This is a genomic window from Blastococcus sp. URHD0036 (genome assembly GCF_000701365.1).
GTDB lineage: Bacteria > Actinomycetota > Actinomycetes > Mycobacteriales > Geodermatophilaceae > Trujillonella.
Genome location: NZ_JNIK01000006.1, coordinates 56,155 through 113,432 on the forward strand (window position 1 = coordinate 56,155; position 57,278 = coordinate 113,432).

Here is a 57,278-nt window from a genome sequence, read left to right on the forward strand (position 1 = left end):
GTCGCCGCGGGAGACCGTGGCGCTCCAGTCGCGGGTGGCCTGGTGCACGTACTGCCCCAGGCGCGGGTGGTTGGGCTCGTCGAGCAGCGGCAGGCCCACCTCGGCCAGATCGACGAGCTCGACGTCGAAACCGCCGTGCGCCTCGGCCAGCTGCTGCACCCACCGGGCGATCGCGATGCCCTTGCGGCCGGGACGGGTGCTGGCGGCGACCACCTGCAGGACGGGACGGGACACGGTGCGCTCCAAGGACGACGAGACGTTTCGTTGAACTCTCAACTCTGCCGTCCGCTCGGCATTCCGGTGTGCGCCCGTGACGGATCTCGCATCCGCCTCCACCCGCGGGGGCGGGGGCCCGGGCAGGATGGGGCCACGTGCCGCCTGCGCTCGCCGATCTGCGTCCGACCCGCCCCGCGTGGCTGGCTCCGCGGGTCGCCCGCACCGAGGTCCTCGCCGGCCTGGTGACCGCCCTGGCGCTGATCCCCGAGGTCATCAGCTTCTCCATCCTGGCCGGCGTCGACCCCCGGGTGGGCCTGTTCACGTCGTTCACGATGGCCGTCGTCATCGCGTTCACCGGCGGCCGGCCGGCGATGGTCAGCGCCGCGGCGGGAGCCACCGCCCTCGTGGTCGCGCCGCTGGTGGCCGACCACGGCGTCGAGTACCTGGTCGCCGCGGTGATCCTGGGCGGGGCGTGCCAGGTCCTGCTCGCGGCGGCGGGCATCGCGCGGCTCATGCGGTTCGTCCCGCGCAGCGTCATGGTGGGCTTCCTCAACGCGCTGGCGATCCTCATCTTCAGCGCGCAGGTGCCGCACCTCATCGGCGTCCCGTGGCTGGTCTACCCGATGGTCGCCGCCGGCCTGGCCGTCATGGTCGGCCTGCCGCGGCTGACCACCGCCGTCCCGGCCCCGCTGGTCGCCACCATCGTGCTCACCGGCGTCACCGTGCTGGCCGGCTGGTCGGTGCCCGACGTCGGCGACGAGGGCGCCCTGCCCGACAGCCTCCCGTCGCTCGTGCTCCCCTCCGTGCCGCTGACCTGGGAGACGCTGACCATCGTCGCGCCCTACGCGCTGGCCATCGCCTTCGTCGGTCTGATGGAGTCGCTGCTGACGGCGAAGCTGGTCGACGACCTCACCGACACCCGCTCGGACAAGACGCGGGAGTCGTGGGGCCAGGGCGTGGCCAACATCGTCACCGGGTTCTTCGGCGGCATGGGCGGCTGCGCGATGATCGGCCAGACGATGATCAACGTGCGGTCGGGCGGCCGCACCCGGCTCTCGACCTTCCTCGCCGGCGTCTTCCTGCTGGTGCTGGTCGTCGCGCTCGGGGACGTCGTCGCGGTCATCCCGATGGCCGCCCTCGTCGCGGTGATGGTCTTCGTGTCGTTCGTGACCTTCGACTGGCACAGCCTGCGCACGCTGCCGTCGATGCCGTGGAGCGAGACCGCGGTGATGGTCTCCACCGTCGCCGTCGTCGTGTGGACGCACAACCTCGCCATCGGCGTCGCCGTCGGCGTCCTCGTCGCCTGCGTGCTCTTCGCCCGCCGGGTGGCCCACCTGGTACGGGTCACCGGCCGCACCGCGGACGACGGCACCCGCGTGTACACCGTCACCGGAGCGCTCTTCTTCGCCTCCAGCAACGACCTCGTGGAGCAGTTCGACTCCGCCGGCGATCCCGACCGCGTCGTCGTCGACCTGTCCGGGGCCTCGGTGTGGGACGCGTCCACCGTGGCGACCCTCGACGCGATCACCACCCGGTACGCCGCCCGCGGCAAGCGGGTGGAGATCACCGGCCTGGACGGGCACTCGGCCGACCGCTACGAGCGGCACACCGGCCGGCTCGGCTGATCGACCCGGCCGACCGGCGAACGGGATCCGGCGCGACCCGATCGTGACTTGACTCCCGGCCGGCGCTCGTGCCGCTGAGCGGCGGCGACGCGGAGCGTGGCGACCCTCCACCGAACGGGTGATCCCGTCCGCCGGGAGACTGCGACGCGTCCGGGGAGCCCCCAGGCTGGCCGTCGTGCCCCTGACCGCCCCCGGCTTGCCGGACCTGCCGGCGGACCTGGCCGGTCCGGTGGCGGTGCAGCTGGCCAAGCCCGCCCGCGCGCTGCCGCCGCCGAACGGACTGCCCGGCGGCTGCCTCTACGAGCCGAAGTGGGACGGCTACCGGCTGGTCGTCGTGCGGACGGCGCGCACCACCCGCCTGTGGTCCAAGCAGGGGCGCGACCTCACCGACCGCTTCCCCGACGTCGCCGCGGCGGCACTCGCCCAGCTCCCGGCCGGCAGCGTCGTCGACGGCGAGGTGGTGATCTGGCACGACGACCGGCTGGACTTCGGCCTGCTGCAGAAGCGCATGGTGACCGCCCCCGGCCGGATCGCCGCCCAGGTCGCGGCCGCCCCGGCGTCCTACGTCGCGTTCGACCTGCTCGCCGCCGGCGGCACCGACCTGCGCCGGCGCACCCTGCGCTCCCGTCGTGCCGAGCTGGAGCGGCTGGCCGCCCGCTGGGCCCCGCCGCTGCAGCTCTCCCCGATGACGGCGGACCCGGAGGAGGCGGCCCAGTGGTCCCGCGACTTCCGGGTGGCCGGGGTCGAGGGGCTGGTCGCCAAGGGCGCCGGGACCCGGTACGCGCCGGGCCGCCGGGAGTGGGTCAAGGTCAAGTCCTGGGAGACCACCGAGGTGATCGCCGGTGGGATCATCGGCTCCCTCGACCGGCCGAGCCAGCTCGTGGCCGGGCGCTACCGCGACGGCGAGCTGGTCGTGGTCGGCCGGACCAGCCCGCTCACGCCGGCCGCGGCCGAGGAGCTGGCGGCCGTCCTCGCGCCCGCGGGGGACGAGCACCCGTGGCCGGACCGGATCGGCACCGGACGCTTCGGCGGTGGCCGGCTCAGCGTGCCCCTGACCCGGGTGCGTCCCGACGTCGTCGTCGAGGTCAGCGCGGACGCCGCGCTGCAGGCCGGCGTCTTCCGGCACCCGCTGCGCTTCGTCCGCACCCGCCCGGACCTGCGGCCCGACGACGTCGACCCGATCGACTGACCCTCCGGGCCCCGCTCGTCACGGGCGTTGGGGCAGCCGGCCCAGCGTGACCAGGAAGCGGCGGAGCAGGTCGGCCAACTGCTCCCGCTCGGCCTCCGACAGCCCGGCCAGCAACCGCCGCTCGGTCTCCAGGTGGTCGGGCAGGGCCGCGTCGAGCGCCGCCCGCCCGGCGTCGGTGAGCGTGACGACGACGCCCCGCCCGTCGGACTCGCTGCGGGTCCGGGTGATCAGCCCGCGCTCCTCGAGCCGGTCCAGCCGCTGGGTGATCGCCCCGGAAGTCACCAGCGCCGTCCGCATGAGGTCGGTGGGGGTGAGCTGGTGGGGCGGCCCGGCCCGGCGCAGGGCCGCCAGGACGTCGAAGGCGGGCGCGTCCAGGTCGTGGCGGGCGAACGTGGCGCGCTGCGCCAGGTGCACCTCCCGCTGCAGCTGGGTGATCCGGCCGACGATCCCCATCGGCGAGCAGTCGAGGTCGGGCCGCTCCCGGGCCCACTGCTCGAGGATCAGGTCGACGGAGTCGGCCGGCTCGCTCATGCCCTGATCATGCAGCGGCCAGCAGGTCGGCGAGGTGCTCGGCGTAGGGACGCGGGGGTCGCCCGAGCAGCGCCGTCGCCACCCGGGGGCTGCCGACGAACCCGTGCGCGCGGTAGTGGTCGAGCATCAGCCGGCGGCATCGCGCCCGGTAGGAGACCGGCACGTCCCCGGCGGGGACGACGTCGTCAGCGACGACCTCGCGCCCCAGCGCCTCCCCCATCAGCTCGGCCAGCCGAGGAGCGGTGAGCGCCTCGGGACCGGCGACCTCGAAGGTGCCGCCGTCCAGCCCGTCCTCGGTCAGGAGCACGGCCGCGGCCTCGGCGACGTCGGCCAGGTCGATCAGCGACTGCGCCGTCCGCAACCCCCAGAAGCTGCGCAGCACGCCCGTCTCGCCGGCCCGGCGCACCTCCTCGTCCAGGTTCTGCGCGTAGGCGCAGGGCTGCAGCACCCGCCAGGTGACGCCGGCCCGGTCGAGGGCCTCCTGGGCCCGGTCCTTCGCCGTGTGGTGCGGCATCGAGTGGGCCTGCGGGCGCAGCACCGAGTGGTAGACGACGCGGCCGACGCCCGCCCGCCGCGCCTCCCCGAACAGCGCAGCCGCCCCCTCGGCCTCGTCCGGGTCGAAGTTCGGCCAGATCAGGTAGAAGGCGTCCGCGCCGGCGAGGACGCGGCTCCAGGCCAGCGGCTGGGTCAGCTCGGCCACCACGACCTCGGCACCCAGCTCCACCAGCTCCGGCCGGGGCCCGCGGTGACCCACCACGGCGCGCACCGGGAGGTCGCGCGACCGCAGCGCCCGGACGACGGCCCTGCCCGTCTGCCCGCCGGCCGCCGTCACCACGATCACGGGAGTAGCTGAGCAGTGAGGTACCGCCGAGGTCAACTCCGCGGGCTCCTCGGCGCGGCGCCCCGGCCCTCGCTCAGGAGCGGGGCGCGCGGACGAGCTCGGTGCTCAGCCGGACGGTCAGCCCCGGCCCCGCCGACAGCAGGTCGACGGAGTCCCAGAGCTTGCGGGCCAGCCACAGGCCCATGCCGCCGTGGGCCAGGTCCTCGCCGTGCGCGGGCTGCAACCCGGCCAGCGGGTCGTCGTAGCCGCGTCCGGAGTCGCTCACCGTGCACACCAGCCGCCGGCCGTCGCTCCACAGCCGCGCCGAGACCGGCGGGCGACCGTGCCGGAACGCGTTCGCCATGACCTCGGCGACGGCCAGCAGGAGGTCCTCGCGCTGATCGGCGTCGGGCACCGCCGCGCCGAGCCCGGCCCGGAGCCGGCCGCGCAGCTCGGCGAGCACCGTCGCGCCGTCGACCGCGAGCAGGGGAGCCAGGTCCTCCACCGGCTCCCGCGGCACCGGCAGCGAGCGCAGGTAGGACCCGGGCTCACGGAAGCTCCGGTTGTCCACGGTCCCGTCGGCGGTCGACAGCTGCGGGTGCGCGGCGACGGCCTGAGCGACCAACCGTTCCCCGAGCACGGTGGTGTCCAGGGCGCAGAGCACCGACATCGGGGCACCCGCGAGGAGTGCGCTCCCGGCGATCTCGTACCGCAGCCACTCCCGCGCCCCGCCCGGGATGTCGTCGCACAACCCCTGGCCGATCAGCCGAAGCCGCCCGGAACCGCGCCCCTCGGCCCGGCGCAGCGCCTCGCGCAGGGCGATGAAGGCGTCCGGCACCCGGGTGTCCTGGAGGCAGATGCGGGTGTCGCTCTCGATCGAGCCCGCCCGCTCACCCAGAGGCCCGGTGATCACCTTCGCCAGCTCGGGGGTGGCGGCCAGGACGACCAGGTCCCCGGCGCGCAGCCCCTCCTCGATGAAGGGCGTGGTGGCGGCGAGCAGCACGTCGGGCGACTCGTAGAGGACGGCGGCGTGCCCCAGTCCCGCCGCGGAGCCGGCCCAGCCGCGCGCCGGGGACGGGGCGTGCGCGGCGCCGTCCTCAGCCGTTGCTCTCACCTGTTCCTCGACACCTGCAGGGCCGGGTGGGCCGGCCGACCGGAGAGAATTGTGCGACACCGGACCGGCGCAGGCGGCAGGAGGTCCGGGTTGCCGTCTGCCCGGTGCCGTCCCCCGCGAAACCGGACACGCCCCTCGCCCACCCGTCCGGGGGAGGCACCGGCGTCAGGAGCCGCCTCCCGCCAGGTCCGCCGGCAGTCCCGACATCCGCAGCACCCGGTCGGGGGCGCTGCCCGGGACGGTGTCCAGGCGGAGCCGGCTCCCCGCCCGGCGGACGGCAGCCGCGGTCTCCAGCAGCAGCCCCACGCCGGCGCTCGCCAGATAGCTGACCGCGCGCAGGTCGAGCACCGTCCCGGCGCCGTCGTGCGGGCTGCCGTCCCGCGTCGCAGCGGCGAGGACGTCGTCGCGCAGCCGGCTCACCGCGGCGAGGTCCAGCTCGCCGGAGAGCACGAGCACCGGCCCCGCCGGCCCGGAGCGCACCGCCAGCGCCGCCTCCCCGTCGTCGGCCGCCGGGACATCGGCGGACGGGTCCGTCGACGCCTCGCCGGCCGGCGGGGGGACGACCCGGAAGACGGCCTCGGTACCGCCGCCCGGGGCCGGCCCGATGCCGACGTCCTCGGCGAGCGCCCGGATGAGCTCGATGCCCCGGCCGCGGAAGCCCTTGTCGGCCGGCGGCGGACGCCACGTCCCGTTGTCCCGGACGCGCACGCGGACCGAACCGTCCGCGTCCCGTTCCAGGGAGTACTCGGCCTCGCCGGCGTGCCCGGAACCCGCGTAGGCGTGCTCGACGGCGTTGGCGAGTGCCTCGCCCAGGGCCAGCTGCAGGTCGTCGACGCTGTCGGCGGGCAGGCCGGCGGCCAGGGTCCAGGCGGAGACCGTGCGGCGGATCCGGCTCAGCCGCGCCGGATCGGCCGGCAGCCGCTCGGCCAGTGGCGGGGGGACGACGCGGGCGGCGATGACGGCGACGTCGTCGGGCCGGTCGTTGTCGGCCAGGACGTCGGCGAGCAGGTGCCGGACCAGCCTCCCCGGTTCGGCAGCCGCGTGCCGCTCCGCCGCCGCGGTGATCCGCGCCAGACCGGCGTCGAGGGCCTCGTCCCGCCGTTCCACGAGGCCGTCGGTGTAGAGGACCAGCGTCGTCCCGGGTGCGACCGCCGCCGTCCCCTCCGAGTAGGGCGGCCGGTCCGGCACCCCGAGGACGGCACCGGAGCCCGCGCCGTCCAGCAGGGTCACCCCCTCGCCGGTGACCAGCAGCGGCGGCGGGTGCCCGGCGCGGGCCCAGCGCACCCGGCCGGCCGTGCGGTCGACGACGAGGCAGGCGGCGCTGGAGGCGAGGGCACCGGGGAGCCGGGCGGCGAACCGGTCGAGCAGCTCGAGGGCCTCGGCCGGCGCGCATCCCTGCATCAGCGCGGCCGACAGGGCGCTGCGCAGCTGCCCCATGACGGCGGCCGCGGCCGGGCCCTGGCCGACGACGTCGCCGACGGCGATGGCGACCCGGTCCTCGTCGAGCTCCACGACGTCGTACCAGTCGCCGCCGGCCGAGCTGCCCACCGCGCCGGGCAGGTACTCGGCGGCGAGGGCGAGCCCGGCCAGCTGCGGGAGCGCGGCGGGCAGGAGGCTGCGCTGCAGCGTCGTGGCGATGTCGAGCTCGGCGCGGTACAGCCGGGCGCGGTCGAGGGCGAGTCCGATCTGCTCCGCCACCGCCAGCAGCAGACCCCGCTCGCTCTCGGGGAACGAGTGCGGGCCGCGGTACGCGATGCCCAGCACGCCCAGCACCCGCCCCCCGACGCTCAGCGGAACCGCCGCGGCCGCGGCCAGGGGCGCGGCGACGATGCTCCGGACCTGGCCGCCGGTCAGCCCCGCACGCTGCGCCAGCCGCTCGTCCGCCGTCTCGACCCACTGGGGACGGCCGGAGGTCACCGCAGTGGCCAGCGCCAGCGGGGCGGTCAGCGGGACGACCCGCCACGGGGCCCGCTCGACGTCGTCGGCGCTCCCGCTCATGGTCAGGGCGACGAGTGCGCGCTGCGCCGGGTCGACCTCGTAGACGCCGACCCGGCCGCCGTCGGGGGTGAGGCCGTTGAGGGTGTGGGCGGCCACCTCGGCCACCTCCACCGGCGTCGTCGCGGCCGACAGCTCCGCGGTCACCTGCTGGAGCACCGCCAGCCGGCGGGCGGTGGCGCGCTCCTCGGCCAGGAGGAGCACGTTGTCCACGGCGAGGGCAGCGCGGGCGGCGACCTCCTCGACCAGCGCCCGGTCGTCCTCGCCGAAGGGCAGGGAGTCCGCGAGCCGCGCCATGCCGAGGACGGCCAGGACGCGCCCGCCGACCGAGAGCGGCACGGCCATGCCGGAGCCGACCGTCAACGTCGCGCCGAGGTCGGTGCGGTCCGCCGGCGGCCAGGCCACCCGGTCCGTGGTGACCGTCCGCCCGGTGCGCACCGCCTCCGGGCCGATGCCGACGTCCGGAGGCGTGCTCGCGACGGCCGCCTCCGACTCGCGATCGAGCGCGGCGATGCCCGCGAACCGCAGCCGGCCGTCCTCGCCGGTCACCCGGGCGGTGCACACGTCGGCGATCCGGCGGTCGACGAGCAGGCGGCAGAGCGCGGCGAGCTGACCGTCCACCGAGCGCTCCCGCTCGAGGGCCTCGCCGACCTGCGCCAGCAGCGCCAGGCGCTCGGCCTCGCGGTGCCGGACGCTGATGTCGGTGCAGACGCCGACGTATCCGGCGGCGGCCCGTCCCACCCCGATCGGGACGGCCCGTTCCAACAGCCACGCGTAGGCGCCGTCGGCCCGGCGGAGCCGGAACTCCACCTCCCAGCCCCGCTCGGCGGCGATGGCCTCGGCCACGGCCTGCCGGTGCCGGTCGCGGTCGTCGGGGTGGATCCCGTCCCGCCAGCCCTCGTCGAGCTCGGCGCCGGCGTCACGGCCGGTGAAGGCGGTCCAGCCGGCGTTGACCAGCACCCGGCGGCCGTCGCGGTCGGAGACCCAGATGAGGGCCGGCGCGAGGTCGGCGATGGCGGTGAAGCGCTCCTCGGCCTCCCGCCGCGCCCGCCCCAGGTGCACGTGCGCGCCGACCCGCGCCAGCAGCTCCTGGGCGGCGAAGGGCTTGACCAGGTAGTCGTCGGCGCCGGCGGCCAGGCCCTCGACGGCGGCCTCCTCGCCGGCGCGGGCGGACAGCAGCAGCACCGGCACCCGGGAGGTGCGCGGATCGCCCCGCAGCTCGGCCAGCAGCGCCATCCCGTCGAGCCGCGGCATCATCACGTCGCTGACGACCAGGTCCGGCGGGGCGGCGCGGGCGGCGTCGAGCGCCTCCTGCCCGTCGGCGACGGCGGTGACCGCGTACCGCGGCGCGAGGAGCCGCACCAGGTAGTCCCGCATGTCGGCGTTGTCGTCGGCGACCAGCACGCGACCGGCCGGAGCGGCCGCGGGGGCGTCGTCCGCCGCGGGATCGCCGGCCCGCTCGCCGGTGTCCGCGGCGGGCAGCCAGCGCAGCGCCTCGGCGACGAACGGCGTGGCCGCCCGCGACACCGCCGGCGCGTCGGGGGTGGGCGGCGCGAGCCGGTCCTCGGGGAGGTGCGCGGTCCCGAGCGGCACCGTCACCGTGAACGTCGTCCCCGCTCCGGGGGCGCTCTCGGCGGTCACCGTCCCGCCGTGCAGGCCGACGAGCTCCTTGACCATGGCCAGCCCGATGCCGCTGCCCTCGCCGGAGCGCGAGCGGGCGCCGGCGACGCGGGTGAAGCGCTCGAAGAGGCGGGGCAGCTCCGCGGCCGGGATGCCGATCCCGCTGTCGGTGACGGTGAGGACGGCGCTCCCGGGCCCGGGGCGCAGCCGCACCGTGATGCCGCCCTCGAAGGTGTGCTTCAGCGCGTTGGAGAGCAGGTTGAGGACGACCTTCTCCCACATGTCGCGGTCGACGTGCACGGCCTCGGGCAGCGGCGCGCAGTCCACGTCGTAGGCCAGGCCGGCCCGGGCGACGGCGGAGCGGAACACGCTGGCCAGCTCCGCGGTGGCCGCGGCGAGGTCCACCGGCTCGAAGCGCGCGTCGATGCGGCCGGCCTGCAGGCGGGAGAACTCCAGCAGGGTGTTGACGAGCTTGCCCAGCCGCAGCGCGTTGCGCTCGACGACCTCGAGCTCCTCGCGCACCCGCGCGGTGGACAGGTCCTCGGCGGCGCGCAGGTCCGCGAGCGGCCCCATGATCAGGGTGAGCGGCGTGCGGAACTCGTGGCTCACGTTGCTGAAGAAGTCGGTCTTCGCCCGGTCCAGCTCGGCCAGCGCCTCGGCCCGCTCGCGCTCGGCCTCGTAGCTGTCGGCGTTGACCAGTGCCGAGGAGATCTGGTGCCCGACCAGCCCGAGGAACCCGGCGTAGCTCTCGTCGTGGGGCCGGTGCGGGTTGAGCCCGACGACGAGGAAGCCGGCCAGGTCCTGCGGCCCCTGCCCCGTCGAGGTGAGGGGGACGACGACCGCCCGCTCCACCGGTCGCGTCCAGGCCCCGGTCGGCAGGTCGGGGAGCCGCTCGGCGAGGCCCTCGACCACGACCGGATCCCCCGCGCGCAGCTCGCTCCGCAGGCGCGCGCGGCGGGGGTCGTCGGCGCCGATCACGGCCGGCAGCACGCCCTGGTCCGCGTCGATCCCGGCGGTGGCCCGGACCCGGGCAGTCCCGTCCTCGTCGTAGAGGTAGACGGCGCTGAAGGGCAGGTCGGCGAGGTTGCCGAGCAGCTGGGCGCCGGCGGCCGCGAGGACCTGCTCGCGGGTCCGGGCCGGCGCCAGAGCGGCCGAGAGGTCCCGCAGGGTGGCCATCCGGCGTTCGCCGATGACCTGGTCGGTGGTCTCGGTGACCACGCACAGCAGGCCCTCGGTGCGGCCGTCGTCGCCGCCCAGGGGGCTGTAGGAGAACGTGTGGTACGTCTCCTCGGGGAAGCCGCTGCGCTCGAGGAACAGCAGGAGGTCCTCGTCCCAGGTGGCCACACCGGTGTCGAGCACCGAGCGGACGCGCGGGCCGATGTCGTCCCAGATCTCGGCCCACACCTCGGCCGCAGGTCGCCCCAGCGCCCACGGGTGCTTGGCCTGCAGGGTGTCCCGCCGGTAGGCGTCGTTGTAGAGGAAGGCCAGTTCCGGGCCCCAGCCGGCCCACATGGCGAACCGGGACGTCAGCAGGATCCGGACGGTGTTCCGCAGCGACGCCGGCCAGGTCTCCGGCGGTCCGAGCGGCGTGCTGGCCCAGTCGCGCGCGGCCATCGCCTCGCCGAGGTCCCCCCCGGCCGCGAACAGGCTCCGGCGGAGCGTGTCGTCCGTCACCGGGGCATCACGCAGGGATCGTAAGCGGCGCGCAGAGGCGTCGTCCGGGCGCCTCGCGGGTCAGCCGGGCGTGCCCGGCCGGCGCTCCGCCGGCGCCGGACCGCCGGTCAGCCGCCCGGCGGCCGACGCCGTGCCGAGCCAGCTGTGGGGCGCGCCCTGGTAGCACCAGCCCAGCCGCGGACGGCGGCCGCTGACCCACAGCGCGGGCACCCGCTTGTCCCCCACGCGGGAGCCGAGCAGGGAGTAGCAGCCCCGCGAGCGCAGCACCCCCGGGTCGGAGACCAGGAGCGCCAGCCCCTCGGCCAGGGTGAGCGGGGAGCGGCCGGCCGCGGCCAGCCGCGGTGCGACGTCACGGGGCGGGACGCCGAGGGTGTCGGCGCCGGTGTCCACGTCGACCAGCAGGTAGGGCACCGGGGGCACACCCAGCTCGGGGAGCGGCCGGAAGCGGGCCAGGTCCTCGGTCCCCATCGTGCTGAAGCCGCCGCCCCCGGCCGTCTGCACCGTGGCGAGGACGTCGAGCACCGGCACGTCGGGGACGACGACCACGAACGGGACGCCGTCGCCGGCCGGCCAGGTCGGGAGGACGTCCCGCAACGGTTCGCAACAGGCGCGGAAGCACTCCTCGGCCAGCCCGAGCATCGCCGGCAGACCGGTGGCGACGAGCGCGTGCACCTGCCGGTCGAACTCGAGCTCGACCGCGGTGGCGACGGGGAGGGCGGGCAGCGCGGGCAGCGCGGACACGGGGTCTCCTGCTCTGGACGGCGACGGTGCGCCGGGCTCCTGATCCCCCACCCGGCGCGTCCTCCTGCGGCGGCCGAGTCTGCACCACATCCGCCCCACACGTCACGGCCCGGACACGATTCACCTCCCGGCCACGGTCCCGCTCAGCGGGCGGGCCGGCCCCCGACGGCGGCGAGGTCGGCGATCCGCCGCTCCGTGGCCGCCTCGACCTCGGGCACGTCCAGGGCGCCGCAGTCCAGGCCGCGCAGCACGACACCGGCCAGGGCGCGGGCGGTCGCGGGCTCGTCGAGCACGCCGCCGTTGACCCGGTCCAGATAGGCCGCGAGCCGGGCCGCGGCCGCCGGCAGCGCGGCCCGGAAGAAGGCGTAGGTGGCGGCGTACCGGGTGACCAGCTGGGCCGGGTGCAGGTCCCACCCCTGGTAGAGCCCGCGTTCCAGGGCCCGGCGGACCAGGCCGGCGTGCAGCTGCCAGGCCGCGTGCACCTGCTCCGTCGTCCCCACCGGGAGCACGTTGGTCGAGCCGTCGACCGCGACCGCGCCGGTGCCGGCGACGGCGACCTGCATGAGGTCCTTGGCGAGGTCGGCGGCCGGGTGGTCGGAGGACTGGTGGGCGGCGGCGATGCCGAGCGCCGCGCTGTAGTCGTAGGTGCCGTAGTGCAGGCCGCTCAGCCGCGGCCCGGCGGCGTGCACCATGCGGGCGAGCGCCACGGTGCCGTCCGCGCCGAGCACCGCCTGCGGCGTCTCGACCTGCAGCTCGAGGTCGAGGACGAGGCCGTGCGAGCGCTCGAGGGCCTCGAGGACCGGCAGGAAGGCGTGCACCTGCTCGACGTCGGTCACCTTCGGCAGGGTGACGGTGATGCGCACCGGGGCGTTTCGCGCGCGAAGTGCTCCGGCCAGGCCGCCGAGGAAGAGGTCCAGGGTGCGGACACCGCGGCGCCGGGTCGCCTCCTCCAGCGACTTGGCCCGGACGCCCAGCGACGGGGGCGCGGCCCCGGCGGCGAGGTCGGCGGCGACGGCGGCCGCGGCGGCGCGCACGTCGCCGTCCTCCTGGGCCGGCGGGCCCCGGTAGCCGTCCTCGGCGTCGACCCGCAGGTCCTCGATCGGCTCGGCGGCGAGCTTGGCGCGCACCCGTGGCCACACCTGCCGGGCCAGCGCCGGCTCCAGGCCGAGGTCGGGGAGGCCGTGCTCGTCGAGGGCCGCGAGCGCCGCCGTCCCCCAGGTCTCCGCCAGCCCCGGGACGACGGCGTCGGCCGGCACGTAACAGGTGTGGACGGGCTGCCGGCCCGGCCGCGCGCCCGGGTAGGCGGCGACCCGGGCCGCGTCGACCGGGGCCAGCCGCCGGTCCAGCTCGGCGTAGAGGGACTCCTCCAGCATCAGTCGACCAGCTCGTAGGCGGGGAGGGTGAGGAAGTCGGGGAAGTCGGCGGCCAGCGCCACCTGCTCGAACAGCCGGCGGGCGTCGTCCAGGTGCGGCAGCTCGCCGATCCCGGCCACCTCCTCGGCGACGACCCGGCGGACGAGCTCCTCGGTGACGGTCTCGCCGGTGTCGAGCACGACCTCGTTGTGCACCCACTGCCACACCTGCGAGCGGCTGATCTCCGCGGTGGCGGCGTCCTCCATCAGGCCGTGGATGCCGACCGCGCCGTTGCCGCCGAGCCACGCCGCCAGGTAGCGGATCGCCACCTCGACGTTCGACCGCAGGCCGGCCAGGGTGCGCTCCCCCGGGACGCCGGGCACGTCGAGCAGCTGAGCCGGCGTGACCGACACCTCGGGCCGCTGCCGGTCCAGCTGGTTGGGCCGGTCGCCGAGCACGGCGTCGAAGGCCTCCCGGCAGGTGGCGACCAGGTCGGGGTGGGCGACCCACGACCCGTCGAAGCCGTCACCGGCCTCGCGGGTCTTGTCCTCGCGGACCTTGGCGAGCGCCCGTTCGTTGGCCTCGGCGTCGCGCCGGCTGGGGATGGCCGCGGCCATCCCGCCGATCGCCATGGCGCCGCGGCGGTGGCAGACGGCGACCAGCTGGTCGGTGTAGGCCCGCATCATCGGCGCGGTCATGGTCACCGCGCCGCGGTCGGGCAGCACGAACGACGGCCCGGCGTCGCGGAAGGTCTTGATGACGCTGAACAGGTAGTCCCAGCGGCCGGCGTTCAGGGCGGCGGCGTGGCTGCCCAGGGCGTGCAGCATCTCCTCCATCTCGAAGGCGGCCGGGATGGTCTCGATCAGCATCGTGGCGCGGATGGACCCGGCCGGGAGGCCGAGCGCCTGCTCGCTGTGGTCGAACACCAGCGCCCACAGCGCCGCCTCGAGGTGACCCTCCATCTTCGGCAGGTAGAAGTAGGGGCCGCTGCCGCGGTCGAGTTGCTCCTGCGCGTTGTGGAACAGGTACAGCCCGGCGTCGACGAGGGCGCCGACGGCCGGCTCGCCGTCCACGAGCAGGTGCCGCTCGGGCAGGTGCCAGCCGCGGGGGCGGGGCACGATCGTCGGCAGGTCGCCGTCCTCCCGGAGCCGGTACTCCCGGCCCTCCGGCGAGGTGAAGGCGAGCGTCCGGCGGACGGCGTCGCGGAGCACCACCTGCCCGCCGACGACGTTGCGCCAGTGCGGGGTGTTGGCGTCCTCGAGGTCGGCCAGCCACACGTCGGCGCCGCAGTTGAGGGCGTTGACCGCCATCTTCGGCTCGGTCGGGCCGGTGATCTCCACCCGGCGGTCGACCAGCCCCGGCGGTGGCGGGGGCACCCGCCAGTCGCCGTCGCGGACCTCCGCCGTCCCCGGGCGGAAGTCGATGGTGCCGGCGGCCGCGATCTCCGCCCGGCGGGCCCCGCGGGCGGCGAGCAGCGCGTCGCGCTGGGCGCCGAAGCGGGACTGCAGGTCGCCGACGAAGGCCAGCGCCTCCGGGGTGAGCACCTCATCGCTCCGGTCGACGTCGGGTCCGACCACGCGCACGTCGGTCATCAGGCCTCCTGGAGGTGGCGGGCTGGCATCCTCGCACCGTGCCCAGCCTCGACGAGTTCAACTCCGAACGCGCTGACCGTGCCGGAGAGGCGTTGCGGGCCTGTAACGCCGCCCCGCGCTTCGCCGCCGAGGTCGCCGCCGGGCGGCCCTATCCGGACGTGGCGACGCTGGTGCGCCGCGCCGGCGAGGTGAGCCGCGGGCTCTCGTGGGACGAGGTGTCGACGGCGCTGGCCGCGCACCCGCGGATCGGCGACCGGGTGTCGGGCTCCTCGGCCGAGGCGGCGTCGTCGCGGCGGGAGCAGGCGTCGATGGGCGGGGCGGACGACGCGGTGCGGGCGGCCCTGCTCGAGGGCAACCGGGCCTACGAGGAGCGGTTCGGGCACGTCTTCCTCATCCGGGCCGCCGGCCGCTCGCCGGAGGAGATGCTGGCCGAGCTGCGGAGGCGGCTGGCCGCCGAGCCCGAGGCCGAACGGGCCGAGGTGACCGAGCAGCTGGCGCAGATCACCGAGCTGCGGGTGGAGGGACTCGTCTCATGAGCGTGTCGACGCACGTGCTGGACGCGGTGGCGGGCCGGCCCGCGGCGGGTGTCGCCGTCCGGCTCCTCGCCGGGGAGGAGCCGGTCGCCGAGGGGGTGACCGACGCCGACGGGCGGTGCCGGCTGGTCGAGGGGCCGACCGCGGCGGGCACCTACCGGCTGGTGTTCGACACCGGCGCCTGGTTCGCCGCCCGCGACGTGGCGACGTTCTACCCCGAGGTCACGCTGACCTTCGCCGTCGTCGACCCGGCGCAGCACTCCCACGTGCCGCTGCTGCTCAGCCCGTTCGCCTACAGCACCTACCGCGGCAGCTGACCGACCGCGGAGGAGATTCGTCGGCGTAACACCGACGAATCCACTCCGCCACGTTCCACGTGCAACAGTCCCGGCCATGGCGATCCGGCTCGGGGCGAACCAGTACGGCAAGGCGGAGGTCCGCGTCGTCGCGGTGGACCGCAGCTCACCGCGGCACGAGATCGTCGACCTCAACGTGTCCAGCGCGCTGCGCGGGGACTTCGCCGACGCGCACCTGGCCGGCGACAACGCGCACGTGCTCAGCACCGACGCGCAGAAGAACACCGTCTTCGCGTTCGCCCGCGACGGCATCGCCTCCCCCGAGGCGTTCGGGCTCCGGCTGGCCCGCCACTTCGCCGCCTCCTATCCGTGGATCACCGGCGCGCGGGTGGCCGTCGAGTCCTACGGTTGGGAGCGGATCGCCGTGGACGGCGTGCCGCACGACCACGCCTTCCGGCGCCCGGGCGGTGAGGTGCGGACGGCGGTCGTCACGGTGGACGGCGACCAGGCGCACGTGCTGGCCGGGCTGACCGACCTCGTCGTCCTCAAGACCACGGGCTCGGAGTTCTGGGGCTTCCCCCGGGACGCGTACACGACCCTGGCCGAGACCCGGGAGCGCATCCTGGCCACCGCGGTCACGGCCCGCTGGCGGTACACGTCCGCCGAGCTGGACTGGGACGCCACCTTCGCCGGGGTCCGGACGACGCTGCTGGAGACCTTCGCCGCGACGCACTCCCTCGCCCTGCAGCAGACGCTGTACGCGATGGGCGAGGCGGTGCTGCAGCGGTTCCCGGACGTCGCCGAGGTGCGGATGTCGATGCCGAACAGGCACCACTTCCTGCAGGACCTCTCGGCCTTCGGCCTGGACAACCCGGACGTGGTCTACCACGCCGACGACCGGCCGTACGGGCTGATCGAGGCCTCCGTGGAACGGGACGACGCGCCGCCGGCCGGCACCGCCTGGCAGGGCACCCCGGGCTTCTGCTGACTCCCCCGTCGCTCAGTTCCGCCGTCTCCTCCTCGACGACGGACGAGAGCCGTTCGCCGACTTCGTCAACGGCACGCCCAAGCACGTCGTCACCTCCCGGCCGCTGGAGCCGGAGTGGGCCGCCACGACCGTCGTGACGGCGCCGGCCGAGGAGTACGTGCGCGGCCTCAAGGCGGGCAACGGCGGGGACATCGGCGTGCACGGCAGCATCGCGCTCTCCCGGTCGCTGCTGGCCGCCGGCCTCGTCGACGAGCTGCACCTGGTCGTGGCGCCGACGCTCGCCGGCCGCGGCCGCCGGCTGTTCGACGGCGACCACGAGCTGCGCCGGGCGGACCTGCTGTCGGCGCGGAGCACCCCCGCCGGACTGCTGCTGCTGGACTACCGCCTCCGGCCGTGACCTCCGGAGACATGCCGGCAACGAGCTCCTGGCACCATCGGCGGCCGTGAGCGACGAGCGCGAGGTCCTGTCCTACGAGCTGTTCGGCACCGCGAGCCGGGAGCTCGCCGAGCAGGTCGCGGCCGACGGCTTCGAGCCCGACCTCATCCTGTCCATCGCCCGCGGCGGGCTGTTCCTCGGCGGGGCGCTGGGCTACGCGCTCGACGTGAAGAACCTCTTCGTGATGAACGTGGAGTTCTACACCGGCGTCGACGAGCGGCTGGACCTCCCGGTCGTGCTCCCGCCCACCCTCGACCAGGTCGACATCACCGGCGCGAACGTGCTGGTCGCCGACGACGTCGCCGACACCGGCAAGACCCTCGAGCTGGTGCGCGACTTCTGCACCGGTTACGTCGCCGAGGTGCGGACCGCGGTCATCTACGAGAAGCCGCGGTCAGCGGTGCGCTGCGACTACGTGTGGCGGCACACCGACCGGTGGATCGACTTCCCCTGGTCCTCCCAGCCGCCGGTCCGGAGCCGGAGCGCCCGCCCCGCCCACTAGTACTGGAAGTGGGCCACCGAGGCCTGCAGCGAGGTGGCCATCCGGGCCACCTCGTCGATCGCCACGCGGGCGTCGTCCATCGCGCGGGTGGTGGCCGTGCTGGCGCCGGCGACCGCGGTGATGTTCTGGGCGATCTGCCCGGCCGAGAGCGCGGCCTCGCCGACGTTGCGGTTCATCTCGGTCGTCGTCGCGGTCTGCTCCTCGACGGCCGCGGCGATGGTGCCCTGCGCGTCGTTGATCGTCGCGATGATGGCGGCGATCTGGCGGATGGCCTCGACGGCGCCGTCCGTGTCGCCCTGGATGGCCGCGACCCGCGCGGTGATGTCCTGGGTGGCCTTGGCCGTCTCCTGCGCCAGCTCCTTGACCTCGTTGGCCACCACGGCGAAGCCCTTGCCCGCCTCGCCGGCCCGCGCCGCCTCGATGGTGGCGTTGAGCGCGAGCAGGTTCGTCTGCTCGGCGATGCCGGTGATGACCTTGACGACGCCGGCGATCTCCACCGACGACTGCCCGAGCTTGGCCACGGTCGCGGTGGTGGTGTCGGCGACGCCCACCGCCTGGCCGGCGACCCGCGCCACCTCCGAGGCGTTCTGGGCGATCTCGCGGATCGAGGCGCCCATCTCCTCCGAGCCGGCCGCGACGGTCTGCACGTTGAGCGACACCTGCTCCGCGGCGCCGGCCACCGCCTCGGTCTGCGCGGAGGACTCGACGGCGAGCCGGCCGAGGTCCTGGGCCGACGCGGACAGCTCCTCGGTGGCCGAGGCCAGCGTCGTGGAGCTGTCGCCGATGGCGGTGAGGACGTCGCGCATGCTCGCCATGGACGCCTCGAGCGCGACCGCCATGCGGCCGACCTCGTCCTGGCTGCTGACCCCGGCCGAGCCCCGGAGGTCGCCCGCGGCCAGCTCCGACACGAGGACGCCGACCCGCCGCAGCGGCCCGACCACCGAGCGGGTGACGAACCAGCCCAGCAGCGCGAGGACGGCGACACCGGCGACGGCCACCGAGAGGGAGACGGTGACCGCGGTCGACCGCTGGTCCGTCGCTCCCGCGTCGGCTGCCGCGGCGTAGTCGTCGACCCGGGCGGCGAGCGTGGGGAGCTGGTCCTCGAGCGCGCTGAACGCGGTGGAGAACGCCGGGTAGAGCGCCTGCCCGGCGGCCAGGTCCTGTCCGGTGACGGTGACGATCTGGTCCGCCGACACCAGGTACGCCTCGACGGCAGGAACGACATCGTCCAGCGCGGAGATGACGGCCGGGCTGAGGTCGTCGGCGCGGACCTCGTCCAGGATGCCGCGGAAGGTCTCCGCGTGGTCGGCCAGATCGCTGACCGCCTGCTGGTAGAGCGGGCCGGCTCCGGCGCCGACCAGCGCCTGCAGGACGTCCCCGCGGACGGCGTCGTGCATCATGTCGGCCTGCAGCATGTCCTGGCCGGCCTCGTTGCTGGCCAGCAGGTCGTCGGCGGCATGCCCGGTCCCGGCCAGCGCCTGCAGTGTCACGACGGCGAAGACCCCCAGCGCGAGCGCACCGGCCGCGACGAGGGCGGCCAGCTTCACACCGAGCGGACGGTCGGACCAGTAGCGCGCCATGATGAGCTCCGGGATGCCTGCGGCGGCGACCGTCAGCACGGTCACCTCGGCGCCTACATCGGCGGCTCAGTGGAGTCGGTCCAGCCGAATTGCCCCGACGATCATGGACTTCGGGTTCCGGTAAGCGCGCGTCACACCGGCCGCGTCGACACGGTGACGGTGAACTGCCGTCCGGCGTCGGCCACCCGGGTGGGCCCCACCAGGCGCCGCAGCGCCGCCCGGTGCGGGAGCCGGTTGTTGTAGACGGTCCACAGCTCGCCGCCGGGGCGCAGGACCCGTGCCGCCGCAGCGAACAGCCGGTCCGCGGCGGCGGTCACCACGGAGGTGCCGAGGTGGAACGGCGGGTTGCAGACGACGAGGTCCACGCTGCCGGGTCCGATCGTCGACGCCGCGTCGTCCCGGCTCGTCCGGACCCGGTCGGCGACCCCGTTGGCGGCCGCGGTGGCCGCCGCCGAGCCGACCGCGGCGGCGGACTGGTCGGAGGCCACCACGGTGAGGTCCAGGCGGGCGACCGCGAGGGCGACGGCCAGCACGCCGGTCCCGCAGCCCAGGTCGAGGGCGGTGCGGGCATCGGGAGCCGCCTGCGGCAGGTTGCGCAGCAGGGCCCGGGTGCCGTCGTCGACCCGGGTGCCGGCGAACGCGGCCCCGTGCGCGCACACCGTGAGGCCGCTGGGCTCGTCCCGCCGGCTGCGCGGGAAGGACGCCGGCACGTCGCCGCGCGGGCCGCGCGCCACGAGCAGCCGGGACTTCTGCCGCGCCAGGCTCGCCGTGACATCGGCGAAGCCGAGCCGCAGGACGTCGTTCATCCCGTGCGTCATGTGCTTGATCCGCCCGCCCACCAGCAGGGTGACGTCCGGCGCGGCGTGCGCGGCGACCAGCTCGGTCACCTCCCGCAGCGCGTCGAGGGCCTTCGGCGCCTTGGTGAGGACCAGGCGAGCGCCGGCGAACAGCTCGCCGTCCAGCGGCATCGAGCGGTAGGTGCCGGCCAGGCCGGTGCGGTCGGCGTTGGCCGCCAGCGCCAGCTCGCCGACCAGCAGGTCCTGGTGCACGCGCACGTCGCGCGCCCCGTGCAGGCCGACGGCGCCGAGCGTCAGCGCGCCGTGGGAGTCGTCGACGACCACGACCTCGCCCGGGCCGGCCGCCGCCAGCAGCGGCGCGGCCTCGTCGAGCAGCAGCCGGTCGGTGGCGTCGACGGCGACGAGCTCCGGCGCCTCGACGTCGGGCTCCCTCCGGAGCTGCGCGAACAGCTCGCTGCTCCCCCGCTCCGACGTCATCGGCCCTAGTCTCCCCCCGGCGGTCTCGACGAGGAGGAACCGGTGTCCGACGACGGCGTGCTCGACCCCTGGGTGGCGGACTGGCTGCAGGCGAACCCGCAGGGCTTCGCACTGCGCGACGTCCTCCCGTACGCCCGGCAGCCCATGGCCCCGGTCCCGGTCACCCGGGAGGTGGGCCGCGTGACCGACGAGGTGGCCGCCGGCGTGCCCGTCCGCGTGTACGAGCCGCGCGAGGAGCCCACCGGCCTGCTCGTCTACGCGCACGGCGGCGCCCACTGCGTCGGCAGCGTCGCCCTGATGGACGGCCTGGCCCGGGAACTGACGCACGCGACCGGCGCCGTCGTGGTGTCCGTCGACTACCGGCTGGCGCCAGAGGACCCCTTCCCGGCCGGCCTCGACGACAGCGAGGCCGTGACCCGCTGGGCGCTGGCGAACACCGCCCGCTTCGGCCTCCCGCCGGACCGCGTGGCGGTCTGCGGCGAGAGCGCCGGCGGCACCCTCGCCGCCGGGGTTACGCTGCGGCTGCGGGACGACCCGGGGGTGCGGCTGGCCGGGCAGGTGCTGATCTACCCCGCCGTGGACGACGGCACGACGCCGCTGCCGTCCCGGCAGGAGTTCGCCGCCCTGACCATGCCCGAGGGCGAGATGGACTGGATCTGGTCGGCCTACACCGGCGGGCGGGACCTGCGCGGGGACCCGTTCGCCGCGCCGCTGCACGCGGAGAGCCTGGCGGGCCTGCCCCCGGCGCTCGTCGTGCTGGGCGGGTGCGACTTCCTGCGCGACGAGGGTCGGCTGTACGCCGAGCGGCTGCGGGCCGACGGGGTCGAGGTGGAGGACGTCCTCTACCCCGGCCAGATCCACGGCTTCCTCAACCACGGGTTCCCGGCCGCCGCGGACGCCCACGCCCGGATCGGCACCTGGGTCCGGGCCCTGTTCGCCGGGGTGCCCGCCGCCTGACCAGGCAGTGGATCCTTTCCCCACGTCTTCGGGCCGGAGACGTGGGGAAGGGATCCCATGCCTCGGCCCTCAGACCCCCGAGAGGCCGACCGGGCAGGAGACGCCCGTCGAGTGCACCGGGCAGTAGCCGTTCGGCACCTTGTAGAGGTACTGCTGGTGATAGTCCTCGGCGTAGAAGAACTCACCGAGCGGGGCGATCTCGGTGGTGATGTCGCCGTAGCCCGCGGCACGCAGCCGCTCCTGGTAGGCGTCGCGGGTGGACCGCGCGGCCGCCTCCTGCTCCGGGTCCGCGTAGTAGACGGCCGAGCGGTACTGCGTGCCGACGTCGTTCCCCTGGCGCATGCCCTGGGTCGGGTCGTGGTCCTCCCAGAAGGCCTTGAGCAGCTGCTCGTAGGACGTGAGCGCCGGGTCGAACACGACGAGGACGACCTCGGTGTGCCCGGTGCGCGCCGAGCAGACCTCCTCGTAGGTCGGGTTCGGGGTGTACCCACCCGCGTAGCCGGCGGCGGTGGAGTAGACGCCCGGCAGCTGCCAGAACACCTTCTCGACGCCCCAGAAGCAGCCGGCGCCGAAGACGGCGGTCTGCATGCCCTCGGGGAACGGCGGCCGGATCCGGTTGCCGTTGACCGCGTGCAGCTCGGGGACGCCGGGGAGGGCGTCCGGGCGGCCGGGCAGCGCGTCCTCGGAGGTCACGGGCTCGGTCTTGTGGCGCGAGAACAGCGACATGCGCCGAGCCTAGGACCGTGCCGCCACCCCGGAGGGCGCCGCCGTCGCGGGCGTTGGAGGATCGTCCGGGTCGTCCGTCCGCGTCCCCCCGGAGGTCCCCGTGCCCGTTCCCGCCCGCGAGTGGCACCTGGCCGCGACCCCCCACGGCGAGCCGACGCCGGCCGACTTCCGGCTGGTCGAGGTCGAGCACCCCGACCCGGCCGACGGGCAGGTCGTCGTCCGCATGACGGCGATGTCGGTCGACCCGTACATGCGCGGGCGGATGCGGCCCGAACCCTCGTACGCGCCGCCGTGGGAGGTCGGCGCGGTGATGCAGGGCGGCGCGATCGGGCGGGTGGTCGAGTCGCGCTCGGACGACGTCCCGGTGGGGGCACTGGTGCTCACCAATGCCGCGTGGCGCGACGTCGCCGTCCTCGGTGCCCGCGAGGTGCAGGTGCTGCCCGAGCTCGAGGGCGTCTCCCCCACCCACCACCTCGGCGTCCTGGGCATGCCGGGACTGACGGCCTACGCCGGCCTGTTCCGGGTCGCCGAGTTCGTCCCCGGTGACGACGTCTTCGTGTCCGGCGCGGCCGGCGCGGTGGGCAGCGCGGTCGGCCAGTTCGCCCGGCTGCGCGGGGCCGGCTCGGTCATCGGCAGTGCCGGCAGCCCGGAGAAGGTCGCCTGGCTGACGGGGGAGCTCGGCTTCACGGCGGCGTTCGACTACCACGACGGCCCGGTGTCCCGGCAGCTGCGCGCGGCGGCGCCCGACGGCATCAGCGTCTACTTCGACAACGTCGGCGGCGACCACCTGGAGGCTGCGATCGGGTCGCTGCGGGTGCACGGCCGGGCGGCGCTGTGCGGGTCGATCTCCGGCTACAACGCCACCGAGCCACCGCCCGGGCCGCGGAACATGAGCCTCATGGTCGGCAAGCGGCTGACCCTGCGCGGCCTGCTCGTCGGCGACCACACCGACCTGCGCGGTGAGGCGACCGAGGCGATCGCCGGCTGGCTGCGGTCGGGGGAGCTGGTGGCGCGGGAGACCGTCTACGAGGGGCTGGACCAGGCGGTGCCGGCGTTCCTGGACCTCCTGCGCGGGGCCAACACCGGGAAGATGGTCGTCCGGCTCGCGCCCGACGCGCCGTGACCTCCGCGTTCGCCCCGGCCCTCGAGCACGCCGCGGCACCGGGGACCGCCCGCGCCGTGGCGCTGTTCTGCCACGGCGGCACGGTGGAGAGCGTCCAGCCGCCGCGCGAGCGGGCGCTGTCCCTGCTGCGGATGCGCGCGATCGAGGAGTTCGTGCGGCGGTCGGTCGGGCCGCGGGGACTGGACACCTACCTGCTGCGCTACCGGGTGGCCGGCTGGAACGGGGTCGCCGCCGACCCCTACGCCGACGTCCGGTGGGCGCTGGAACGGATCCGCGCCGAGCACGGCGACGACCTCCCCGTCGTCCTCGTCGGGCACTCGATGGGTGGCCGGGCGGTGCTGCGCGCCGGCGGGGAGCCCGGGGTCGCCGCGGTCTGCGCGCTGGCGCCGTGGACACCGCCGGGCGAGCCGGTGGGCCACCTGCGCGGGCGGACCGTCGTCCTGCTCCACGGCCGCGGCGACCGGTGGGTGCCCACCCGCCTGTCGGCCGACTACGCGGTGCGGGCGCAGCGGGCCGGCGCGCGGATCGCCCGGTTCACCGTCGCCGGCGGGCACTCGATGGTCCGCCGGTCGGGGCTGTGGCACGCCCTGGTCCGCGACGTCGTGCTCGCCGGGGCCGGGTTCGCGCCGGAACGGGACGACGTCCGCGCGGCGCTGGACGCGCCGCCGCCGGACGGCCTGGCCGTGCCGCTGGACCCCCCGCGCCGCCGCCGCTAGCCGCTGATGGAGTGCCTGGAGCGAGGTTTCCTCGCCTCTCGCACTCCACTCGGGCGACTCGGGTTGGCAGGAACGGTGCGGACGACGGCAGTCGGGCCGCTCGTCCGCGCGCCGGCCGCCCGTCAGGATCGCGGCGTGAGCCTGGACTGGACGACCGACCCCGCCGACGCCGCCGCGCACTTCGCCCGCAGTCTGGCGGTGGAGACCGACGTGAGCGACGTGCACGCCGCCCTGGAGTCGGGCGACCCCGGCTTCGTCCTGCTGGACAGCCGGAGTGCCGAGTCGTGGGCGCAGGGACACGTGCCGGGCGCGGTGCACCTGCCCGGGCGGGAGATCACCGCGCGGGTCGGCGAGCTGGACCGGTCCGTCCCGGTCGTCACCTACTGCTGGGGGCCCGGCTGCAACGGCGCCACCCGCGCCGCCCTCGCGCTCGCCACGCTGGGGTTCCGCGTGCGGGAGATGATCGGCGGCTTCGAGTACTGGGCGCGGGAAGGGCTGCTGGTCGAGACGGCCGAGGGGGTGCACCGGCCCGATGTCGACCTGCTCACCGCCCCCGCCGGGATCAGCTGCGGCTGCTGAGCGCCGGCGGCGGGTCGTCGGCCAGCCGCGCCCACAGGAACTGGTCGAGCTTGACGCCGTCGTAGCGGTGCGACCGGCGCAGCCGGCCCTCCCACGTGAAGCCGGCCTTCTCCGCGACCCGGCCGGACGCGGCGTTGGCGATCGCGTGGAACAACTCGACCCGGTCGACGGCCGTGGTGGCGAACAGATGGCGGCAGGCGGTGTCGACGGCGAGCGGGGCCAGGCCGCGGCCGCGCGAGGCGGGCGCCGTCCAGTAGCCGACCATGGCCAGCCCCTCGACGGGGTCGAGGAACGAGAAGCCGACCGATCCGGCGAGCGCACCGGTTCCCGGATCGACGACCGCCCAGTGCAGCCGGTCCGGCGCCGGCTCCAGCCGGCGGCCCAGCCACGCGGCGGCGTCCTCGCGGGAGTCGACGGCGAGCCCGCCCCAGCGGCGCATCTGCTCGTCCTGGAAGGCGGTCCAGGCGTCGTCGAGGTCGTCGGCGCGCCACGGCCGCAGCCGCAGACCTCCGCCGTCCAGGTCGACGGGCTCCGGTGACTGATCGGGCTGCACGGGAAGAGATCCTGCCCCGGAGGAGATCCGGAGGCGTTACGCCTCCGGATCTCCTCCGCCGTCAGACGGGGATGGAGACGCCGACGCCGCCGCGGGTCTGCGCGCCGTAGCGGGCGATCTCGCCGGGCAGGTCGAGGCGGCCGATGCGGGCGCGGGCGTCGGCCACCTCCGGGGTGATCAGGTCCGCCGGCACCAGCCACGACACCTCGAACTCCAGGCCGTCGGGGTCGTGGGCGTAGAGCGCCTTGGTGGTGCCGTGGTCGGAGGCGCCGGTGAGGGCGCCGGCCTGCAGCAGCGCGTCCTGGATCCGGGAGAGTTCGGCGAGCGTGTCGACCTCCCAGGCCAGGTGGTACAGCCCCACGGTGCGACGGCCGGCCTCCGACGCCCCGGCACGGTCCCCCAGGGCGAACAGCCCGAGGTCGTGGTCGTTGGTCGAGCCCTCGGCCTGAAGGAACGCGGCCCGGCCCGGGATCTCCATCACCGGCCGGAAGCCCAGGACCTCGCGGTAGAAGGCGACGCTGCGGTCGACGTCGCGGACGTAGAGGACGGCGTGGTTCAGGCGCTGGACGGGCACGGTGGGCTCCCTCGGGGTGACGTGACCCCAGTGTGCGCCTATTTAGATGAGAGTTCAAGTATCCGGCCCGGGGAACGAGAACGACAGGCGCGTCCGGCCCGGTGGGCAGCGGCGCGAGGTCCGAGCCGGTCGGCTACCGGGGCCAGCGGTGGACGAGCTCGTCCGGAGCCCAGTCCGGCCAGCGACAGGCGCCGACCGACAGCCCGCCGGCGAACCTGGCCACCTCGGCGGGCCCGTCGACACGGGAGTTGTCGAAGACGGCGGAGAGGTCCGCCTGGCCGATCGCGTCGGCGACCAGTGGCCAGAGTCGGGCGTAGCGACTGCGGATCTTCTCCTCCGGGACGGCGTGGCCCCCGGCGGCGACGCGGTGCAGGACCCGGTGGACCGAGAGCTGCTCCGGGACCAGCAGCACGTGCAGCGCGACGGTGTAGCCGGCCGCCTGCGCCCGGGAGACGAGGTCGAGCTTGGACGGGTGGGAGAACACCGTCTCGGCGATGAAGGGCACTCCGGCCGCGATCAGCGCCTCCCGGGTGTCGGACGCGACGCGGGCGGCGTCGTAGGCGTGCCCCGATGGGTCGTCGGGCCAGCGGGCTGACGCGATCACATCGGCGTTGACGAACGTGACCCCGGGCCGGAGTGGGGCGAGCACGAGCTCGACGAAGGTGGACTTCCCGGCACCGTTGGGGCCGACCACCAGGTCCAGACGCACCGGGGCGCTATGCGAGCAGGCTGGTGGTGCCGTCCGGGTGGTAGCGCGTCAGCCGGCCGTGCTCGTCGAGGGCGACCGTCGTGACCCCGCGGGCAGCGAGCACCTCGCCGAAGCGGATCGTGCGGGCCGCCTCGGAGACGGACGCATCCAGCTCGGCGTTGAACACCACCCGTTCGTCCCCACTCAGCTCGCGCTCGTCGAGCTCCCCGGCGAGAGCGGCCTCGACCCGGCGACGAGCCAGGGAGGTCTGCATGGAGACGGCCCGACCGACGCGGGCCCAATGGTCGAGCTGCTGCTTGGCCGAACGGGACTGTCGCTCGCCCTCGGCCGCAGCAGCCTCCAACAAGTCCGCCGCGACCCGGGTCGGGCGGTCTGCCACTGTCTTCACCACGCCACCTCCTGTAGCAGGATGCTACGCCGTAGCAAGATGCTACGCAACGGTGGTGCAGGACGACCGGACGGCCAACGCGACTTCGGCCCCCGGGGGCCACGGGGTGGCCCGGGAGTGACACCCCCGCCGGGCAGGAGAGGAGCGCCAGCCCACCCTCCCGCCCCTGCGAGGCCGCCGTGTACCTCTCCAAGACCGAGGCCGCCGTCCTGCCGACGACGCTCGTCAGCGCCCCCCGACCCGCTCCGACGCCGACGCCGGCCCCCGGCAGGCGGCGGATCTGGCCGATGCTGGGCCCGGCCTTCGTCGCCGCGGTCGCCTATGTGGACCCGGGCAACTTCGCGACCAACTTCTCCGGTGGCGCGGCCTTCGGATACACGCTGCTGTGGGTGATCGTCGCGGCCAACCTGATGGCGATGCTGATCCAGTCGCTGACAGCGAAGCTGGGCCTGGCGACCGGCCGCGACCTGGCCACGCTCTGCCGCGAGCGGATGCCGAAGCCGGTGACCCGGATGCTGTGGGTGCAGGCCGAGGCCGTCGCGATCGCCACCGACCTGGCCGAGATCGTCGGCGGCGCGGTGGCGCTCGACCTGCTCTTCGGGGTGCCGCTGCCGATCGGCGGGGTGATCACCGCCGTCGTCGCGTTCCTGCTGCTGGGCGCGCAGTCCCGCGGCCACCGGCCGTTCGAGCGGGTCATCACCGGCCTGCTGCTCGTGATCGGCGGCGGGTTCCTCTACACGCTCCTCGGGTCAGGGGTCTCCCTCGGCGGGGTGGCCGGCGGGATGGTGCCGAGCTTCGAGGGGCCCGACAGCCTGGTGCTGGCCACCGGCATCCTCGGGGCGACCGTCATGCCGCACGTGATCTACGTGCACTCCGCGCTGACCCCGGGCCGCTACGGCGACGTCGTCACCGCCGGCCGGACCCAGGAGGGCCGCAGCCGGCTGCTCAAGGCGCAGCGCCTCGACGTGCTGCTCGCGATGGGGCTGGCCGGCCTGGTGAACGCCGCCATGCTGGTCATCGCCGCGCAGCTGTTCACCGGCGGGGACCAGGCCGACTCGCTGGAGTCGGTGCACGCCGGGCTGGGCGACCAGCTGGGCGCGGGGGCGTCGATCGCCTTCGCGCTGGCCCTGCTGGCGTCGGGCTTCGCGTCGTCGTCCGTCGGCACCCACGCCGGGCAGGTCGTGATGGCCGGCTTCCTGCGCCGGCACATCCCGGTGCTCGCGCGCCGGCTGATCACCCTCGCCCCGGCGCTGGCGGTCCTGGTCCTCGGCGGGGACCCGACGACCGCGCTGGTCTGGTCGCAGGTGGTGTTGAGCTTCGGCATCCCGTTCGCGCTGGTGCCGCTGCTGTGGCTGACCAGCCGGCGGGACCTGATGGGCGGCTGGGTGAACCGGCGGATCACCACCGTCGCCGGCTCGGTCGTGGCCGCGCTGATCATCGGCCTGAACGCCCATCTGATCGTGGGCTTCGTCAGCTGACTCCTCGAGTCAGCCGGCCGGCCACCAGCGGGCGAAGTGGTGCACCGGGCCGTGGCCGGAGCCGATGCCGAGCGACTCCCCCGCCGCCAGCGCCTCCTGGAGGTAGTCGCGGGCCTGCTCCACGACCGGCTCCCAGGCGCCCGGGCCACCGACCCCCCGGGCCACCAGCGCGGCGATCGCCGAGGACAGCGTGCAGCCGGTGCCGTGGGTGGACGACGTGGCGACCCGCGGCCGCCGGGTGACGGTGACGCCGTCCGCGGTCGCCAGGACGTCGACGCTCTCCGGACCGCCCAGGTGCCCGCCCTTGAGCAGCACGGCGCCCGGCCCGAGGGACAGCAGCGCCCGCGCCTGCTCGACCATCTCCTCCACCGACGTCGCCGGGACCCCGTCGAGCAGCGCGGCCGCCTCGGGCACGTTCGGCGTGACGAGCTGGGTCAGCGGCAGCAGCTCGGTGCGGATGGCGTCGACGGCGTCCTGGCCGACCAGCCGGTCGCCGCTCGTCGCGACCATCACCGGGTCGCACACCACCGGCCCCGGCCGCCGCTCGGCCAGCACCGCCGCCACCTCGCGGACGACGTCCGCCGTCCCGAGCATGCCGAGCTTGGTGGCGCCCACCGGCACGTCGTCCAGCAGCGTGCGCAGTTGCTCGCCCACGAACGCCGCCGGGACGGCGTGCACGCCGGTCACCCCGCGGGTGTTCTGCGCGGTCAGGGCGGTGAGCACCGCGGTGCCGTAGACGCCGAGCGCGCTGAAGGTCTTCAGGTCGGCCTGGATGCCGGCGCCGCCACTGGGGTCGCTGCCGGCGATGGTCAGCGCGACGGCGGTCACGGGGCCAGCACCGCCCGCAGCTCCCGCGCGGCCGCGGTGGGGTCGTCCGCCGCGCAGATCGCCGAGACCACGCAGACGCCGTCCACGCCGGTCACCGACGCGGCGTTGGCAGCAGAGATCCCGCCGATCGCGACGGACGGCAGCCCGGCGGCCCGCGCCTCGGCGGCCAGCGCGGCCACCCCCGAGGGGCCGAGCCCGGTGCCCGCGTCGGGCTTGGTGGGGGTCGCCCACACCGGCCCGATGCCGACCAGGTCGACGGTGCCCGGCGGCAGCGCGAGCGCGGCCGCCATCTCCTCCGGCGTCCCCGCGGACAGCCCGAGCAGCCGGTCGGGGCCGATCAGGGCACGGACCTCGGCCGGAGGCAGGTCGTCCTGGCCGACGTGCACGCCGTCCGCCCCGGCGAGCAGGGCGACGTCCACCGCGTCGTCCACGAACAGCACGACGCCCGGGGGGAGCACGGCACGCACCGCCAACGTCAGCTCGTACAGCTCGCGGCGCGAGGCGGTCTTGTCCCGCACTTGCACCGCCGTGACCCCGCCGGCGACCGCCGCGCGGACGACGTCGGGCACGGTCCGCGGACGCGACAGGACCGTGTCGGTGACCAGGTAGAGGGTCGGGTCGAGGCCCGGCCTCACGACTCGTCCCGGACCTGGGCGCGCAGCAGGTCCTCCGGGGTCACGGCGTCGAGCGCGTCCACCCACGCGGCGGCGAAGGTGCCGGGGCCCGAGCAGACCGCGGCCGCGGCCTCGGCGGCGAGCGCCACGTGCGCGTGCGCGGCGACCGCGCCGGTCAGCCGGTCCCCCGCCGCGGCGACGTAGGCCGCGGTCAGCGCCCCGAGCGCGCAGCCGGCCCCGGTGGTGCGGGTCAGCAGCGGGTGCCCCCCGCCGACCCGCACGACCCGCGAACCGTCGGTGACCAGGTCCACCGGCCCGCTGACCGCCACCACGCCGCCGGTCCGGGCACTGAGGGCGACGGCCGCCTCGAGCGCGTCGTCCGCGGTCGCCGTGGAGTCCACGCCCCGCCCGCCCGCGCCCGTGCCGGCCAGCGCCATCACCTCCGAGGCGTTGCCCCGGACCACGGCGGGGCCGCCCAGCGCCAGCTCGACGGCCAGGTCGGTGCGGAAGCGCAGACCGCCGACCGCCACCGGGTCCAGCACCCACGGCGTGCCGGCCGCGTCGGCGGAGCGGACGGCGATCCGCATGGCCTCGGCCGACTGCCCGTGCACCGTGCCGACGTTGACCAGGAGCGCCGACGCGATCGCGGCGAAGTCGCCCGCCTCCTCCGGCGCGACGACCATCGCGGGCGCGGCGCCGACGGCGAGCAGCACGTTCGCGGTCAGGGTCTGCACGACGGTGTTGGTGAGGCAGTGCACGAGCGGTGCGCCCTCGGTGAGCGCACTGCGTGCGGCGGCGAGCGCGGTGGCGTCCACGTGACATCCCTTCGCCAGCATGACCTGGGCAGGTTCGACGGGTGTCATCTCAGCCCGGTGCGCGGGCACCCCGTGTCGGAGCCGAACCTAGCAAGCGGTCAGTGGGCTGCCGCGTCGAAGAACGCCACCTCCAGTTCCATCGCCCGCCGGTACGCCCGCGCCACGGCGGGGGTGTCGGCGGCGTACCGGTCGAGCAGCTCCTCCAGCGTGACCGCGAGCTGCTCGAACCCGAGGTCGGCGTAGGTGGCCACCCACTCGGCGTACGGCTCGGCGGAGCGCCCGGCCAGCGACTGCCCGAGGAAGGCGTAGAGCCGCATGCAGGGCGTCATCGCCGCGCAGATCTCGCCCAGGCCGGCGGTGGCCGCGGTGGCGAGCAGGAAGTCGGCGTAGGCCGCCGTCGCCGGGGCCGGCTCGACGGTCGCCAGGTCGATGCCCCATCGCGCGGCGTAGCCGTCGTGCAGCCGCAGCTCCTCGCGGACCCCGGCGAGCAGGTCGGCGAACGCCTCCAGCCCGGCCCGGTCGGGACTGCGGACGACGGCCATGGCGTAGCCGCGGGCGAAGGCCTGCAGGAAGAACGCGTCCTGGGCGACGTAGCCGGCGAAGCGCTCGCGCGGGAGCGACCCGTCGGCCAGGCCGCCCACGAACGCGTGGCCGAGGGCGGCGTCGGCCAGGTCGGCGGAGCCGGACCACAGGCGGCGGGCGAGGCTCACGCGGCGTCCAGCGCCATGCCCCAGAAGGCGACCTCGGCGGCGAGCACCTCGAGGACGACGTCGTCGTGCCGCCCGCCGAGCGCGTCGGCCGCCGCCGCCAGCCCGTCGACGTAGGCCGCGAACCCGGGCGTCGTCCAGTGCTCGACGTACGGGGCGTACTCCGGGGCGCCGGGCGCGGCGACCGTCCAGGCGTCGAGGTAGACCCGCTCGACCGCCCAGAGCGCGGTGAGGGCCGCGGCGACGTCGGCGCCGTCGAGCCGCCGCAGCAGGTCGCCGTAGGCGGTCGTCGCGCGCAGCCGCGGCGCGTCGAGGTCCAGCCCCCGGCGCGCGGCCAGCTCCTCGAACCAGTCCAGCTCCTCGACGAGCGCGACGGCGCCGGCGGCCAGCACCGCCTGCACCGGCCGCGGGGCCCGGGCCAGCAGCCGGGCCTGGAACCGCAGCAGGTCGGTGACGTAGTGCCGGTCCTGCACGAGCCACGTGTCGAAGGCCCCGGCGGGCAGGCTCCCGTCGCGCACCCCGAGGAGGAACGGGTGCGCCGTGGCCGACGCCCAGGCGTCGCGGTGGTCGCTGAGCAGGTCCGACGTCGGCACGGCGCCACCGTACGGGCGGGGCTACAGTTCCCCCGCACTGTGCGGGAGCTCGGGTCGACCGGGCTGAGAGGGCGGCTGAAGGCGCCGCCGACCGCTGGAACCTGACCGGGTAATGCCGGCGTAGGGAGCAGCCATGAGCGACGCCGTCCGTACGTCCCCTGCCGGGGCCGATGCCCCCCTGACCCTCGGCGAACCGCCGACCCGCTCGCTCGGGCTCCGGGACTCCCTGGGTCTGTGGGGCAACCTCGGCGTCAGCCTGCTGCTGCCGGTCGCCGCGGTCTACGTCGTCCTGCCCGGGCGGCCGCTGGCCGAGACGCTCGGCGCCGTCGTCGTCGGCGCGGCCATCGGGGCGCTGCTGCTCGGCGTCGGCGCCGCCGCCGGCGCCCGCGAGGGCGTGCCCGCGATGGTGCTGCTGCGCGGCCTGCTCGGCCGGCGCACCTCCTGGGTGCCGACGGCGTTCAACCTGGTGCAGTGCGTCGGCTGGGCGACCTTCGAGATCGTGATCATCGCGGAGGCGGCGTCCCGGGTGCTGGACGCGCCGCGCTGGCCGTTCGTCCTCGGCGCCGGCGTCCTGGCCACGCTCATGGCCCTGCGCCCGCTCGGCGTCGTCCGGGTGCTGGCCCGGTACGCGATCTGGGCGGCGGTCCTGGCGATCGGCTACCTGTTCGTCGAGGTGCTGGCGGAGGGGCTGCCCGAGCTGACCGACGGCGCCGCCACGTCGTTCTGGACCGCGGCCGACATCGTCATCGCGCTGCCGATCTCCTGGTTCCCGCTGGCCGCCGACTACACCCGGCACGTGCGCACCGGCCGCGCTGCCTTCGCCGGCGCGAGCATCGGCTACGGCCTGGCCACGGTCGTGATGTTCACCCTCGGCGTGCTGGCGCTGGCCGCCTACGGCAGCTCCGGGCTCGACGTCGTCGACGCGCTGCTCGCGGTGCCGCTGGGCACCGTGGCCGTGCTGGTGCTGGTCGCCGTGGAGCTCGACGAGGTCTTCGCCAACCTCTACTCGACCGCGGTCTCGGCGCAGAACGTCGTCCCGCGGGCCGACCGGCGGGTGCTCGCGGTCGTCGTCGGCACCCTGGCGACGGTCCTGGCGCTGACCTTCGACATCGCCGCCTACGAGCCGTTCCTGTTCCTGATCGGCGCGGTGTTCGTCCCGCTGGTCGGCGTCTTCGGCGTCGCCTACGCGCTCACCCCCCGCGGGGCCTGGGACACCTCCGACACCGCCCGCGCCCGCCCGGCGTTCCTGCTGCCCTGGGCGGCCGGCTTCGTCGCCTACCAGCTGACGCTGCCCACGTACTTCAGCGGGCCGGGCTCGTGGTGGACGACGTGGTGGACCGCCCGGCAGACCGACCTGGGCATCGACCCGGCCAACGGCTGGTCGGCGTCGCTGATCAGCCTCGGCGTCGCGGCGGCACTGACCGCGCTGCTCTGCTGGCCGGCCGCACGGCGCGGGAGGCGGGCGACCCGGTGACCGACGTCGTCGTCGCCGGCGCCGGGCTGATCGGGCTCTCGGTCGCCTGGCGGGCGGCCCAGCGCGGCCTGTCGGTGACGGTGGTGGACGACGCCCCGGGCGGTGGGGCCTCCCGCGCCGCCGCCGGGATGCTCGCGCCGGTGTCGGAGGCCGGCTACGGCGAGGAGGCGCTGCTGCGGCTGTGCCAGGCCTCGCTGGAGCGCTACCCCGCCTTCCTCGGCGAGCTGGCCGCGGCCACCGGCCGGGACGTGGTGCTGCGGCCCGCCGGCACGCTTGTCGTCGGGTTCGACGACGACGACGCCCGCGCCCTGGCCGACCTGCACGGGTTCCACGTGGAACTCGGCCTGGAGGTGCACCGGCTGACCGGGCGCGAGGCACGCCGGCGCGAGCCCTCGCTCACCCCGCGGGTGCGCACCGCGGTGCACGTCGCCGGGGACCTGTCCGTCGACCCCCGCGAGCTGCACCCCGTCCTGCTGGCGGCCGCCGAGGCGGCGGGCGTGCGCCTGGTGCGGGCCCGGGCGGCCGGTCTGCTCACCGGCGACGGCCGGGCCTGCGGGCTGGCGCTCGAGGGGGGCGGGGAGGTCCGCGCCGGGGCGGTCGTGCTGGCGCTCGGCGCGCACAGCGGCGCCCTGCCCGGCGCCCCCACCGTGCCGGTGCGGCCGGTGAAGGGCCAGATCCTGCGGTTGCGCGGCGCGGCCGGCCTGCTCGACGGCACCGTCCGGGCGCTGGTCCGCGGCCGCTCGGTCTACCTCGTGCCGCAGGGGGACGACGGGCTGGTCGTCGGCGCCACGGTGGAGGAGCGCGGCTTCGACGCCACCGTCACCGCCGGCGGCGTGCACGACCTGCTGCACGACGCGATCGAGGTCGTGCCCGGGGTGACCGAGCTCGAGCTGGTGGAGACCCTGGCGCGGTGGCGGCCCGGCACCCCCGACAACGCCCCGGTGCTGGGTTCCACCGACGTGCCCGGGCTCGTGCTCGCCTCGGGTCACCACCGCAACGGGGTCCTGCTCACCCCGCTCACCGGCGAGCTGGTGGCCGACCTGCTGGTCTCCGGCGAGACGCCCGCGCTCGCCGCTCCCTTCGACGTCTCGAGGTTCGGGTGAGGACATGCAGGTGAGGGTCAACGGCGCGAGGGCGGAGATCCCGGACGGCGCGACGGTGGCGGCACTCGTGGCTGCACGGACGAGCGGCCACTCCCGGGTGGCGGTCGCCCGCAACGGCGACGTGGTGCCGCGCAGTGCGTGGGAGACGACGGACCTCGCCGAGGGCGACGTGCTCGAGGTGCTGGCCCCGACGGCGGGAGGGTGACGATGGCCGACCACGACCTCGAGGTGGGCGGGGAGACGTTCACCTCGCGGCTGGTGCTGGGCACCGGCGGCATCACGAGCATGGAGGCCCTGCAGCGGACGGTGCGCGCCTCCGGCACGCAGATCGTGACCGTCGCGCTGCGCCGGGTCGAGGCGTCCGCGGACGCGGCGATGATGCAGGTGCTGGACCGCTGCGGTGTACGGCTGCTGCCCAACACCGCCGGCTGCCGGACGGCGCGCGAGGCGGTGCTCGCCGCCCGGCTCGGGCGCGAGGCGTTCGGCACGGACTGGGTGAAGCTGGAGGTCATCGGCGACGAGCACACCCTGCTGCCCGACGCGGTCGAGCTGCTGGACGCCGCCGAGCAGCTGGTGGACGACGGGTTCCGCGTGTTCGCGTACACGACCGACGACCCGGTCCTCGGCCGCCGGCTGGCCGACGCCGGGTGCGCCGCCGTCATGCCGCTGGGCTCCCCGATCGGCAGCGGCCTGGGCATCCGGAACCCGCACAACATCGCCCTGCTGCGCGAGGCGGTGTCGGTGCCGGTCGTCCTCGACGCGGGGGTCGGCACCGCCTCCGACGCCGCGCTGGCCATGGAGCTCGGCTGCGACGCCGTCCTCCTCGCCTCGGCGGTCACCCGTGCCCGCGATCCCGAGCGGATGGCGCTGGCCATGCGGCAGGCGGTGGAGGCCGGCCGCTCGGCGATGCTGGCGGGACGGATCCCCCGGCGATGGCACGCACAGGCGTCCACCCAGTTCGAGGGCCTGCCCCAGCTGTGACCCTCCCCCGGCTGCTGGTGCTCACCGACCGCACCCAGTCCCGCGCGTCCCTGCCGGAGACGGTGGGCGCGGCGGTCGACGCCGGTGCGCGGGCGGTCGTCCTGCGGGAGAAGGACCTGCCGCTCGAGGAGCGGGCCCGCCTGGCCGAGGCGCTGGCCGCGCTGCTCGCGCCGGTCGGCGGGCTGCTGGTGTGGGCCGGCGCCGACGGCTCGTCCGGCCGGCCGGCGGTGCACCTGTCAGCTCGTGACCTCCTCCCGGCGCCGCCGCCGGCGCTGGTCGGCCGCTCCTGCCACGACGCCGCCGAGGTCGCCGCTGCGGCGGCCGAGGGCTGCGATTGGGTGTTCGTCTCCCCGGTGCACGCGACGGCGTCCAAGCCCGGCCACGGTCCCGCCCTCGGAGCGGCCGGCCTGGCCCGGCTGGTCCCGGGCGCGCCACCGGTCTACGCCCTCGGTGGGGTCACGCCCGCCGACGCCGCCGACTGCCTGCGCGCCGGTGCCACCGGGATCGCCGTCATGGGCCCGGTCATGCGCGATCCCTCCCTCGTCGCCGGGTACCTCGCAGCGCTGGCCGCGCCCGGCGGCGGACCGGATGCACCCGGCGCCGGTGATGCCGGTCACCCGCGCGTTTAGGTGCCCCACCCCCGGCGCATACGCAGGTGTTCGGTCCAGCCGATGGCCGGCGCGAGGATGCGAGGTAGCACGGGCGTGACACGGGAGCCGGCCGGGTCCATCTGGCTGCCCGCGACCCCGCCCCCCGCCTCGCACGGCCGCACCTGGGACCTCTCGGAGATCGCCGAGCTGCCGCAGATGCGGGCGGAGCTGAGAGAGCTCCTCGGCACCGCGGCCGCAGCCGAACTGCGCGACCAGCTGGTGCTGGCCCTCGACGAGATGGCCTCCAACGCCCTGCGCCACGGCGGTGGGGACGTGCGCGCCGCGGTCCGCCGCGCGGAGTCCGCCTGGCTGCTCGAGGTCTCCGACGCGGCCGCCGACCAGCCACCCACCCCGGCCGTCGGCCGCGACCCGAGCGAGGGCGGGCTGGGGCTCTACCTGATCGCCGAGCTCTCCAGCGCGCACGGCTGGTACGTCGAGAACGGCGCGAAGCACGTCTGGGCGGTCCTCCCCGCCTAGCCAGGACCGCGCGCGGGGTCGTCGACGATCCGGTCGAGCCACTCGCTCAAGAGCCGTTGCTCCGCCGGGCTCAGCGCGTCCAGCCGGGGCGCGACCGCGCGGAGCGCCACGGCCGCCGCCGCCGTGCCTCCTCGAGCCGAGACCGTCGGCTGCTCCGGATCGGTGAGGACCTCGCGGAGCACGGCCTCGTACGCAGCCTCGGCGAGACCCTCGTCACGCTCCTCTGCCGGCGTGGACAACAGCACGGTCAGGACCCCGGTCCCGGCGGCCTGCACGAGGCCGACGGCGCGCCGCTCGCTCACCCGCAGCCGCCCGGTCGCCGCGACCCGGTGCACCCGGGCCTCCAGCACCTCCAGCCCGGAACGGACGACGGGTGAGTGCAGTCCCCGCTCGGGGTCGCTGAGCAGCCGGAAGAGCGCCGGGTGGGCGAGCCCGAACTCGATCTGGGCCCGCCAGCCGGCGCGGAGGTCCTCGAGGGGGTCGACATCGCCCGCTGCGGCTGCCTCCACCACCGCCGCCTTCTGGGCGACGAAGTCCGCGAGCACGTGCTCGGCGACCGCGTCGAGCAGGCCGTCCTTGTCGCCGAAGAGCCGGTAGATGGCAGGGGCCTGGACGCCGGCCGCCTCGGCCACCCGCCGGGTGGTCACCGCCGACGTCCCGTGGTCGCGGAGCAGGAGGGCCGCGGCATCGACGATCCGCTCCCGCGTCTCTGAGCGCCCGCTCACCCCGTCCACGGGACCACGATAACGGCGGATTGTTATCGATGGAAATATCAGTGATACGGTCGTTGTGTTTCCATCGATAGCGAGGAGATCGTCATGATCGTCGTCACCGGAGCAACGGGCGCCCTGAACGGGGCGACCGTCGACCACCTGATGGACCGGCTGCCGGCGCGCGACATCGCGGTCGCCGTCCGGGACGTGTCCCGCGCCGACCGGTTCGCCGCCCGGGGCGTGGAGGTCCGCCGTGGCGACTACGCGGACCCGGCGACCCTCGCCGATGCCTTCCGGGGCGCCGACCAGGTGCTGCTGGTCTCCGCCAGCGACCCGGGGGCCGACGCCGTGGCCCTGCACCGCACCGCCATCGAGGCAGCCGTCGACGCCGGGGCCGGACGGATCCTCTACACCAGCCACCAGGGTGCGGCCGCCGACAGCCCGTTCGGCCCGGCGCGCGACCACGCCGCCACCGAGCAGGTGCTCGCCGGCTCCGGGGTCGCGTGGACGGCGCTGCGCAACGGCTTCTACGCCCATTCCCTCGGCTGGCTCACCGGGCCCTGGCGCGAGACCGGCCGCATCGTCGTGCCGGCCGACGGGCCGGTGTCCTGGACGGCGCGGGAGGACGCCGCGGAGGCAGCCGCCGCCGTCCTCACCTCCGACGGCGCGTTCGACGGGCCGGTGACGCTCACCGCAGGAACTGCACCGACGTTCGCGGAGATCGCCGAGATCGCCTCGGACCTGTCAGGGCAGCGGATCGAGTGCGAGGTCGTGGAACCCGAGGAGTGGGTCACCGGCGCGGTCGCCGCGGGCCAGTCGGAGTTCCTCGCCCGCTTCACCCTCGGGATCCACCTGGCCGCGCGCGACGGCTTCTTCGCCGGCGTCGACCCACTGCTCGGCGACCTCCTCCGGCGAGAGCCGCGGACGGTCCGGGACGTCCTGGCCGGAGCGGTTCCCGCGACCCCCTGACGAGTCCGGGCGAGGTCAGGCGCCCGGGACCGGCGGCACGTGCGTCGAGCCGGCCTCGGGCGGACGCGGGCGGTCCTCCGGGTGCAGCCGGACGGCGACCAGGGCGACGTCGTCGGCGACGCCGTGCGGCCGCAGGCGGGCGAGCAGCCCGTCGCAGAGCTCGGCCAGCGGCCGGTCGCCCAGGTCGGCCAGCGCCTCGCGCAGCGCCGCGATGCCCTCGTCGAGCCCCTGGTCCCGGGCCTCGACCAGGCCGTCGGTGTAGAGCAGCACGGTCGCCGGCCGGTCGATCGTGACCTCGGAGTCGGTGCGCCGCGCCGCGGGGTCGACCCCGAGCATCAGTTCCGCCCGCGACCGGGACAGCTCCTCGACGACGCCGTCCCCGCGCAGCAGCAGCGGCGGCGGGTGCCCGGCGTTGGACCACCGCAGCGTCGTCGTCCCCGCCGCGCGCTGCTCGGGGGACTGCTCGATGCGGGCCACGATCGCGGTGGCCATCGTGTGCATCTCCAGCCCGTGGACGGCGACGTCGAGGTCGGTGAGCACGGTGGCCGGCGTCGCTCCCTCGCGGAACGCGATCCCCCGCACGAGGCCGCGCAGCTGGCCCATCGCGGCGGCCGCGGCGATGTCGTGGCCCACGACGTCGCCGATGACCAGCACCGTGGCGCCGCCGGGCTGGAGGAAGGCGTCGTACCAGTCGCCGCCGACCTGCGCGGCCTCCACGGCCGGCAGGTAGCGGACGACGACCTCGGCGTGGTCCGGTCGCGGCGGCGCGGTGAGCATGCTGCGCTGCAGCTCCTCGGCCAGCCGGCGCTGCTGGTCGTGCAGGCGGGCGTTGTCCAGGGCGAGCGCCACGCGCTCGGCGACCTCGCGGGCCGCGGCGACGTCCGCGTCGTCCGCCGGGCGGCGGCCCGCTCCGCGGTACAGGCTCAGCGCGCCGAGGGTCCGGCCGTGCGCGGTCATGGGCAGCGTGAGGGCGGTGCGCGGTGCGAGCCGGTCGAAGACGTCGCGCACCTCGCCGGCCGGAAGCGTCGGGCGGATCGCCGCCGGGACGTCGTCCACGCGCAGCGCCTGGCCGGAGGCCAGCGACCGCAGCACGGGAGCGTCGTCCTGCACCGACGACAGGCGCAGCTCGGCGTACCGGACCGTCGCCGCGCGCTGCGCGGGGTCGGCGTGCCAGCTGGCGACGTCGTGCAGGCGGCCGTCCTCGTCGATGAGGGTGGCGATCGCCCAGTCGGCGAAGACGGGCACGACCGCCTCGGTGACCCGCTGGAGCGCCGCGCGCTGGTCCTGCACCCGGCCGAGCTGTTCCACCATCGCCGCGCTGATCTCGGCGATGGCGCGCAGCCGGCCGGCGGCCTCGCGCGCCCTGTCCTCGGCGCGGCGGCGCTCGGTGACGTCCAGGAAGTAGACCGACAGCCCGTCGGGGCTCGGCCACGCCCGGACCTCATACCAGGCGTCCAGCGGTGCGGGGTAGTACGCCTCGAAGACCCGGACCTCACCCGTCGTCACGGCGCCGCGGTAGTGGGTCTCGAAGGCGCTGTCGACCGCGTGCGGGAACAGCTCCCAGATGTCGCCGCCGACCATCTCGGAGCGAGTGCGCTGGAGCACCTGCTCGGCCCGGCGGTTGACGTAGGAGAACCGCCACTCCCGGTCCAGGGAGAAGAACGCCTCGTTCATCGCCTCGAGCACCCGGGCGACGTGCAGGTCGGCGGCGCGGGCGCTGGTGGTGTCGTAGGCGGCGCCCAGCAGCCGCACGGCGGCGCCGCTCTCGTCGCACAGGGCCCGTCCGCGGCCGCGCACCCAGCGGGTGTCCCCGCCGGGCAGGACCACCCGGAACTCGGCGTCGTAGGCGCCACAGGTCTCGACGGCCTGCTGCAGAGCGGCCGTGGTGGCGTCCCGGTCGTCGGGGTGCAGACGGCCGAGGAACGCCTCGATCCGCTCGTCCCACTCCTCGCGCGCGTAGCCGAAGAGCTCGACCAGCCGGTCGTCCCAGTCGAGCCGGCCGGAGACGAGGTCCCAGTCGAAGCTGCCGATGCCGGCCGCCTCGACGGCGAGCTCCAGGCGCAGCCGCTGGGCCGCGTCCGCGGTGCCCGGCGGGCCGTCCTGCGGTACCGGACGGGACGGGGGCGGTCTCACCGCGATGCGCCCGGCCCGTTCATCCCGTTCTTTCTCCCACAGCGGGCCTGCTCCGGCCAGCCGGTGTGCGGCAGGACACCGGCCGCGGCGGCCGGCCACGCCGGCGGCCCGAGGCCGGGGACGACGACGGCGGGCGCCGCCCGGGAGACCCGATCGCTGCTGTGGATCGGGGTCCCGGACGAGCGCCCGCCAGGGGTTGTCGATGCGGACGGACCGGGTCCGTCCGCGGCCGCCGCCCGTTCGCCGTCCAGGAGCACCGGGGCCCACCACCGGAGCGGACGGCGACCGGTCTGCGACGAGTCCTCGTCTCCCTCGCGGACCGCGCGTCGCCTGCCGGCCAGGTCGGAGCCGGTCGGAGACCCGATCACGGGCACCGGCTGGACCTGTGGGCCACTCCGCGGACCGGTCCCGCGTCGCCTGCCTGCTCGCACCGCGGTCCGTCTGCGCCTCCCTGGAGGGTCCGCTCGCCGCTGCTCGGGAGCAGGGTCGGCGGGAGGTCGAGGCGCGTACGTACTGCGGTGCGGTCTGGCGGGCGGTGCGGGCGTGCACCGTCGGGAGTGGGCCGGGGGCGCCTGGCGGACGGCCAGGGGGGAGCTGAGGAGTCGGCGACGCGGGTCGACGGTCGCGGCCGCGGGATGCGGCCGGTTTCCGGCGGTGCGGTGCCTGGAGGACGGCGGCCGGGGTCGGCCGGATGTGCTGTGCCGGAGCGGGTCAGGGAGGCGAGCCCCGGACCCGGCACGCGGGCGGATCGCCGCGTGTCCGGGCGCGGCCCGGGCTGCGCGCGCAGGCCCGGACGCCGGGTTCTCGGACCGGCCAGCCGGACGGCGCTGGCAGTGCGGGGCAGGGCTCCGGTCGGACGGCGGGCCATCCGGTGAGCTCCGATGCCCGAGGCTGCGACGCCCGGGGAGGCCGGGCCGCAGCCCGGGAGAGGGAACCGGCCGCCCGGAGGTGGAGGGCCGGAGAGAGCGCCGCGGCGGGGGAAGACGCCGCGGGCTTGATCGTGGGGGTGCTGGGCAGTGCGGTCAGCCGCACCACCCCGGAGCTCGCCGGGCGGACCGGGAGCCGGGCGGAGTAGACGCGCGGCGGAGGCGGCGCGTTCCAGGCGAGGTGCTGACCGTCGGCACCGGCGCCCCAGAGGGCCAGGCGCCGGACCTGCCGGCGGAGCCGCCCGGCCGCGGCCGCCCGCAGCGAGGGCCGCGGCGGGCCGGCCACCGTGGGCACGGACACCGGGGCCGGGGCGGTCCTCGGGCGCGGACGGTTCCAGGCCAGGTGCTCGCCCTCCGGGCCGGCGCCCCACAGGGCCAGGCGCCGGACCAGCCCGGGCTGCGGGGCGGGAAGGGCCGGCGGCGCGACGGGTGCCGGTGCGTCCGCGAGGTCCCGCCGCCACATCACCGGCGCCGGGGCGGTCGCCCGCACGGGGACCGGCTGCGCGGTCGGCCGCAGGCGCGGGGCGGGGACCGGCCGGGCCGGCTGCCGCAGCCGCTGACCGCGGGCGCCCGCCGAGGTGTGCAGGACCGCGCGGCGGGGACGGGACCGCCCCGCCGAGGGAAGCGCGTCGGCGCGCTCGAGCACGGTGAGCAGGCCGCTCAGCGTGTGCTCGTCGGAGGACGACGACGAGGACCGGGGGGTCCGTCCGTTCGTCATGTCGCCTCCTCACGTAGTGGCCGCGGCAGCGGGGGAAGGTGCCGCGGACAAGGAGAAAGGTAGGCAGCGGGGCCCTGCGGAACGGCCCGTCGGGACACCCCTCCCGGAGCGCGTGACCGAACCGTTGCGGGGGTCGCCGGAACGGTTCGGCGACCCCTCCTCCGCACCGGTCGCTTGTCGACAAGCAGCGGTTCCCCGAGCGTGGAACGGTCCGTCCGGGGGTGCGGTCATCCCGGCGACACGGACGACGCGCGGGCGTGTCGGCCGGACGAGGGACGTCCCCGCGCCCCGGTTGCCGGACGTCGTCGGGCTCCTGAGACTCGATCGGTGACCCAGCGCCCGGACACCTCTGCGCCGCCCGCCGCTCCCGAAGCGGAGCCCGACACGCGCCTGAAGCGGTCGGTCGGCGGCCGACTGCTCTACCTCTTCATCCTCGGCGACGTCCTCGGCGCGGGGGTGTACGCCCTGGTGGGCGAGGTGGCCGGGGAGGTCGGCGGCGCGATCTGGGTGCCGCTGCTCGTCGCGCTGCTGCTCTCCCTGCTGACGGCGGCGTCCTACGCCGAGCTGGTGACGAAGTACCCGAGTGCCGGCGGCTCGGCGGTCTTCGCGGAGAAGGCGTTCCGGCGGCCGGAGATCGCCTTCCTCGTCGGGTTCTGCATGCTCGCGGCCGGCGTGACCAGCGCGGCCGGGCTCGCGCTGGCCTTCGCCGGCGACTACCTCGGGGTCTTCCTCGACGTCCCGGCGGTCCCGGCGGCGCTGGTGTTCCTCGCCCTGGTGGCGGCGCTCAACGCCCGCGGCATCCAGGAGTCGCTGCGGGCGAACATGGTCATGACGCTGGTCGAGTCCTCGGGCCTGGTGCTGATCGTGGTGCTGGGGGCGCTGGTGCTCGGCCGCGGGGACGGCAACGTCGGCCGGGTCACCGAGTTCCCCGAGGGGACGTCGATGGCGTCGGCGGTGCTGGCCGCCGCGGTCCTGGCCTACTACTCGTTCGTCGGGTTCGAGACCTCCGCCAACGTGGCCGAGGAGGTCCGCGACGTGCGCCGGGTCTACCCGAGGGCGCTGTTCGGCGCGCTGCTGACCGCCGGGGTGCTGTACGTCCTGGTGGGGCTGGCCGCCTCCGTCGTCGTCGACCCGGGGCAGCTGGCCGGCTCCAGCGGCCCGCTGCTGGAGGTGGTGCGCGCCGCCGACGTCGGGGTCCCCGACCGGCTGTTCAGCGCCGTCGCCCTGGTCGCGGTGGCCAACGGCGCACTGCTCACGATGATCATGGCGAGCCGGATGGCCTTCGGGCTGGCCGAGCAACGGCTGCTGCCGGCGGCGCTGGGCCGGGTGCTGCCGAACCGGCGGACGCCGTGGGTCGCCATCGTCGTCACCACCGCGGTGGCGATGGTGCTCACCGCGACCGGCGACCTGGCGGCGCTGGCCAACACCGTCGTCCTCCTGCTGCTCCTGGTGTTCCTCAGCACCAACACCGCCGTCCTGGTGCTTCGTCGCGACCGGGTGGCGGCCGACCACTTCCGCGCCCCGGTCGTGCTGCCCTGGCTCGCGATCGCCTCGTGCGTCCTGCTGCTCACCCGGCAGACCGCGGAGACCTGGCTGCGCGCGGCCGTGCTGCTGGCGATCGGCCTGGTGCTGTACCTGCTCAGCCGGCTGGCCACCCGCCGGGAGGAGCGGACGGCCGCGTGACCGAGGATGGCCCCGTGGAGCAGCCGACCCCCCTCGTGATCGACACGGACCCCGGCATCGACGACGCCGTGGCGATCCTGCTGGCGCTGGCCAGCCCGGAGGTGGACCTGCGCCTGGTGACCACCGTGCACGGCAACGTCGACCTCGAACAGACCACCGAGAACGCGCTGCGCGTCCTGCACCTGGCCGGCCGGTCCGACGTGCCGGTGGCCGCCGGGGCACGCGGCCCGCTGGTGCACCCGCTGGCCGAGCGCGCCGGGCACGTGCACGGCGCCGCCGGCCTGGGCGGGGTGGAGCTGCCGCCCTCGCCGGCGTCGCTGGACCCGCGGCCGGCGGTGGTCGCCCTCGCCGAGCTGCTGACCTCCTCGGCGCAGCCGGTCACGGTGGTGGCGATCGGCCCGCTGACCAACATCGCGCTGCTGCTGGCCGTCTTCCCGGAGGCCGCCGAGCGCATCGGGCGGCTGGTCGTCATGGGCGGGTCGGCCGGGGCCGGCGGGAACGTCACGGCGGCCGCGGAGTTCAACGCCTGGGCCGACCCCGAGGCCGCGCAGGCGGTGTTCTCCTCGACGGTGCCCACCGTGCTGGTCGGGCTGGACGTCACGCTGCCGACCGTGCTGGGCGCCGACGGCGTGGAGCGGTTCGCCGCGGCCGGCCCGCTCGGCGAGACGGCGGGCGCGATCCTGCGCCAGTACATGGACCACGCGCGCCGCACCTACGGGACGGCCGGCGTCGTGGTGCACGACGCGCTGGCCGTCACCGAGGCCGTCGTCCCGGGCACGCTGGGCACGGTGCCGCGGGACGTCGTCGTCGACACCGGGCTGGGCGTCACGCGCGGGCAGACACTGGTGGACCGGCGGCAGCCGTCGGGGTCGGCCACCGCCGTGCAGGTCGCGGAGCGGGTCGACAGCGCCGCGGCGGTGGAGTTGCTGGTCTCCCGGCTGGAGTCCTTCGCCGCCGCGCGCGGCTGAGCCGCCCTACTCCTGGGTCTGCGGCTGGGTGGAGGCGACCACGCCGGCCGCGATGTCGCGCAGCTTGCGGTTGGAGCGCTGCGAGGCGCCGCGGAGGATCTCGAAGGCCTGCTCGGCGTCCACGCCCTGCTGGGCCATCAGCACGCCCTTGGCCTGCTCGATGACCGAGCGGGAGTCCATGGCGATCCGCATGTTGCGGGCCTGCTCGCCCAGCTGGTGGTGGGCCTCGGCGTTGGCGACCGCGACCGCGATCGCCTCGGCGACGTCGGTCCCGGCGGCCAGCGACTCGGGCGAGGCGAAGGCCCCCGGCTCCGACGAGTAGTTGTTGAGGGCGCCGATCACCCCGCCCTGGTACGGCAGGGGGACCGACAGCGAGCTGCGGACGCCGATGGCCGCCGTGCGCTCGACGTACGTCGGCCAGCGCTCCTCGGTGAGCATGTCGTCGATCCGGAGGACGACGCCGCCGCGACCGGCGTCGAGGCAGGGACCGGAGTCCTCCTCGTACTGGAGCTCGTCGGCGGCCAGGGCCATCTCGCCGTGGTACGCGGCGGTGTAGGCCTTGTCGCCCCGGAGCAGGGTGATGGACGTGGCCTCGCTGCCCGGGATCCCCGAGGTGGCGATCCCGGTGATCTCCTCGAGCACCTCGCCCAGCGACCGGTCGGCCAGGGCGACCCGGCTGAGGTCCCGCAACAACTGCTCCATGCCGGCGAGTGTGCCCGAACCGGGGGGTCCGGTATGCATCCTCGGCCGAGTGGAAACCGGCCCTGCTGCTGCGAGACCGGCCGGCGTCGGTCAGGATGGGCCGACCAGAGCTCCGGCCGAGTCACGGCCGAGCAGACCCGAGGGGGAGCGATGGGCCAGCAGGCGTGGCCGCACGCAGCGGTGCCCTCCGTGGCAGGCGACGTCTGGCACTGGCAGATCGAGGCCATGCACGTCATCTCCCGGGTGCGCTCGGACCTGCGGGCCCGCATCGCCCACCCGTCGGTCTCCTCCACCTCCACCGAGGACGCGCGGGACGGGCTGCTGCTGGTCTTCGAGGAGCTCGCCTCCAACGCGCTGCGGCACGGCGGCGGGGCGGTGCGGGCACTCGTGGTCGCCAACGACGAGGGCTGGCTGCTCGACCTCAGCGACGAGGCCCCCGAGAAGCCGCCGATCCCGGCGGTCGACCGCGATCCCTCCCTGGGCGGCATGGGTCTGCACCTGGTCGCCCAGCTGTCGGTCCAGTACGGCTGGGAGTGCCGCCCCGGCCGCAAGCACGTGTGGGCCCGGCTGCCCTCCGGCCTGCGCTCGGTGCAGACCGGCTCGGACTCGGTGCCCGAGCCCCGCTCCCCCCGCCTGCCCCAGGACTAGCTCCTCCCCCGCCACGATCAGGGAACCTGATCCCCGCGCGTCCTCCCCCACCGCAGACGGTGAGGGAGGACGCGCTGCGGTGAGGGAGGACGGCGGGTCAGCCGGCGCGGGCGAGGGCGGCGGCGAAGCGGTCGTGGTCGGCCCGGACGCCGGCCATGGGCGCGAGCAGCTCCTCCTCCCCGACCGCGGCCACCGCGGCCCGCAGGCGGAGCTCCGCCCGCCGTCGCCGTCGGCGCGCCCGCATCGCCACGAACGGGCGGGAGAGGACCGCGAGCAGCGCACCGCCCAGCAGCCCCCCGACCAGCAGGAGCGTCGGCACCGGGATGCCCTCCACGCGGGGCAGCGGCACCACGTCGTCCAGCTGCAGCAGCCCCAGCCCGGCCAGCGCCAGCAGCCAGAGGACGCCGACGAGGGCCACCCCCGCCAGCAGCCACTGCAGTCCGCCGACGGCGCGCTGCCACAGCGGCGTCCGGTCGGGACCGAGGTCGGTCCGGGCGACGGCGGCGTCCAGCCGGTCGGCCAGCCGCTCCTCGCTGACCGCCACCTCGCGGCGCAGCGCGTCGGCCCAGGGCCGGGGCAGCCCGGCCCCCGCGGTCTCCCGCGCGGCCCGGACGGCGGTGCTGAGGGCCGCCTTCTGCACCGCCCCCGCCTCGGGCAGCGAGGTGCGGGCCACGACCCCCTCCCCGGAGCCCTCTCCCAGGTGCAGCCGGCGCAGCGGGTCGGGGCGGAGCTTCCGGGTCCAGCGGACCAGCGGCCAGCCGGTGGCCGCCGAGCCGTCCCGGCGGACCGAGCGCTCCACCGCCGCCCCGACCACCGGCACCCCGGCCGCGCCGGCCAGCGCGTCGGTCAGCCGCCCGCGATCGGCCCGGCCCACCCGGGCGTCCCCGGTCTCCCCGGCGCAGGCCCGCAGCTCCTCGACGGCACCGGAGACGTCGGCCCCGAGCCGCTCGACGGCGGCCTTGCGGGCGGCCACCCGGCGGACGAGGTCGGCCCGCAGCTCCCCGAGGCCGGTCCCGGCGCGGGCGGAGACGGCGAGCAGGGGGGTCCCGGTCAGCCCCTCGCGGTCCAGCAGGCCGCGCAGGTCGGTGAGGCAGGCCCGCGTCGCCGCGGCGTCGAGCCGGTCGACCTGGTTGAGCACGACCAGCAGCACCCCGGCGTGCCCGGCCAGCGGCACCAGGTAGCGCTCGTGCACCGCGGCGTCGGCGTACTTCTCCGGGTCGAGCACCCAGACGAGCACGTCGACCAGGCCGACCAGCCGGTCCACCTCGAGCCGGTTCTCCAGCCGGACGCTGTCGTGGTCGGGCAGGTCGAGGAGGACCAGTCCGTCCAGTGCCGGGTCCGGCGGGTGCCGGTGCCGCCGAGGCACCTCCAGCCAGTCGAGCAGCCGGTCCTGCGGGTCCTCGCCCCAGACGGTGGCGTGCGCGACGCCGGTGGTCGGCCGGCGCACACCCGGGCTGCTGACCTCGGCGCCGGACAGCGCGTTGAACAGCGTGGACTTGCCGCTGCCGGTCGCCCCGGCCAGCGCGACGACGGTCGCCTCGCCCAGCGCCGTCCGCGCGCCGGCCTTGGCCAGCAGCGACCGCGCGCGGCCGACGGCGGCCGCCTCCGCCGGCCCCTCCAGCCGCTCGGCGGCGACGTCGACGGCCTCCCGCAGGGCCGCCAGGCGGTCGGCCAGCGGCACCTCCCGGCGCCTCATCAGCCGGCCCGCACCGCGGCCACGAGACCGGACGCCGCGTGCCGGAGCCCGTCCGCCGCACCCTCGGCCGGCGCGGCGGCGACGATGCGGAGGTCGAAGCGGTCGCGCTCGGTCTGCAGCAGCTGGTCGGTGCGGCTCAGCAGGTCCTCCCGTGCCCGATCGGCCAGCGACCGGACGGCGGCGTCGCCCAGCATCGCCTCGAGCACCCGCTGGCCCAGTGCCGTCGTCCCGCCGGCGACCGCGATCTCGCCACCGGTCAGCCCGCCGGTCGAGGCGAAGACGGCGACCATGACGACCGCGCCCGCGCCGTTGACGCCCCAGGAGGTGAGCCGGGCCCGCGTGCGCTTGTCCGCGCCCTGCTCGCGGACCAGGTCGAGCACGCCGCCCTGCCAGTCGCGGACCTGGGCCGCGGTGGCCTCCGGGAAGTCGGGTGAGACGCGGGCGAGCGCATCGGCGTCCTCCGCCAGCAGCGCCGACCCGCCGGGCAGGGCGAGCCAGGTGCCGACCGTGCGTTCGGCGGCACGGTCGGCCTCGGCGCGCAGGAGGGTGGCCACCCCGGTCTCGAGGGCACCGGAGACCTCCTCGGCGGGGGTCGGACGGCCGGTGAGCGCGGCGGCGAGCCGGTCCCGCAGCCGGCCGACCGAGCTCTGCAGCGAGCGCATCCACTCGCCGGTGCCCACGAAGTCCTGCCAGCGGGACAGGACCTCGCCGCGCAGCAGCGCCCCGCCGCGGACCCCCTCGTCGATCGACGCGCAGGCCTCGGCATAGGCGGCGCGGGCCGACGACGACAGCTCCCGGGCGGCGCGGTCCTGCTCCTCCACGGCGGCGGCGACGGCGCCGACGCGGGCCTCCAGGCTGGCCAGCGCCCCGGTGAGGGTCTGCCGGACGACGGCGGCGCGCTGCTCGCGGTCGGCGGCCAGGGCGTGCAGCCACCCCCGCAGCGGCGCCACCTGCTCCTCGGGCAGCCGCCCGTCGGGCAGCGGACGCTCCTCGACGACGAACAGCCGGGCGGCGGCGAGACCGGCCCGCTGGAGCATCCCGCCGAGATCGGCGGCCACCTCCGCGGCCGCCTCGGGAGGCACGCGGTCCAGCACCACGGCCAGGGCGGTGCCCCGCTCCTGCGCCGTCCGCAGCAGGTCCCACGGGACGGCGTCGGCGTACCGGGCCGCGGTGGTGACGAACACCCACAGGTCGGCGGCCGACAGCAGCTGCGCCGCCAGGTCGCGGTTGGAGGCGACGACGGAGTCGACGTCGGGCGCGTCGAGCAACGCGAGCCCCGCGGGGACGGCGTCACTGGGGACCAGCTCGATGGTGCCCGGCCCGCCCGGCCCGCCGCTGACCCGCGCCAGGCCGGGCAGCACGCGGTCGCCGGCGAACGCGGGAGCGTCGGACGGCGCGCAGACCAGCACCGGCGAGCGGGTGGTGGGGCGCAGCACGCCCGAGGCGGAGACCGGGGCACCGACCAGGCTGTTGACCAGGGTGGACTTCCCCGCTCCGGTGGAGCCGCCGACCACGGTGAGCAGCGGGGCGTCCAGGTCGCGCAGCCGGGGCAGCAGGTAGTCGTCGATCTGGTCGACGACGGCGCGGGCGGTGCGCCGCGCGTCGTCCCGCCCGGCCGTGGCCAGGCCGAGCGGCGCCTCCGCGAGCCGGTCGCGCACCTCGCGGAGTGCGTCGGGGAGCCGCGCGGGGAGGGTCACGAGAGCCGGAGTGCCCGAAAGCGGTGCCGGCTACCCGCCCGGGTTCAGTCGACGGCGGTCCGGGCGGCGCGCTCCTCGCGCAGCGCCTGGAAGACGCGGCGGCGCAGCCGGTCCTGGTCACGCTCCTCGGGATCGACGAGCCGGAGGCTCATCAGCCAGTCCTGGCCGCGGTTCTGGTGCACCCGGACGATCTCCGCGCGGTACCGCTCCGGGCCGTCCTCGAGCCCCAGGTCCACCCCGAGCACCGTCCCGGGATCGGGCTGGTGGCCGAATCCCTCGATCAGGACCCGGATTCCCGCCTCGCTGATGTCCTGGGTCCGACCGGGCAGGTCCGTGCCGCGCAGCGTGACGGTCACCGGCAGGCTCAGCCGGCAGCGCACCGCGATGCGGCGCTGGCGGTCCTCGGCGGGCGCGGTGACGGCCAGGTGCCAGCGGGGTGCCGCCCCGTACTCGACGTGCGCGACGGAGGCGAGGAGGGCGCGGCCACCGTCCGGTCCCTTCCAGAACACCTCGACGTCCTCGCCGACGGCAACGACGTCCTGCCCGACGAAGTCCCCGACGGACGGGCGCACGACCACCGCGTGCAGATCGGCGGCCTCCACCCGGGCGTCGACCGACAGCCCGCGGCCCAGCGACGTGACGTCGGCAGCGCTGTCGACCACGGGGTGGTCGACGCCGGGAACGCTCATGGGCTTGCTTCCAGGTGACTGCGGCGGGTGCTGCCCGGACGGTTCGTCCGGGGTCTGGAGACGCTAACCCCGGCCGGACGGATCCGTTCCGCCGACGGGCCGGGCCTCATCCCACGGGGTCAGCGGGCCGGGGCCGCCCGGTCCGCGGTGCGCGGCCGCGGCAGCGGGGCGCCGACGGCGTTGCGGGTCGCCTTGGCGGCGTAGAGGCGCTCGTCGGCCCGGGCCATCAGCTCGGCGGGTGCGAGGCCCTCGCCGGCGGCCACCCCGAGCGACAGCGTCAGCTCGCCGGGGGCGAACCCGGGCGGGACCAGCGACGCGACCGCGCCGCGCAGTGCCTCGGCCAGTTCGGTGGCCCGCTCGGCGTCCGAGCCGGGCATGAGGACGGCCAGCTCGTCACCGCCCAGCCGGGCCACGAGGTCCCCGGAACGGACCCGGCGGATCAGCAGGCGGGCGACCTCGCGCAGGGCGGCGTCCCCGCCGGCGTGCCCGTGCCGGTCGTTGACCTGCTTGAAGTGGTCGACGTCGATCACGACGACCGCGATCGGTGCGCCGCCGCTGCCGGCGACCTCGCAGGCGGCCGCGAGCTCGGCGTCCCAGCGGCGGCGGTTGGCCAGCCCGGTGAGGGGGTCTTCGAGGCTGAGCCGCTCGAGGCGGTCCAGCAGGAGGCGGGTGCGCTCCCGTTCGCGGAGCAGGTGCACGCGGGTGGAGAGCTCGCGGGAGCCGAGGGTGTGGCGGACGGCGTGGGTGACGGTGGCGACCACGGACGCCGTCGCGAGCCAGAAGACGATGGCGGCGATGTCGCCGTCGGGGATCCCCACCGGGGAGAGGGCGATGGCGGCGCCGAGGGCGGCCCACGTGGTGGCGGTCAGCGCCACGGTCCAGCGGACCTGGGCGGCCAGGACACCGCCGCAGCCGTAGATCGCCAGCGACAGCCCGGAGGCGTAGGACTCGGTCTCGTGGACCTGGGCGACCATCCAGCAGACGGAGAGCTGGACGACCGCCAGGATCACGAAGGTCAGCGCCTCGGGCCGCCGGCGCCCGAGGTCGGAGCGCCACAGCAGGTACAGGCAGATCAGCATCGGGATCTCGGCGAGCGCTCGCACGAGGAGGAACTGCCCGGCCAGGTGCGGCTCCAGGTAGCGGTCCAGCAGCGCCCAGACCGGCCACACGGTGACGGCCACCAGGCCGATGACGATGCCGGAGGCGCGGGCCCGGCGCAGCCACTGCGCCGCCACCTCGGCCTCGCTGCCCGGGTCGCTGCCAGGGCGGTCGAGGGCACGCCCGTCGTCACCGGCCGGCTGGTCGCCGGCGAGCAGCGCGCCGACGAGGCGGCGGACGACGGAGGTGGGCACGGTTGTCCATCGGCACGGGGAGGCACCGACCTTGAGGAGCGGGGACCCACCCCCCTCCGCGGGGTGAGACGGGGTTGCCGGGCGTCAGCCGCTGCGGCGGGCGGCGTACCCCGCGACGAACTCGCGCAGCCCCTTGGTGGGCCGCAGCCAGGCGCCGTCCGGCGGGAGCGCGTCGAGGCGGACGCGGTCCAGCGGAGCCGCGAAGGCCCCCGGCACGTCCTCGATGTCGATGAACTGGATCAGCTCCGAGCCGATCGCGTAGCCGGCCACCTCGCTGAAGGCGACGACGACCACCTCGGTGCCGGCCCGCACCAGCTCCTCGAGCGGCTCGGCGAAGTTGCGGCCGTCGCCGGAGAACACGACCAGCCGGCGCAGCCGGTGGCTGTGCGCCCGGACGGCGATGTGGTCGAGCATGTCCTGGTCGATGTCGTCGTCCGGCTGCGTCTTGGGCCGGGCGAAGACCGAGTAGCCGAAGCCGCGCAGCGCCTCCACCCAGCCGCGCAGGCTGCTGACGACCGGCGGGATGTTCGCGAAGACGCACGCCTCGACGTCCGGCGCGTCCGGGGCCTCCGGATCCCCCGCGGCGTCCACGAACCAGGCGGCGATCGCGTCGAACCGCGGGCGCGAGGCGGCGGTCGGGCGGGCGCCGATCACGGTCGACAGGGTCATGTCGATGTTCGGCGCGTCCCAGATCAGCAGGTCCAGCGCCGGACGCTGCCGGTTCTCCGCCGGGGCGGCCGCGGGCTCGAGCAGTTCCGTCACGGGAGCAGTCTGCCCCAGCGGCTGCGGTGGGCCACCGGGCGAGCGGGCGCGTCGACGCAAGACGCCTACCGCAGGGACCCCGCGAGGGCGAGGGCGCAGGAGTCGCCGCCCCCCGCGCGCACCCGCCCGGCCCAGGTCATGACCGCGTCGGCGGGCATCGGCCGGGCCAGCAGGTAGCCCTGCGCCAGGTCGCACCCGGCCTCGCGGACCATGTGCAGGTGCTCGGGCGTCTCCACGCCCTCGGCGACCGAGCGGATGCCCAGGGTCCGGGTGAGCGCGACGATCGCCGTCAGCACCGCGCCGGTGCCTCCCGTGGTCAGCCGCTGGGCGGCGATGAGCAGCGAGCGGTCGATCTTCAGCGTCCCGATGGGCAGGGCCATCAGCTGGGCGAGCGAGGACCAGCCGGTGCCGAAGTCGTCGATCGCCACCCGGACGCCGGAGTTGCGCAGGACCGAGAGCTGGTCCTCGGCGCGGGTCGGGTCCTCCGCCACGCTGGTCTCGGTCAGCTCCAGCACGAGCTGCTCGGGGGCCAGGCCGGAGTCGTGCAGCGCCACCCGGACGTCGCGCACCAGCGTCTCGGCGGAGAAGTGCCGGGCGCTGATGTTCACCGACATCCGCAGGTCCAGCCCCTGCGCGGCCCACTCGGCGCACTGCCGGGTGGTCTCCCCCAGCAGCCACCGGGTGATCGGGATCAGCTGGCCGGTCTCCTCGGCGACGGCGAGGAAGGCATCGGGACTGAGCAGGCCGTGCTCGGGGTGCTGCCAGCGCAGCAGCGCCTCGACGCCGTCGATGGCGCCGGTGTCGACCCGCACGACCGGCTGGTAGTGGACGACCAGCTGCTCCAGCGCACCGTCACGGAGGGCGTTGGCCACCTCCAGCCGCCAGCGGGCGGCGTCGCGCAGCCCCGGCGAGAACAGGTGGATGTGGTCGCGGCCGGAGCCCTTGGCGGCGTAGGCAGCCGCGTCGGCGTCGCTCAGCAGCTGGTGCGCCTTGCGCTGGCCGGGCTGGCCGACGGCGACGCCGATGCTCGCCGACAGCGGGACGGAGATGCCCTCGCCGACGAAGGGCGCGGCGAACGACTGCTGCAGCCGGAAGGCCAGCGCCGCGGCCTCGGACAGGTCGCACCCGCGGGCCAGCACGAGGAACTGGTCGCCGCCCAGCCGGCCGACGGCGTCGTCCGGGCGCACCTGCGCGGCCAGCCGGCTGCCGACCTCCCGCAGCAGCTCGTCGCCGACGTCGTGACCGAGGGAGTCGTTGATCGTCTTGAAGCCGTCGAGGTCGAGGAACAGCAGCGACGTGTGGGTGGGGTCCTCGGCCAGCGCCTCCCCGATCAGGTGCAGCAGCCGCCCGCGGTTGGGCAGGCCGGTGAGGTCGTCGTGCGTGGCCTGCCAGACCAGCGCCTCCTGCTGGCGCACCCGCTCGCTGATGTCGGTGTTGGCCATCACGACCTGCCCGGTGGGCTCCACGCGGGCCGCCTGCAGGCGGAACCAGACGGTGTGGTCGCCGACGGGGTGGGAGAAGTCGTGGGTGAACACCGGGCCGGGGCCGGCCAGCAGCCGGCCCACCCCCTCGACGATGCGGTCGCGATCGGCGGCGGCGAGCCCGTGCTCCATCAGCTCCAGATAGGAGTCGCCGATCTGCCCGGCGTAGCCACCCCTGGCCCGGATCCGCTGCGCGTTCTCGTCCCAGACCCGGTTGAGGGTGAGGATGTGCCCGTCGGGGTCCAGCAGCGCCGTCGGCGAGGGCAGCGCGTCGAGCACCGCGGAGAGCCGGCGCACCTCCGCCGCCTGCTCGTCCCGGATCCGGCGCTCCTCCTCGACGTCCCGCAGGAACACCGCCAGGCCCAGGGCGTCGGCGAACGCGCGCACCTCGAACCAGCGGTCCACCGGCTCGTACCGGTACTCGAAGCTGCGGGGCTGCCCGTCGGCCAGCACCGCGGCCAGCTCGCGCTCCAGCTCGGAGTCCCGCAGCGCCGGGAACGCCTCGAACAGGTCGTGGCCCAGCAGCTCCTCCGCGGGCCGCCGGACGAGTTCCTCGACCGCGGCGTTCAGATAGGTGATCTGCCAGTCGCGGTCGAGGTGGTAGACGGCGTCGGAGACCGTCGCCAAGAGGTCGCGCTGGCCGGCCGGCACCGCACCGCGGTCGTCTCGCTGCACCAATTCCGCTTCCTTCTCCCCCTGCGGAGCGCCGCCCCCGTGCCCGGGGGCGGGAACACCCGAGCGGCGCCGCCCCACGACGGCACGGAGACCGACGCACCGCCGAGAGTAGTGGCACGCCGCCGCTGACGGGCAGGGCTGAGTCAGGCGGGGGCGACGACCGCCCGCTCGGCGATGCGGGCCGCCGGGGTGCCGGCCGGGAGAGTTCCCAGGACAGCGCCCCAGTCCCCGCCCAGCCGGGTGGCGCAGAACGCGTCGGCGACCTCTGCCGGGGCGTGCCGCAGCAGCAGCGAGCCCTGCAGGCACAGCGCCAGCTGCCCAGCCACCCGCCGGGCCCGCTGCTCGAGGCCGTCGGGGTCACCGAGCTCGGCGTGCAACCGCTTCACCGCGTCGTCGTAGCGGGCGTCGGCCCCGCGGGCGAGCTCCAGCTCCGCGCCGACGGCGGCCAGCGACTCCGCCGACCGGCCCAGCGCCCGGAGGACGTCGAGCGCGATCACGTTGCCCGAGCCCTCCCAGATGCTGTTCAGCGGCGCCTGGCGGTAGAGCCGCGGCATGCCCGACTCCTCGACGTAGCCGTTGCCGCCGAGCACCTCGAGCGCCTCGGCCACCACGCCCGGCGTCCGCTTGCACACCCAGAACTTGGCCGCCGCCCCCGCCAGGCGCAGGAACGCCGACTCCCCCGCGTCGACCGCGGCCGCCAGCCGGATCGCCAGCGCGGTCGCCGCCTCGCTCTCCACCGCCAGGTCGGCCAGCACGTTCTGCATCAGCGGCTGGTCGGCCAGCAGGGCGCCGAAGGCCCGCCGGTGCCGGGCGTGGTGCAGCGCCTGGGTCAGCGCCGCCCGCACCGTGGCCGCCGAGCCGATCACGCAGTCGAGCCGGGTCGAGTTGACCATCTCGATGATCGTCGGGACCCCGCGCCCCGGCTCCCCCACCAGCCAGGCCGTCGTCCCGTCGAACTCGACCTCGCTGGAGGCGTTGGCGCGGTCGCCGAGCTTGTCCTTGAGCCGCTGCAGCCGGAACACGTTGCGGCTGCCGTCGGGCAGCACGCGCGGCACCAGGAAGCAGGAGACGCCCTCGGGCAGCTGGGCGAGCACGAGGAACAGGTCGCTCATCGGCGCCGAGGTGAACCACTTGTGGCCGGTCAGGGCGTGGCTGCCGTCGGCGTTCGCTACCGCGCGCGTGGTGTTGGACCGGACGTCGGAGCCGCCCTGCTTCTCCGTCATCCCCATGCCGGCGACCAGCCCGGGCTTGGCGGCCGGCGGGGTGAGGCCGAAGCGGTACCCCCGCCCGGTGAGCCCGGGCTCGTACACCGCGGCCAGCTCGGGGGCGGCGCGCAGCGCGGGGACGGCGGCGTAGGTCATCGTGACCGGGCAGCCGTGGCCCATCTCGACCTGGGTCCACCCCAGGTAGCCGACGGCGCGGCGCACGTGCGCGTGGCGCGCGGCCGGGGTGGCGGGGTGGGTGGACGACACAGCCCACGGCGCGCCGGCCAGGCCGTGCTCGAACGCCGTCCGCATCAGCTCGTGCCAGGCCGGGTGGAACTCGACCTCGTCGATCCGGTTGCCGTAGCGGTCGTGGGTGCGCAGCACCGGCCGGTTCTCGTCGGCCAGCCGCCCCCACTCGCGGGCCTGCTCGCTGCCGGCCAGCGCACCGAGCTCGGCCAGGGAGGCCAGGGTCGCCTCGTCGGCGTGCCGGACACAGGCCTCGGCCAGCGCGACGTCACCGGCGATCGGGTCGTGGCCGGCCAGCGGCGGCACCTGGTTGGTGACCTCGTGCGTCGTGCTCATGGCAGGAACGGTAGGACGGCGGGGGTTCCACGTGGAACCCGCGGTCAGCGGACGAGGCGGTGCAGCGCCCACTGCGCCAGCGGCGCGTAGGCGAGGACCAGCGGCGCCGGCCCGGTCGTGCGCAGGCCGGTGGTGGTGCCGCCGTCCGGCCCGTCGGTCACCCAGTGGTGCAGGTGCATCCGGAGCGGCCCCACGGCGACCGTCCAGGACCAGGAGCGGTCGGCCCGGTCTACGGCCTCGATCGTGAAGGGCAGCGGCACGCCGAACCCGTGCACCCGGCCGCGGGCGCCGGGGATGAGCAGCCGCTGGGGACAGTCGACGGCGGTGATCTGCGGCGCCCACTCCGGCCAGCGGTCCAGGTAGCGGTAGCGGTCCCAGGCCTGCGCCGGTGGGAGCGGGCCGGTCGCGTGCAGCGTCGTCGTCGTCACGCCGGCGGACCGCCCAGCAGCAGCTCGCGCAGCATCTGCATCGCCAGGACGACGGAGCGCTCCCGCACCGCCGACCGCGAGCCGGGCAGCCGCACCGAGCGGGCCACCACGCCGTCGGGACCGGCCGCGCACAGGTGCACGGTGCCGACCGGCTTCTCCGCCGACCCGCCGCCCGGGCCGGCGACCCCGGTGATGCCCACGCCGACGTCGGCGCCGAACCGGGCCCGGGCGCCGTCGGCGAGCGCGCGGGCCACCTGCGGGCTCACCGCACCGTGCTCGGCCAGCATCTGCGCCGGGACGTCGACCATCGCCTCCTTCGCCGAGTTCGCGTAGGAGCACACCCCGCCGAGCACCCAGGCCGAGGAGCCCGGACGCTCGGTCAGCCGGGCGACCAGCAGCCCGCCGGTGCACGACTCCGCGGTGGCGATCGTGAGCCCCTGCGCCTCGAGCGCGCCCGCCACGAGGTCGTCGACGGTCGGGCCGGTGGAGTACAGGGTGTCGCCGTAGTCCGCCGCCAGCAGTCCGCTCAGCCGGTCGTAGGCGGGCTGGGCCTCGGGGCCGAAGCGCGTCACGATCTCGAGCTCGCCGTCGCGCAGGCACGTGGTGATCTCCAGGCCGCCGAGCTCCGCGTCGTGGTCGCGCAGGGTGGCGGCGAGCTGCGCCTCGAGGGTGCCCCACAGCCGGACCGTCTCCTGCCGCAGCTCCGCGCCGCTCGCCAGCACCCCGGCCACCGGCCCGGCGGCCAGCACCGCCGGCCACATCCCCTGCAGCTCCGGTGGCGGCCCGGGGAGGACGACGACCGGTGGGCCGCTGCGCCCCTCCGCCGGCGGCACGACGAGGCCGGGCGCGGTGCCGACCGGCTCCAGCACCGTGGCGCCCGCGGGCACCCGCGCCTGCTTGGCGACCCCCGCGGCCTGCGCCTCCGGGTCCACCCGCCAGCCGCGCCGGGCGGTCAGCCGCGCCACGATCGCCGCGATCCGCGCCTCGAGCTCCGGGTCCACCGCCGAGGGCCGGCCGTGCCAGTCCCCGACCACCTGGGCGGTGAGGTCGTCGGCCGTGGGACCCAGCCCGCCGGAGGTGATCAGCAGGTCGACGCCCGCTCCGGCCAGGAAGTCCAGCGCGGCCCGC

General features: G+C 76.0%; 54 protein-coding genes, 1 pseudogene and 2 riboswitches (2 of these 57 only partly in view). Of the genes and pseudogenes, 22 read left to right on the forward strand and 33 right to left on the reverse strand.

Annotated features, from left to right (window positions below; all coding sequences use genetic code 11):
- Window positions 1-234 carry the start of an NADPH-dependent FMN reductase gene (locus tag N555_RS0106045; protein ID WP_029430596.1) on the reverse strand. 339 nt of this gene lie to the left of the window's left edge, so 234 of the gene's 573 nt are visible here — the first part of the coding sequence; its start codon is at window positions 232-234; its stop codon lies off the left edge, out of view.
- Window positions 235-416: 182 nt separating this feature from the next.
- On the opposite strand from N555_RS0106045, the gene N555_RS0106050 reads away from it, so the two are divergent.
- Together N555_RS0106050 and N555_RS0106055 are read left to right on the forward strand one after the other, a co-directional pair.
- Entirely contained in the window at window positions 417-1,841 is a 1,425-nt protein-coding gene (locus tag N555_RS0106050; protein WP_369794008.1) for a SulP family inorganic anion transporter, read from the forward strand.
- 175 nt (window positions 1,842-2,016) lie between these two features.
- Window positions 2,017-3,030 carry an ATP-dependent DNA ligase gene (locus N555_RS0106055; RefSeq protein ID WP_029430598.1) on the forward strand — a complete coding sequence of 338 codons (1,014 nt, stop codon included), beginning with the start codon at window positions 2,017-2,019 and terminating at the stop codon, window positions 3,028-3,030.
- 18 nt (window positions 3,031-3,048) lie between these two features.
- Here the strand turns inward: N555_RS0106055 and N555_RS0106060 are convergent, their stop codons facing one another.
- From N555_RS0106060 to aceB, 7 genes are all read right to left on the reverse strand, one after another.
- The gene (locus tag N555_RS0106060) at window positions 3,049-3,561 is read right to left on the reverse strand and encodes a MarR family winged helix-turn-helix transcriptional regulator (RefSeq protein ID WP_029430599.1); all 513 of its coding nucleotides are present in this window, start codon (window positions 3,559-3,561) and stop codon (window positions 3,049-3,051) included.
- Between the two features lie 7 nt (window positions 3,562-3,568).
- Window positions 3,569-4,402, reverse strand: a complete 834-nt coding sequence (locus tag N555_RS0106065; RefSeq protein WP_029430600.1) for an SDR family oxidoreductase — start codon at window positions 4,400-4,402, stop codon at window positions 3,569-3,571.
- A 73-nt stretch (window positions 4,403-4,475) separates the two neighbouring features.
- Window positions 4,476-5,495, reverse strand: a complete 1,020-nt coding sequence (locus N555_RS0106070) for a sensor histidine kinase (protein ID WP_051683787.1) — start codon at window positions 5,493-5,495, stop codon at window positions 4,476-4,478.
- A gap of 165 nt (window positions 5,496-5,660) precedes the next feature.
- A complete protein-coding gene (locus N555_RS26640; RefSeq protein ID WP_051683788.1) occupies window positions 5,661-10,784 on the reverse strand; it encodes a SpoIIE family protein phosphatase in 5,124 nt (1,707 codons plus the stop codon).
- Between the two features lie 60 nt (window positions 10,785-10,844).
- Window positions 10,845-11,525, reverse strand: a complete 681-nt coding sequence (locus N555_RS0106080) for a DUF5701 family protein (protein WP_051683789.1) — start codon at window positions 11,523-11,525, stop codon at window positions 10,845-10,847.
- Window positions 11,526-11,668: 143 nt separating this feature from the next.
- The gene (locus tag N555_RS0106085; RefSeq protein WP_029430604.1) at window positions 11,669-12,898 is read right to left on the reverse strand and encodes a DUF6986 family protein; all 1,230 of its coding nucleotides are present in this window, start codon (window positions 12,896-12,898) and stop codon (window positions 11,669-11,671) included.
- On the reverse strand, window positions 12,898-14,469 hold the full coding sequence (gene aceB / locus N555_RS0106090) for a malate synthase A (RefSeq protein ID WP_029430605.1): 1,572 nt from the start codon (window positions 14,467-14,469) through the stop codon (window positions 12,898-12,900). Before aceB ends, N555_RS0106085 begins: the two co-directional genes overlap by 1 nt.
- Window positions 14,470-14,507: 38 nt before the next feature.
- Between aceB and uraD the strand changes: the two genes are divergently transcribed.
- From uraD to N555_RS0106115, 5 genes and pseudogenes are all read left to right on the forward strand, one after another.
- A complete protein-coding gene (uraD, locus tag N555_RS0106095) occupies window positions 14,508-15,005 on the forward strand; it encodes a 2-oxo-4-hydroxy-4-carboxy-5-ureidoimidazoline decarboxylase (protein ID WP_029430606.1) in 498 nt (165 codons plus the stop codon).
- Window positions 15,002-15,319, forward strand: coding sequence for a hydroxyisourate hydrolase (gene uraH, locus N555_RS0106100; protein ID WP_029430607.1), 318 nt, complete (start codon window positions 15,002-15,004; stop codon window positions 15,317-15,319). The genes uraD and uraH overlap by 4 nt, the downstream gene beginning before the upstream one ends.
- Window positions 15,320-15,395: 76 nt before the next feature.
- Window positions 15,396-16,286 (forward strand): factor-independent urate hydroxylase, encoded by an 891-nt coding sequence (gene pucL, locus N555_RS0106105; RefSeq protein WP_029430608.1) that lies wholly within the window; start codon window positions 15,396-15,398, stop codon window positions 16,284-16,286.
- 22 nt (window positions 16,287-16,308) lie between these two features.
- Window positions 16,309-16,683: pseudogene (locus N555_RS0106110) on the forward strand (dihydrofolate reductase family protein); the annotation flags it as partial.
- A 46-nt stretch (window positions 16,684-16,729) separates the two neighbouring features.
- On the forward strand, window positions 16,730-17,224 hold the full coding sequence (locus tag N555_RS0106115) for a phosphoribosyltransferase (RefSeq protein WP_029430610.1): 495 nt from the start codon (window positions 16,730-16,732) through the stop codon (window positions 17,222-17,224).
- On the opposite strand, the gene N555_RS0106120 is transcribed toward N555_RS0106115, so the two are convergent.
- Together N555_RS0106120 and N555_RS0106125 are read right to left on the reverse strand one after the other, a co-directional pair.
- A complete protein-coding gene (locus N555_RS0106120; RefSeq protein ID WP_231502618.1) occupies window positions 17,221-18,849 on the reverse strand; it encodes a methyl-accepting chemotaxis protein in 1,629 nt (542 codons plus the stop codon). The genes N555_RS0106115 and N555_RS0106120 overlap by 4 nt on opposite strands.
- Window positions 18,850-18,935: 86 nt before the next feature.
- Window positions 18,936-20,078 carry a class I SAM-dependent methyltransferase gene (locus N555_RS0106125; protein ID WP_029430612.1) on the reverse strand — a complete coding sequence of 381 codons (1,143 nt, stop codon included), beginning with the start codon at window positions 20,076-20,078 and terminating at the stop codon, window positions 18,936-18,938.
- Between the two features lie 42 nt (window positions 20,079-20,120).
- Between N555_RS0106125 and N555_RS25645 the strand changes: the two genes are divergently transcribed.
- Window positions 20,121-21,035, forward strand: a complete 915-nt coding sequence (locus tag N555_RS25645) for an alpha/beta hydrolase (protein ID WP_051683791.1) — start codon at window positions 20,121-20,123, stop codon at window positions 21,033-21,035.
- 69 nt (window positions 21,036-21,104) lie between these two features.
- On the opposite strand, the gene msrA is transcribed toward N555_RS25645, so the two are convergent.
- Entirely contained in the window at window positions 21,105-21,761 is a 657-nt protein-coding gene (msrA, locus tag N555_RS0106135) for a peptide-methionine (S)-S-oxide reductase MsrA (protein WP_029430614.1), read from the reverse strand.
- A gap of 100 nt (window positions 21,762-21,861) precedes the next feature.
- Here msrA and N555_RS0106140 point away from each other — a divergent pair, with 100 nt between their 5' ends.
- The 3 genes from N555_RS0106140 to N555_RS0106150 all read left to right on the forward strand — a co-directional run bounded on the left by N555_RS0106140 (window position 21,862) and on the right by N555_RS0106150 (window position 24,179).
- Window positions 21,862-22,884 carry an NADP-dependent oxidoreductase gene (locus N555_RS0106140; protein WP_029430615.1) on the forward strand — a complete coding sequence of 341 codons (1,023 nt, stop codon included), beginning with the start codon at window positions 21,862-21,864 and terminating at the stop codon, window positions 22,882-22,884.
- On the forward strand, window positions 22,881-23,600 hold the full coding sequence (locus tag N555_RS0106145; protein WP_034509063.1) for an alpha/beta fold hydrolase: 720 nt from the start codon (window positions 22,881-22,883) through the stop codon (window positions 23,598-23,600). The genes N555_RS0106140 and N555_RS0106145 overlap by 4 nt, the downstream gene beginning before the upstream one ends.
- 135 nt (window positions 23,601-23,735) lie before the next feature.
- Entirely contained in the window at window positions 23,736-24,179 is a 444-nt protein-coding gene (locus N555_RS0106150) for a rhodanese-like domain-containing protein (RefSeq protein WP_029430617.1), read from the forward strand.
- On the opposite strand, the gene N555_RS0106155 is transcribed toward N555_RS0106150, so the two are convergent.
- The 4 genes from N555_RS0106155 to N555_RS0106170 form a co-directional block, all read right to left on the reverse strand.
- Entirely contained in the window at window positions 24,163-24,732 is a 570-nt protein-coding gene (locus N555_RS0106155; RefSeq protein WP_029430618.1) for a GNAT family N-acetyltransferase, read from the reverse strand. The genes N555_RS0106150 and N555_RS0106155 overlap by 17 nt on opposite strands.
- Window positions 24,733-24,793: 61 nt before the next feature.
- Window positions 24,794-25,306, reverse strand: coding sequence for a VOC family protein (locus tag N555_RS0106160; RefSeq protein WP_029430619.1), 513 nt, complete (start codon window positions 25,304-25,306; stop codon window positions 24,794-24,796).
- A 133-nt stretch (window positions 25,307-25,439) separates the two neighbouring features.
- Window positions 25,440-26,015 (reverse strand): zeta toxin family protein, encoded by a 576-nt coding sequence (locus N555_RS0106165; protein ID WP_029430620.1) that lies wholly within the window; start codon window positions 26,013-26,015, stop codon window positions 25,440-25,442.
- Window positions 26,016-26,022: 7 nt separating this feature from the next.
- Entirely contained in the window at window positions 26,023-26,403 is a 381-nt protein-coding gene (locus N555_RS0106170; protein ID WP_034509126.1) for a TA system antitoxin ParD family protein, read from the reverse strand.
- 179 nt (window positions 26,404-26,582) lie between these two features.
- Between N555_RS0106170 and N555_RS0106175 the strand changes: the two genes are divergently transcribed.
- The gene (locus tag N555_RS0106175) at window positions 26,583-27,881 is read left to right on the forward strand and encodes an Nramp family divalent metal transporter (RefSeq protein ID WP_029430622.1); all 1,299 of its coding nucleotides are present in this window, start codon (window positions 26,583-26,585) and stop codon (window positions 27,879-27,881) included.
- Window positions 27,882-27,890: 9 nt separating this feature from the next.
- On the opposite strand, the gene thiD is transcribed toward N555_RS0106175, so the two are convergent.
- From thiD to N555_RS0106200, 5 genes are all read right to left on the reverse strand, one after another.
- The gene (thiD, locus tag N555_RS0106180; RefSeq protein ID WP_029430623.1) at window positions 27,891-28,709 is read right to left on the reverse strand and encodes a bifunctional hydroxymethylpyrimidine kinase/phosphomethylpyrimidine kinase; all 819 of its coding nucleotides are present in this window, start codon (window positions 28,707-28,709) and stop codon (window positions 27,891-27,893) included.
- Window positions 28,706-29,344, reverse strand: coding sequence for a thiamine phosphate synthase (gene thiE / locus N555_RS0106185; RefSeq protein WP_029430624.1), 639 nt, complete (start codon window positions 29,342-29,344; stop codon window positions 28,706-28,708). Before thiE ends, thiD begins: the two co-directional genes overlap by 4 nt.
- On the reverse strand, window positions 29,341-30,138 hold the full coding sequence (gene thiM, locus N555_RS0106190; RefSeq protein ID WP_081866024.1) for a hydroxyethylthiazole kinase: 798 nt from the start codon (window positions 30,136-30,138) through the stop codon (window positions 29,341-29,343). The genes thiE and thiM overlap by 4 nt, the downstream gene beginning before the upstream one ends.
- A riboswitch (TPP riboswitch) is annotated at window positions 30,128-30,221 on the reverse strand. It overlaps the preceding gene by 11 nt.
- A 15-nt stretch (window positions 30,222-30,236) precedes the next feature.
- A complete protein-coding gene (locus N555_RS0106195) occupies window positions 30,237-30,848 on the reverse strand; it encodes a TenA family protein (RefSeq protein ID WP_029430626.1) in 612 nt (203 codons plus the stop codon).
- Window positions 30,845-31,438 carry a thiaminase II/PqqC family protein gene (locus N555_RS0106200; RefSeq protein ID WP_029430627.1) on the reverse strand — a complete coding sequence of 198 codons (594 nt, stop codon included), beginning with the start codon at window positions 31,436-31,438 and terminating at the stop codon, window positions 30,845-30,847. The genes N555_RS0106195 and N555_RS0106200 overlap by 4 nt, the downstream gene beginning before the upstream one ends.
- Before the next feature lie 31 nt (window positions 31,439-31,469).
- Window positions 31,470-31,582, forward strand: a riboswitch (TPP riboswitch).
- Here N555_RS0106200 and N555_RS0106205 point away from each other — a divergent pair.
- The 6 genes from N555_RS0106205 to N555_RS0106230 all read left to right on the forward strand — a co-directional run bounded on the left by N555_RS0106205 (window position 31,572) and on the right by N555_RS0106230 (window position 36,123).
- Complete coding sequence (locus N555_RS0106205) at window positions 31,572-32,912, forward strand: purine-cytosine permease family protein (protein ID WP_034509067.1); 1,341 nt, start codon at window positions 31,572-31,574, stop codon at window positions 32,910-32,912. (Overlaps the previous riboswitch by 11 nt.)
- A complete protein-coding gene (gene thiO / locus N555_RS0106210; RefSeq protein WP_034509070.1) occupies window positions 32,909-34,015 on the forward strand; it encodes a glycine oxidase ThiO in 1,107 nt (368 codons plus the stop codon). Before N555_RS0106205 ends, thiO begins: the two co-directional genes overlap by 4 nt.
- Before the next feature lie 4 nt (window positions 34,016-34,019).
- Window positions 34,020-34,220 (forward strand): sulfur carrier protein ThiS, encoded by a 201-nt coding sequence (gene thiS, locus N555_RS0106215; RefSeq protein ID WP_029430630.1) that lies wholly within the window; start codon window positions 34,020-34,022, stop codon window positions 34,218-34,220.
- Between the two features lie 2 nt (window positions 34,221-34,222).
- A complete protein-coding gene (locus N555_RS0106220; RefSeq protein ID WP_029430631.1) occupies window positions 34,223-34,996 on the forward strand; it encodes a thiazole synthase in 774 nt (257 codons plus the stop codon).
- Window positions 34,993-35,625: a thiamine phosphate synthase gene (locus N555_RS0106225; RefSeq protein WP_081866025.1), complete on the forward strand. Its 633-nt coding sequence runs from the start codon at window positions 34,993-34,995 to the stop codon at window positions 35,623-35,625. Before N555_RS0106220 ends, N555_RS0106225 begins: the two co-directional genes overlap by 4 nt.
- Window positions 35,626-35,700: 75 nt before the next feature.
- The gene (locus N555_RS0106230; protein ID WP_029430633.1) at window positions 35,701-36,123 is read left to right on the forward strand and encodes an ATP-binding protein; all 423 of its coding nucleotides are present in this window, start codon (window positions 35,701-35,703) and stop codon (window positions 36,121-36,123) included.
- Here the strand turns inward: N555_RS0106230 and N555_RS0106235 are convergent.
- Window positions 36,120-36,848, reverse strand: coding sequence for a TetR/AcrR family transcriptional regulator (locus N555_RS0106235; protein ID WP_051683793.1), 729 nt, complete (start codon window positions 36,846-36,848; stop codon window positions 36,120-36,122). The two genes, N555_RS0106230 and N555_RS0106235, sit on opposite strands and share 4 nt — an antisense overlap.
- 93 nt (window positions 36,849-36,941) lie before the next feature.
- Here N555_RS0106235 and N555_RS0106240 point away from each other — a divergent pair, with 93 nt between their 5' ends.
- Window positions 36,942-37,805 carry an NAD(P)H-binding protein gene (locus tag N555_RS0106240; RefSeq protein ID WP_029430635.1) on the forward strand — a complete coding sequence of 288 codons (864 nt, stop codon included), beginning with the start codon at window positions 36,942-36,944 and terminating at the stop codon, window positions 37,803-37,805.
- Between the two features lie 15 nt (window positions 37,806-37,820).
- On the opposite strand, the gene N555_RS0106245 is transcribed toward N555_RS0106240, so the two are convergent.
- Together N555_RS0106245 and N555_RS27810 are read right to left on the reverse strand one after the other, a co-directional pair.
- Window positions 37,821-39,938 carry a SpoIIE family protein phosphatase gene (locus tag N555_RS0106245; protein ID WP_051683794.1) on the reverse strand — a complete coding sequence of 706 codons (2,118 nt, stop codon included), beginning with the start codon at window positions 39,936-39,938 and terminating at the stop codon, window positions 37,821-37,823.
- Between the two features lie 711 nt (window positions 39,939-40,649).
- Window positions 40,650-41,582, reverse strand: coding sequence for a hypothetical protein (locus N555_RS27810; RefSeq protein ID WP_029430638.1), 933 nt, complete (start codon window positions 41,580-41,582; stop codon window positions 40,650-40,652).
- Window positions 41,583-41,909: 327 nt separating this feature from the next.
- Here N555_RS27810 and N555_RS0106260 point away from each other — a divergent pair, with 327 nt between their 5' ends.
- Window positions 41,910-43,265 carry an APC family permease gene (locus N555_RS0106260; RefSeq protein WP_029430639.1) on the forward strand — a complete coding sequence of 452 codons (1,356 nt, stop codon included), beginning with the start codon at window positions 41,910-41,912 and terminating at the stop codon, window positions 43,263-43,265.
- 14 nt (window positions 43,266-43,279) lie between these two features.
- Window positions 43,280-44,233 (forward strand): nucleoside hydrolase, encoded by a 954-nt coding sequence (locus N555_RS0106265; protein WP_034509136.1) that lies wholly within the window; start codon window positions 43,280-43,282, stop codon window positions 44,231-44,233.
- A gap of 6 nt (window positions 44,234-44,239) precedes the next feature.
- On the opposite strand, the gene N555_RS0106270 is transcribed toward N555_RS0106265, so the two are convergent.
- A complete protein-coding gene (locus tag N555_RS0106270; RefSeq protein WP_029430641.1) occupies window positions 44,240-44,935 on the reverse strand; it encodes a GAF and ANTAR domain-containing protein in 696 nt (231 codons plus the stop codon).
- Window positions 44,936-45,124: 189 nt separating this feature from the next.
- On the opposite strand from N555_RS0106270, the gene N555_RS0106275 reads away from it, so the two are divergent.
- Window positions 45,125-45,583 (forward strand): ATP-binding protein, encoded by a 459-nt coding sequence (locus N555_RS0106275; RefSeq protein WP_231502619.1) that lies wholly within the window; start codon window positions 45,125-45,127, stop codon window positions 45,581-45,583.
- A gap of 97 nt (window positions 45,584-45,680) precedes the next feature.
- Here the strand turns inward: N555_RS0106275 and N555_RS0106280 are convergent, their stop codons facing one another.
- The 9 genes from N555_RS0106280 to N555_RS0106320 form a co-directional block, all read right to left on the reverse strand.
- Complete coding sequence (locus N555_RS0106280; RefSeq protein ID WP_029430643.1) at window positions 45,681-47,279, reverse strand: GTPase; 1,599 nt, start codon at window positions 47,277-47,279, stop codon at window positions 45,681-45,683.
- Entirely contained in the window at window positions 47,279-48,976 is a 1,698-nt protein-coding gene (locus tag N555_RS0106285; protein WP_029430644.1) for a GTPase family protein, read from the reverse strand. The genes N555_RS0106280 and N555_RS0106285 overlap by 1 nt, the downstream gene beginning before the upstream one ends.
- 44 nt (window positions 48,977-49,020) lie before the next feature.
- Complete coding sequence (locus tag N555_RS0106290) at window positions 49,021-49,665, reverse strand: PilZ domain-containing protein (protein WP_029430645.1); 645 nt, start codon at window positions 49,663-49,665, stop codon at window positions 49,021-49,023.
- A 119-nt stretch (window positions 49,666-49,784) separates the two neighbouring features.
- Entirely contained in the window at window positions 49,785-51,017 is a 1,233-nt protein-coding gene (locus N555_RS26645; RefSeq protein ID WP_051683795.1) for a GGDEF domain-containing protein, read from the reverse strand.
- A gap of 84 nt (window positions 51,018-51,101) precedes the next feature.
- Window positions 51,102-51,779, reverse strand: coding sequence for an NYN domain-containing protein (locus tag N555_RS0106300; RefSeq protein ID WP_231502620.1), 678 nt, complete (start codon window positions 51,777-51,779; stop codon window positions 51,102-51,104).
- 65 nt (window positions 51,780-51,844) lie between these two features.
- Window positions 51,845-53,935: a putative bifunctional diguanylate cyclase/phosphodiesterase gene (locus N555_RS0106305; RefSeq protein WP_051683796.1), complete on the reverse strand. Its 2,091-nt coding sequence runs from the start codon at window positions 53,933-53,935 to the stop codon at window positions 51,845-51,847.
- A 143-nt stretch (window positions 53,936-54,078) separates the two neighbouring features.
- On the reverse strand, window positions 54,079-55,722 hold the full coding sequence (locus N555_RS0106310) for an acyl-CoA dehydrogenase family protein (protein WP_029430649.1): 1,644 nt from the start codon (window positions 55,720-55,722) through the stop codon (window positions 54,079-54,081).
- A 44-nt stretch (window positions 55,723-55,766) separates the two neighbouring features.
- A complete protein-coding gene (locus N555_RS0106315) occupies window positions 55,767-56,150 on the reverse strand; it encodes an SRPBCC family protein (RefSeq protein WP_029430650.1) in 384 nt (127 codons plus the stop codon).
- On the reverse strand, window positions 56,147-57,278 hold the 3' portion of the coding sequence (locus N555_RS0106320; RefSeq protein ID WP_029430651.1) for a competence/damage-inducible protein A. Its footprint extends 146 nt past the window's final position; the window shows 1,132 of its 1,278 coding nt (coding positions 147-1,278); its start codon lies off the right edge, out of view; its stop codon occupies window positions 56,147-56,149. Before N555_RS0106320 ends, N555_RS0106315 begins: the two co-directional genes overlap by 4 nt.

Coding starts and splice junctions, on each gene's coding strand:
- N555_RS0106060 (WP_029430599.1), bottom strand. CDS start 3,561: ATGAGCGAGCCGGCCGACTCCGTCGACCTGATCCTCGAGCAGTGGGCC.
- N555_RS0106085 (WP_029430604.1), bottom strand. CDS start 12,898: ATGCTGGAGGAGTCCCTCTACGCCGAGCTGGACCGGCGGCTGGCCCCG.
- aceB (WP_029430605.1), bottom strand. CDS start 14,469: ATGACCGACGTGCGCGTGGTCGGACCCGACGTCGACCGGAGCGATGAG.
- uraH (WP_029430607.1), top strand. CDS start 15,002: ATGAGCGTGTCGACGCACGTGCTGGACGCGGTGGCGGGCCGGCCCGCG.
- pucL (WP_029430608.1), top strand. CDS start 15,396: ATGGCGATCCGGCTCGGGGCGAACCAGTACGGCAAGGCGGAGGTCCGC.
- N555_RS0106125 (WP_029430612.1), bottom strand. CDS start 20,078: ATGACGTCGGAGCGGGGGAGCAGCGAGCTGTTCGCGCAGCTCCGGAGG.
- msrA (WP_029430614.1), bottom strand. CDS start 21,761: ATGTCGCTGTTCTCGCGCCACAAGACCGAGCCCGTGACCTCCGAGGAC.
- N555_RS0106205 (WP_034509067.1), top strand. CDS start 31,572: ATGAGCGACGCCGTCCGTACGTCCCCTGCCGGGGCCGATGCCCCCCTG.
- thiS (WP_029430630.1), top strand. CDS start 34,020: ATGCAGGTGAGGGTCAACGGCGCGAGGGCGGAGATCCCGGACGGCGCG.
- N555_RS0106220 (WP_029430631.1), top strand. CDS start 34,223: ATGGCCGACCACGACCTCGAGGTGGGCGGGGAGACGTTCACCTCGCGG.
- N555_RS0106240 (WP_029430635.1), top strand. CDS start 36,942: ATGATCGTCGTCACCGGAGCAACGGGCGCCCTGAACGGGGCGACCGTC.
- N555_RS27810 (WP_029430638.1), bottom strand. CDS start 41,582: ATGACGAACGGACGGACCCCCCGGTCCTCGTCGTCGTCCTCCGACGAG.
- N555_RS0106270 (WP_029430641.1), bottom strand. CDS start 44,935: ATGGAGCAGTTGTTGCGGGACCTCAGCCGGGTCGCCCTGGCCGACCGG.
- N555_RS0106280 (WP_029430643.1), bottom strand. CDS start 47,279: ATGAGGCGCCGGGAGGTGCCGCTGGCCGACCGCCTGGCGGCCCTGCGG.
- N555_RS0106290 (WP_029430645.1), bottom strand. CDS start 49,665: ATGAGCGTTCCCGGCGTCGACCACCCCGTGGTCGACAGCGCTGCCGAC.
- N555_RS0106310 (WP_029430649.1), bottom strand. CDS start 55,722: ATGAGCACGACGCACGAGGTCACCAACCAGGTGCCGCCGCTGGCCGGC.